Origin of the sequence: Mycobacterium sp. SMC-13 (assembly GCF_045311035.1) — a bacterium.
Taxonomy (GTDB): Bacteria; Actinomycetota; Actinomycetes; order Mycobacteriales; family Mycobacteriaceae; genus Mycobacterium.
Genome location: NZ_JBJIAI010000002.1, coordinates 165,266 through 220,290, shown reverse-complemented (window position 1 = coordinate 220,290; position 55,025 = coordinate 165,266). Strand labels below are relative to the sequence as shown.

65 protein-coding genes, 1 other RNA gene and 1 pseudogene (2 of these 67 running past the window's edge) are annotated in these 55,025 nt (G+C 65.7%); 31 read left to right on the top strand and 36 right to left on the bottom strand.

Features of this window, described 5'->3' with window-relative positions:
- From nuoN to ACJH6I_RS04150, 25 genes and pseudogenes are all read right to left on the bottom strand, one after another.
- Nucleotides 1-238: the 5' portion of an NADH-quinone oxidoreductase subunit NuoN gene (gene nuoN / locus ACJH6I_RS04270; RefSeq protein WP_318984310.1), read on the bottom strand. It extends 1,295 nt beyond the left edge of the window; the window shows 238 of its 1,533 coding nt (coding positions 1-238); the start codon lies at nt 236-238; its stop codon lies beyond the left edge, outside the window.
- A 5-nt stretch (nt 239-243) separates the two neighbouring features.
- On the bottom strand, nt 244-1,782 hold the full coding sequence (locus tag ACJH6I_RS04265; protein ID WP_318984248.1) for an NADH-quinone oxidoreductase subunit M: 1,539 nt from the start codon (nt 1,780-1,782) through the stop codon (nt 244-246).
- 5 nt (nt 1,783-1,787) lie between these two features.
- The gene (gene nuoL, locus ACJH6I_RS04260) at nt 1,788-3,671 is read right to left on the bottom strand and encodes an NADH-quinone oxidoreductase subunit L (protein ID WP_318984249.1); all 1,884 of its coding nucleotides are present in this window, start codon (nt 3,669-3,671) and stop codon (nt 1,788-1,790) included.
- A gap of 2 nt (nt 3,672-3,673) precedes the next feature.
- The gene (nuoK, locus tag ACJH6I_RS04255; RefSeq protein WP_061002954.1) at nt 3,674-3,973 is read right to left on the bottom strand and encodes an NADH-quinone oxidoreductase subunit NuoK; all 300 of its coding nucleotides are present in this window, start codon (nt 3,971-3,973) and stop codon (nt 3,674-3,676) included.
- Nucleotides 3,970-4,692: an NADH-quinone oxidoreductase subunit J gene (locus tag ACJH6I_RS04250; RefSeq protein WP_318984250.1), complete on the bottom strand. Its 723-nt coding sequence runs from the start codon at nt 4,690-4,692 to the stop codon at nt 3,970-3,972. Before ACJH6I_RS04250 ends, nuoK begins: the two co-directional genes overlap by 4 nt.
- A pseudogene (nuoI, locus tag ACJH6I_RS04245) lies at nt 4,675-5,234 on the bottom strand (NADH-quinone oxidoreductase subunit NuoI); the annotation flags it as partial. The pseudogene nuoI and the gene ACJH6I_RS04250, both read right to left, overlap by 18 nt.
- Nucleotides 5,224-6,453, bottom strand: a complete 1,230-nt coding sequence (gene nuoH, locus ACJH6I_RS04240; protein WP_318984251.1) for an NADH-quinone oxidoreductase subunit NuoH — start codon at nt 6,451-6,453, stop codon at nt 5,224-5,226. The pseudogene nuoI and the gene nuoH, both read right to left, overlap by 11 nt.
- Nucleotides 6,450-8,822 (bottom strand): NADH-quinone oxidoreductase subunit G, encoded by a 2,373-nt coding sequence (locus ACJH6I_RS04235; protein WP_318984252.1) that lies wholly within the window; start codon nt 8,820-8,822, stop codon nt 6,450-6,452. The genes nuoH and ACJH6I_RS04235 overlap by 4 nt, the downstream gene beginning before the upstream one ends.
- Nucleotides 8,819-10,120, bottom strand: coding sequence for an NADH-quinone oxidoreductase subunit NuoF (nuoF, locus tag ACJH6I_RS04230; protein WP_212813601.1), 1,302 nt, complete (start codon nt 10,118-10,120; stop codon nt 8,819-8,821). Before nuoF ends, ACJH6I_RS04235 begins: the two co-directional genes overlap by 4 nt.
- Nucleotides 10,117-10,839, bottom strand: a complete 723-nt coding sequence (gene nuoE, locus ACJH6I_RS04225; RefSeq protein ID WP_406783809.1) for an NADH-quinone oxidoreductase subunit NuoE — start codon at nt 10,837-10,839, stop codon at nt 10,117-10,119. The genes nuoF and nuoE overlap by 4 nt, the downstream gene beginning before the upstream one ends.
- Complete coding sequence (gene nuoD / locus ACJH6I_RS04220; protein WP_318984254.1) at nt 10,836-12,161, bottom strand: NADH dehydrogenase (quinone) subunit D; 1,326 nt, start codon at nt 12,159-12,161, stop codon at nt 10,836-10,838. Before nuoD ends, nuoE begins: the two co-directional genes overlap by 4 nt.
- Nucleotides 12,161-12,835: an NADH-quinone oxidoreductase subunit C gene (locus ACJH6I_RS04215; protein ID WP_318984255.1), complete on the bottom strand. Its 675-nt coding sequence runs from the start codon at nt 12,833-12,835 to the stop codon at nt 12,161-12,163. The genes nuoD and ACJH6I_RS04215 overlap by 1 nt, the downstream gene beginning before the upstream one ends.
- Nucleotides 12,832-13,389: an NADH-quinone oxidoreductase subunit B family protein gene (locus tag ACJH6I_RS04210; RefSeq protein ID WP_029119553.1), complete on the bottom strand. Its 558-nt coding sequence runs from the start codon at nt 13,387-13,389 to the stop codon at nt 12,832-12,834. Before ACJH6I_RS04210 ends, ACJH6I_RS04215 begins: the two co-directional genes overlap by 4 nt.
- Nucleotides 13,390-13,399: 10 nt before the next feature.
- Complete coding sequence (locus ACJH6I_RS04205) at nt 13,400-13,774, bottom strand: NADH-quinone oxidoreductase subunit A (protein WP_043400785.1); 375 nt, start codon at nt 13,772-13,774, stop codon at nt 13,400-13,402.
- Nucleotides 13,775-13,967: 193 nt separating this feature from the next.
- Nucleotides 13,968-14,360 carry a response regulator transcription factor gene (locus ACJH6I_RS04200; RefSeq protein WP_135357290.1) on the bottom strand — a complete coding sequence of 131 codons (393 nt, stop codon included), beginning with the start codon at nt 14,358-14,360 and terminating at the stop codon, nt 13,968-13,970.
- A gap of 45 nt (nt 14,361-14,405) precedes the next feature.
- Nucleotides 14,406-14,723 (bottom strand): DUF6285 domain-containing protein, encoded by a 318-nt coding sequence (locus tag ACJH6I_RS04195; RefSeq protein ID WP_318984256.1) that lies wholly within the window; start codon nt 14,721-14,723, stop codon nt 14,406-14,408.
- A complete protein-coding gene (locus ACJH6I_RS04190) occupies nt 14,720-15,691 on the bottom strand; it encodes a phosphotransferase family protein (RefSeq protein WP_318984257.1) in 972 nt (323 codons plus the stop codon). The genes ACJH6I_RS04195 and ACJH6I_RS04190 overlap by 4 nt, the downstream gene beginning before the upstream one ends.
- Entirely contained in the window at nt 15,688-16,926 is a 1,239-nt protein-coding gene (locus ACJH6I_RS04185; RefSeq protein WP_318984258.1) for an acyl-CoA dehydrogenase family protein, read from the bottom strand. The genes ACJH6I_RS04190 and ACJH6I_RS04185 overlap by 4 nt, the downstream gene beginning before the upstream one ends.
- Before the next feature lie 18 nt (nt 16,927-16,944).
- A complete protein-coding gene (locus ACJH6I_RS04180) occupies nt 16,945-17,574 on the bottom strand; it encodes a TetR/AcrR family transcriptional regulator (protein WP_318984259.1) in 630 nt (209 codons plus the stop codon).
- A 2-nt stretch (nt 17,575-17,576) separates the two neighbouring features.
- Nucleotides 17,577-18,482 (bottom strand): hydroxymethylglutaryl-CoA lyase, encoded by a 906-nt coding sequence (locus ACJH6I_RS04175; RefSeq protein ID WP_318984260.1) that lies wholly within the window; start codon nt 18,480-18,482, stop codon nt 17,577-17,579.
- Complete coding sequence (locus ACJH6I_RS04170) at nt 18,479-19,681, bottom strand: CoA transferase (protein WP_318984261.1); 1,203 nt, start codon at nt 19,679-19,681, stop codon at nt 18,479-18,481. The genes ACJH6I_RS04175 and ACJH6I_RS04170 overlap by 4 nt, the downstream gene beginning before the upstream one ends.
- Nucleotides 19,678-20,868, bottom strand: a complete 1,191-nt coding sequence (locus ACJH6I_RS04165; protein WP_318984262.1) for an alpha/beta fold hydrolase — start codon at nt 20,866-20,868, stop codon at nt 19,678-19,680. Before ACJH6I_RS04165 ends, ACJH6I_RS04170 begins: the two co-directional genes overlap by 4 nt.
- 31 nt (nt 20,869-20,899) lie before the next feature.
- Complete coding sequence (locus ACJH6I_RS04160; RefSeq protein WP_318984263.1) at nt 20,900-22,015, bottom strand: homogentisate 1,2-dioxygenase; 1,116 nt, start codon at nt 22,013-22,015, stop codon at nt 20,900-20,902.
- Between the two features lie 87 nt (nt 22,016-22,102).
- Entirely contained in the window at nt 22,103-23,260 is a 1,158-nt protein-coding gene (locus ACJH6I_RS04155; RefSeq protein WP_406783808.1) for an acyl-CoA dehydrogenase family protein, read from the bottom strand.
- A gap of 34 nt (nt 23,261-23,294) precedes the next feature.
- A complete protein-coding gene (locus ACJH6I_RS04150; protein ID WP_318984265.1) occupies nt 23,295-23,885 on the bottom strand; it encodes a TetR/AcrR family transcriptional regulator in 591 nt (196 codons plus the stop codon).
- 289 nt (nt 23,886-24,174) lie between these two features.
- Between ACJH6I_RS04150 and ACJH6I_RS04145 the strand changes: the two genes are divergently transcribed.
- Nucleotides 24,175-25,164, top strand: a complete 990-nt coding sequence (locus ACJH6I_RS04145) for an esterase family protein (RefSeq protein ID WP_212813627.1) — start codon at nt 24,175-24,177, stop codon at nt 25,162-25,164.
- A 70-nt stretch (nt 25,165-25,234) separates the two neighbouring features.
- Here the strand turns inward: ACJH6I_RS04145 and ACJH6I_RS04140 are convergent, their stop codons facing one another.
- The 3 genes from ACJH6I_RS04140 to hisN form a co-directional block, all read right to left on the bottom strand.
- The gene (locus ACJH6I_RS04140) at nt 25,235-26,446 is read right to left on the bottom strand and encodes an acyl-CoA dehydrogenase family protein (RefSeq protein ID WP_020102696.1); all 1,212 of its coding nucleotides are present in this window, start codon (nt 26,444-26,446) and stop codon (nt 25,235-25,237) included.
- Between the two features lie 45 nt (nt 26,447-26,491).
- Nucleotides 26,492-27,898 (bottom strand): acyl-CoA dehydrogenase family protein, encoded by a 1,407-nt coding sequence (locus ACJH6I_RS04135; RefSeq protein ID WP_212813629.1) that lies wholly within the window; start codon nt 27,896-27,898, stop codon nt 26,492-26,494.
- Between the two features lie 156 nt (nt 27,899-28,054).
- Nucleotides 28,055-28,864, bottom strand: coding sequence for a histidinol-phosphatase (hisN, locus tag ACJH6I_RS04130; protein WP_212813631.1), 810 nt, complete (start codon nt 28,862-28,864; stop codon nt 28,055-28,057).
- Between the two features lie 44 nt (nt 28,865-28,908).
- On the opposite strand from hisN, the gene ACJH6I_RS04125 reads away from it, so the two are divergent.
- Both ACJH6I_RS04125 and ACJH6I_RS04120 read left to right on the top strand, forming a co-directional pair.
- The gene (locus ACJH6I_RS04125; protein WP_371824577.1) at nt 28,909-29,205 is read left to right on the top strand and encodes a hypothetical protein; all 297 of its coding nucleotides are present in this window, start codon (nt 28,909-28,911) and stop codon (nt 29,203-29,205) included.
- A 218-nt stretch (nt 29,206-29,423) separates the two neighbouring features.
- Complete coding sequence (locus tag ACJH6I_RS04120; RefSeq protein ID WP_318984266.1) at nt 29,424-29,780, top strand: hypothetical protein; 357 nt, start codon at nt 29,424-29,426, stop codon at nt 29,778-29,780.
- Nucleotides 29,781-29,815: 35 nt separating this feature from the next.
- On the opposite strand, the gene ACJH6I_RS04115 is transcribed toward ACJH6I_RS04120, so the two are convergent.
- Complete coding sequence (locus ACJH6I_RS04115) at nt 29,816-31,192, bottom strand: FAD-dependent oxidoreductase (protein ID WP_318984267.1); 1,377 nt, start codon at nt 31,190-31,192, stop codon at nt 29,816-29,818.
- 150 nt (nt 31,193-31,342) lie between these two features.
- Here ACJH6I_RS04115 and prfB point away from each other — a divergent pair, with 150 nt between their 5' ends.
- From prfB to ACJH6I_RS04080, 7 genes are read left to right on the top strand one after another with little or no spacing between them, the layout of a single operon-like run.
- Entirely contained in the window at nt 31,343-32,458 is a 1,116-nt protein-coding gene (gene prfB, locus ACJH6I_RS04110; protein ID WP_053855950.1) for a peptide chain release factor 2, read from the top strand.
- Nucleotides 32,451-33,449: a mechanosensitive ion channel family protein gene (locus ACJH6I_RS04105; RefSeq protein ID WP_318984268.1), complete on the top strand. Its 999-nt coding sequence runs from the start codon at nt 32,451-32,453 to the stop codon at nt 33,447-33,449. Before prfB ends, ACJH6I_RS04105 begins: the two co-directional genes overlap by 8 nt.
- Nucleotides 33,449-33,991: a hypothetical protein gene (locus ACJH6I_RS04100; protein ID WP_318984269.1), complete on the top strand. Its 543-nt coding sequence runs from the start codon at nt 33,449-33,451 to the stop codon at nt 33,989-33,991. Before ACJH6I_RS04105 ends, ACJH6I_RS04100 begins: the two co-directional genes overlap by 1 nt.
- Before the next feature lie 54 nt (nt 33,992-34,045).
- Entirely contained in the window at nt 34,046-34,735 is a 690-nt protein-coding gene (gene ftsE / locus ACJH6I_RS04095; RefSeq protein WP_020102687.1) for a cell division ATP-binding protein FtsE, read from the top strand.
- Nucleotides 34,736-35,632: a permease-like cell division protein FtsX gene (ftsX, locus tag ACJH6I_RS04090; RefSeq protein ID WP_212813641.1), complete on the top strand. Its 897-nt coding sequence runs from the start codon at nt 34,736-34,738 to the stop codon at nt 35,630-35,632.
- A gap of 2 nt (nt 35,633-35,634) precedes the next feature.
- Complete coding sequence (gene smpB, locus ACJH6I_RS04085) at nt 35,635-36,132, top strand: SsrA-binding protein SmpB (RefSeq protein ID WP_318984270.1); 498 nt, start codon at nt 35,635-35,637, stop codon at nt 36,130-36,132.
- On the top strand, nt 36,129-36,974 hold the full coding sequence (locus ACJH6I_RS04080; protein ID WP_318984311.1) for an EamA family transporter: 846 nt from the start codon (nt 36,129-36,131) through the stop codon (nt 36,972-36,974). Before smpB ends, ACJH6I_RS04080 begins: the two co-directional genes overlap by 4 nt.
- Nucleotides 36,975-36,983: 9 nt before the next feature.
- Here the strand turns inward: ACJH6I_RS04080 and ACJH6I_RS04075 are convergent, their stop codons facing one another.
- A complete protein-coding gene (locus ACJH6I_RS04075; protein WP_029119569.1) occupies nt 36,984-37,391 on the bottom strand; it encodes a VOC family protein in 408 nt (135 codons plus the stop codon).
- Nucleotides 37,392-37,411: 20 nt separating this feature from the next.
- Nucleotides 37,412-37,846, bottom strand: coding sequence for a helix-turn-helix transcriptional regulator (locus ACJH6I_RS04070; RefSeq protein WP_020102682.1), 435 nt, complete (start codon nt 37,844-37,846; stop codon nt 37,412-37,414).
- An 81-nt stretch (nt 37,847-37,927) separates the two neighbouring features.
- Here ACJH6I_RS04070 and ACJH6I_RS04065 point away from each other — a divergent pair, with 81 nt between their 5' ends.
- The 9 genes from ACJH6I_RS04065 (at nt 37,928) to ACJH6I_RS04025 (ending at nt 42,998) form a co-directional block, all read left to right on the top strand.
- Nucleotides 37,928-38,782, top strand: coding sequence for a maleylpyruvate isomerase family mycothiol-dependent enzyme (locus ACJH6I_RS04065; protein WP_318984271.1), 855 nt, complete (start codon nt 37,928-37,930; stop codon nt 38,780-38,782).
- A gap of 114 nt (nt 38,783-38,896) precedes the next feature.
- Nucleotides 38,897-39,268: a transfer-messenger RNA gene (gene ssrA / locus ACJH6I_RS04060) on the top strand.
- A gap of 84 nt (nt 39,269-39,352) precedes the next feature.
- A complete protein-coding gene (locus tag ACJH6I_RS04055; RefSeq protein ID WP_318984272.1) occupies nt 39,353-40,474 on the top strand; it encodes a tyrosine-type recombinase/integrase in 1,122 nt (373 codons plus the stop codon).
- Nucleotides 40,475-40,680: 206 nt separating this feature from the next.
- Entirely contained in the window at nt 40,681-40,926 is a 246-nt protein-coding gene (locus ACJH6I_RS04050; RefSeq protein WP_318984273.1) for a helix-turn-helix domain-containing protein, read from the top strand.
- 158 nt (nt 40,927-41,084) lie between these two features.
- Nucleotides 41,085-41,705, top strand: coding sequence for an HNH endonuclease (locus tag ACJH6I_RS04045; protein ID WP_406783807.1), 621 nt, complete (start codon nt 41,085-41,087; stop codon nt 41,703-41,705).
- Nucleotides 41,706-41,736: 31 nt separating this feature from the next.
- On the top strand, nt 41,737-42,075 hold the full coding sequence (locus tag ACJH6I_RS04040) for a hypothetical protein (protein WP_318984275.1): 339 nt from the start codon (nt 41,737-41,739) through the stop codon (nt 42,073-42,075).
- A 154-nt stretch (nt 42,076-42,229) separates the two neighbouring features.
- Nucleotides 42,230-42,427: a hypothetical protein gene (locus ACJH6I_RS04035; protein WP_318984276.1), complete on the top strand. Its 198-nt coding sequence runs from the start codon at nt 42,230-42,232 to the stop codon at nt 42,425-42,427.
- Nucleotides 42,424-42,612, top strand: a complete 189-nt coding sequence (locus ACJH6I_RS04030) for a hypothetical protein (RefSeq protein WP_318984277.1) — start codon at nt 42,424-42,426, stop codon at nt 42,610-42,612. Before ACJH6I_RS04035 ends, ACJH6I_RS04030 begins: the two co-directional genes overlap by 4 nt.
- Nucleotides 42,609-42,998, top strand: a complete 390-nt coding sequence (locus ACJH6I_RS04025) for an HNH endonuclease (RefSeq protein ID WP_406783806.1) — start codon at nt 42,609-42,611, stop codon at nt 42,996-42,998. Before ACJH6I_RS04030 ends, ACJH6I_RS04025 begins: the two co-directional genes overlap by 4 nt.
- Before the next feature lie 6 nt (nt 42,999-43,004).
- Here the strand turns inward: ACJH6I_RS04025 and ACJH6I_RS04020 are convergent, their stop codons facing one another.
- Together ACJH6I_RS04020 and ACJH6I_RS04015 are read right to left on the bottom strand one after the other, a co-directional pair.
- The gene (locus tag ACJH6I_RS04020; RefSeq protein ID WP_318987379.1) at nt 43,005-43,358 is read right to left on the bottom strand and encodes a hypothetical protein; all 354 of its coding nucleotides are present in this window, start codon (nt 43,356-43,358) and stop codon (nt 43,005-43,007) included.
- A gap of 146 nt (nt 43,359-43,504) precedes the next feature.
- On the bottom strand, nt 43,505-44,155 hold the full coding sequence (locus ACJH6I_RS04015; protein ID WP_406783805.1) for a hypothetical protein: 651 nt from the start codon (nt 44,153-44,155) through the stop codon (nt 43,505-43,507).
- 17 nt (nt 44,156-44,172) lie between these two features.
- Between ACJH6I_RS04015 and ACJH6I_RS04010 the strand changes: the two genes are divergently transcribed.
- From ACJH6I_RS04010 to ACJH6I_RS03980, 7 genes are all read left to right on the top strand, one after another.
- On the top strand, nt 44,173-44,967 hold the full coding sequence (locus ACJH6I_RS04010; RefSeq protein WP_406783804.1) for a terminase large subunit domain-containing protein: 795 nt from the start codon (nt 44,173-44,175) through the stop codon (nt 44,965-44,967).
- A 66-nt stretch (nt 44,968-45,033) separates the two neighbouring features.
- Complete coding sequence (locus ACJH6I_RS04005) at nt 45,034-46,023, top strand: IS481 family transposase (protein ID WP_212812571.1); 990 nt, start codon at nt 45,034-45,036, stop codon at nt 46,021-46,023.
- Between the two features lie 23 nt (nt 46,024-46,046).
- Nucleotides 46,047-46,748 (top strand): terminase TerL endonuclease subunit, encoded by a 702-nt coding sequence (locus tag ACJH6I_RS04000; RefSeq protein ID WP_318986029.1) that lies wholly within the window; start codon nt 46,047-46,049, stop codon nt 46,746-46,748.
- Between the two features lie 28 nt (nt 46,749-46,776).
- Nucleotides 46,777-48,171, top strand: coding sequence for a phage portal protein (locus ACJH6I_RS03995; RefSeq protein ID WP_318986030.1), 1,395 nt, complete (start codon nt 46,777-46,779; stop codon nt 48,169-48,171).
- Nucleotides 48,172-48,195: 24 nt separating this feature from the next.
- Entirely contained in the window at nt 48,196-48,645 is a 450-nt protein-coding gene (locus ACJH6I_RS03990; protein ID WP_318986031.1) for a hypothetical protein, read from the top strand.
- A 52-nt stretch (nt 48,646-48,697) separates the two neighbouring features.
- Entirely contained in the window at nt 48,698-49,528 is an 831-nt protein-coding gene (locus ACJH6I_RS03985) for a phage major capsid protein (RefSeq protein WP_318986032.1), read from the top strand.
- 2 nt (nt 49,529-49,530) lie between these two features.
- A complete protein-coding gene (locus ACJH6I_RS03980; protein WP_318986033.1) occupies nt 49,531-49,848 on the top strand; it encodes a hypothetical protein in 318 nt (105 codons plus the stop codon).
- Between the two features lie 187 nt (nt 49,849-50,035).
- Here the strand turns inward: ACJH6I_RS03980 and ACJH6I_RS03975 are convergent, their stop codons facing one another.
- A complete protein-coding gene (locus ACJH6I_RS03975) occupies nt 50,036-50,332 on the bottom strand; it encodes a hypothetical protein (protein ID WP_318986034.1) in 297 nt (98 codons plus the stop codon).
- Between the two features lie 190 nt (nt 50,333-50,522).
- Between ACJH6I_RS03975 and ACJH6I_RS03970 the strand changes: the two genes are divergently transcribed.
- Complete coding sequence (locus tag ACJH6I_RS03970; protein ID WP_318986035.1) at nt 50,523-50,861, top strand: helix-turn-helix transcriptional regulator; 339 nt, start codon at nt 50,523-50,525, stop codon at nt 50,859-50,861.
- Nucleotides 50,862-51,086: 225 nt separating this feature from the next.
- Here the strand turns inward: ACJH6I_RS03970 and ACJH6I_RS03965 are convergent, their stop codons facing one another.
- Nucleotides 51,087-51,512, bottom strand: coding sequence for a PPOX class F420-dependent oxidoreductase (locus tag ACJH6I_RS03965; protein ID WP_318986036.1), 426 nt, complete (start codon nt 51,510-51,512; stop codon nt 51,087-51,089).
- A 140-nt stretch (nt 51,513-51,652) separates the two neighbouring features.
- Here ACJH6I_RS03965 and ACJH6I_RS03960 point away from each other — a divergent pair, with 140 nt between their 5' ends.
- The 4 genes from ACJH6I_RS03960 to ACJH6I_RS03945 all read left to right on the top strand — a co-directional run bounded on the left by ACJH6I_RS03960 (nt 51,653) and on the right by ACJH6I_RS03945 (nt 54,855).
- Nucleotides 51,653-52,123, top strand: coding sequence for a nuclear transport factor 2 family protein (locus ACJH6I_RS03960; protein WP_318986037.1), 471 nt, complete (start codon nt 51,653-51,655; stop codon nt 52,121-52,123).
- A 209-nt stretch (nt 52,124-52,332) separates the two neighbouring features.
- Nucleotides 52,333-53,355, top strand: a complete 1,023-nt coding sequence (locus ACJH6I_RS03955; RefSeq protein ID WP_318986038.1) for a linear amide C-N hydrolase — start codon at nt 52,333-52,335, stop codon at nt 53,353-53,355.
- A 55-nt stretch (nt 53,356-53,410) separates the two neighbouring features.
- Nucleotides 53,411-54,028 carry a hypothetical protein gene (locus tag ACJH6I_RS03950; RefSeq protein ID WP_318986039.1) on the top strand — a complete coding sequence of 206 codons (618 nt, stop codon included), beginning with the start codon at nt 53,411-53,413 and terminating at the stop codon, nt 54,026-54,028.
- Nucleotides 54,029-54,108: 80 nt separating this feature from the next.
- Complete coding sequence (locus tag ACJH6I_RS03945; protein WP_318986040.1) at nt 54,109-54,855, top strand: alpha/beta fold hydrolase; 747 nt, start codon at nt 54,109-54,111, stop codon at nt 54,853-54,855.
- A gap of 19 nt (nt 54,856-54,874) precedes the next feature.
- On the opposite strand, the gene ACJH6I_RS03940 is transcribed toward ACJH6I_RS03945, so the two are convergent.
- Nucleotides 54,875-55,025: the 3' end of a DUF4185 domain-containing protein gene (locus ACJH6I_RS03940; protein WP_406783803.1), read on the bottom strand. Its footprint extends 1,286 nt past the window's final position; the window shows 151 of its 1,437 coding nt (coding positions 1,287-1,437); the start codon falls outside the window, past its right edge; the stop codon is at nt 54,875-54,877.

Sequence of the window (55,025 nt, the reverse complement as noted above, 5' to 3'; positions counted from 1 at the left end):
GGCGGTCGATGGCGATGGCCCCGAGAACTGCGGGCCGGCCGATCGCCGAACCCAGGTGCAGTGCTTGGGAAACCACGGCCACCAGGGCCACCGCCTGGCCGCCGATGCTCAACACCACTTGGGCGCGGTACCGCGCCGAGCGCGGTGCGAAGGCTTCCACGAGCACGCCGGCCAGCGCGATGCCGAACACGATCAGCATCGGCGACAGCAGGCCGTACTCGACGGACGGCGCGGGGATGGGCGTCACCGGTCGACCCCCTGGGCGGTACTCGACGAGGTATGTCCGACAGCCGGATTGATGACGTCCAACGCGGGCTTGGGGTAGACGCCGAGCACCAGCAGCAGGGCGACCAACGGCACGACCACGGCCAGTTCCCGCGGTACGAGGTCGCGCAGCTTGTCGTTGCCGTCGGCGACGGGGCCCGTCATCATCCGCTGATACATCCACAGGATGTAGAGCGCGGAGAGCACCAGGGCCGTGGCCGCGACGGCGGTGACGGCCGGGTAGTGGATGAATGTGCCGACCAGCACCAGGAATTCGCTGATGAACGGTGCCAGGCCGGGCAGCGACAGCGTCGCGAGTCCGGCGATCAGGAACGTGCCGGCCAGTATCGGTGCGACGGTCTGCACACCGCCGTAGTCGGCGATGGCGCGAGACCCGCGGCGGGACACCAGGAACCCGGCGATCAGGAACAGCGCGGCGGTCGAGATGCCGTGGTTGACCATGTACAGCGCGGCGCCGGACTGCGCCTGCTCGGTCATCGCGAAGATGCCCAGAATGATGAAGCCGAAGTGCGAGATCGAGGTGTAGGAGATCAGGCGCATGACGTCCGTCTGGCCGATGGCGACGATGGCCCCGTAGACGATGCCGATGACGGCCAGCGCAATGATCAAGGGCCGGAATGTCGCTGCGGACGACGGGAACAGCTGCAGGCAGTACCGGAGCATGCCGAATGTGCCCACCTTGTCGACGACAGCCATCATCAGGACGGCCGTGGCCGGAGTGGCGTGCACCGCCGCGTCGGGCAGCCAACGGTGCAGGGGCCACAGAGGTGCCTTGACTGCGAACGCGAACATGAACCCACCGAACAGTGCATTGGTTATCCCCGGGCTGATGTTGAGGCTGCCGTAGCGCACGGCATCCGCGACGGCACGGAAATCGAAGGAGCCGTGGGTGAAAGCGGGACTGTTGGCGGTGGCAACGTACAGTCCGATGACCGCGGCCAGCATGATCAGGCCGCCGAACAGGTTGTACAGCAGGAACTTCACCGCTGCTTTGGACGCGGCGGGCCGGTCCGCGCCGAAACCGCCGATGAGGAAGTACATCGGGATCAGCATGGCTTCGAAGAACACGTAGAACAGCAGGATGTCCAGTGACACCAGGGAGATCAGCACCATCGATTCGACGGCGAGGATCAGCGCGAAGTAGGCGTGGGTCGACTTGGCCTGCGCGCCGGCATCATTCGAGTCGCCGTCATTCCAGCCGGCGATGATCAGCAGCGGTACCAGGACAGCGGTCAGTGCGACCAAGACCAGGGCCACGCCGTCGACCCCGAGGATGTAGCCGGTGCCGAACGACGGTATCCACGGGTGGTTCTCGACGAACTGGTAGCGCGCCCCGGCCGGGTCGAACCGCAGCGCCAGCACCAGCGCGATGACGAGCACCACCAGCGACACCGCCAGGGCCGCCCAGCGGGCGAAAGCCCGTGCGCCGGCGGGCAGCAGGATCACTGCCGCACCGCCGGCCATCGGGACGGCCCACAACGCTGTCAGCCACCACATTCCGGTCACCACACCCTCACCGTGAGAATGGCGGCCGCAATCAATGCCGCTCCGGCCAACATGGACAGCGCATACGACCGGGCAAACCCGTTCTGCCAGCGTCGAAGATCCTGCGACCCGGTGCGGACCAGCGCGGCGAGCTCACGGGTGACGCCGTCGACCGCGACGTCATCGAAGTCGACAAGGTTCTCGGTGAGCCGCCGGCCCGGCACCATCAGGGCCCGCTCGTTGAACGCATCGCCGTACAGATCGTGGCGCGCGGCGACCGTCAGCCCGGAGACGTTGACCGGGGCGCTGATCGCGACGGGTTGGCGCGCATACATCCGGTAGGCGATCGCGACGCCAACACCGACCACCGCGAGCGTGACGACCGTGAGCAGCCATGCGGGCACCGCGTGCTCGGGCTCGTGGAAGCCGACGACCGGTTCGAGCCAGTGCTCCAACTTCCCGCCGACGGCCAGCAGCGCGCCCGCGCCGATCGACCCGGCGGCCAACACCACCATCGGCCAGCCCATGACCGACGGCGACTCGTGGGGATGCGCCTCAGCGCGCCAGCGCTTTTCGCCGAAGAACGTCATCAGCATGACGCGGGTCATGTAGAACGCCGTGATGCCCGCGCCCAGCAGGGTTGCGCCGCCGAACAGCAGACCCGTGGCGCCCCCGGCCGCGAATGCGGTCTCGATGATGGGGTCTTTCGAGAAGAACCCGGACAGCGGCGGGATACCGATGATCGCGAGGTAACCCATGCCGAACGTGGCGAACGTGACGGGCATGGCGGTGCGCAGCCCGCCGTAGCGGCGCATGTCGGTCTCGTCGTCCATGGCGTGCATCACCGAACCAGCACCGAGGAACAGGCCGGCCTTGAAGAAACCGTGCGCCAGCAGATGCAGGATCGCGAGCGCGTAGCCGGCGGGTCCGAGACCCGCGGCCAGCATCATGTAGCCGATCTGGCTCATGGTCGACGCCGCGAGGGCCTTCTTGATGTCGTCCTTGGCGCAGCCGATCACCGCGCCGAACAACAGCGTGACGGCCCCGACGACGGCGACCGCCAACCGGGCGTCGGCAGACTGGTTGAAGATCGGAGCCGATCGCACCACCAGGTACACGCCGGCCGTGACCATGGTGGCCGCGTGGATCAGGGCCGACACGGGGGTCGGGCCCTCCATCGCATCGCCGAGCCACGACTGCAGCGGTACCTGAGCGGACTTGCCGCAGGCCGCCAGCAGCAACAGCAGACCGATGAGCGTGGTCGTCGCCGCTGGAAGAAGCGGCGCCTGTGCGAAAACACCCGTGTACGAGAGGGTTCCGGTGTGCGCGAACATCGCCGCCAGGGCCAGCGCCAGGCCGATGTCACCGACCCGGTTGACGACGAACGCCTTCTTGGCGGCCGTCGCCGCCGATGGCTTGTGCGACCAGAACCCGATCAGCAGGTACGACGCCAGACCGACGCCTTCCCACCCGACGTACAGACCGAGATAGTTGTCGGCCAGCACCAGCAGCAGCATGGCCGCGACGAACAGGTTGAGATAGGCGAAAAAGCGCCGCCGGGCCGGGTCGTGCGCCATGTAGCCGATCGAATAGATGTGGATCAGCGCGCCGACCCCGGTGATGAGCAGGACGAAGCACACCGACAGCTGGTCCAGACGCAAGCCGAAATCGACCTGCAGCTGGGCCACCGGAACCCAGGAGAACAGCGTCTCGTGCACCAACCGGACGTCGTTGTCGCGACTGGACATTGCCGCGAACTGCGTGGCGCCGACGAGGAAGGCGCCGACCACCGTGGCGCAGCCGAGCAGATGCCCCCACGCGTCGGTGGCCTTGCCGCCGAGCAGCAGTATCGCCGCGCCGGCCAGCGGCAGCGCGATCAGCAACCACACCGATGTCGTCATGGTCACTGCTTCAGCAGGTTCGCGGCGTCCACCGACGCCGATCGCCGGGTCCGGAATATGGTCATGATGATCGCCAGTCCCACCACCACCTCACATGCCGCCACGACCATGGTGAAGAACGCCACCACCTGACCGTCGAGCTCGCCGTGCATCCGGGAGAACGTGACGAACGCCAGATTGGCCGCGTTGAGCATCAATTCGACGCACATGAACATGACGATGGCGTTGCGGCGCACCAGCACACCGGCCGCGCCGATCGTGAACAGCAGCGCCGAGAGATACAGGTAATTGGTGGGATTCATGAGGCGTTCCCATCGTCGAGGGACACACTGCGCCGCGGCAGGATGGCGCTGACGGACATGTCGGCGTCCGAGCCGTCGGGCAGCTTCGCCGGGATGTCGACGGCGTTGTGCCGCGCGTACACCCCGGGGTTGGGCCGTGGTGTCGGGTGCCCGCCGCCGGCGAACCGCTCGATTGCCAGCTCGCGCTGGGTCTTTCGGCGCTCGAACCGTTCGCGGTGGGTCAGCACCATGGCACCCAGCGCCGCGGTGATCAGCAGCGCGCTGGTGACCTCGAAGGCCCACAGGTAGCGGGTGAAGATCAGGACCGCCAGGCCTTGGACGTTGCCGGCCCGGTTCGCGTGCTCCAGGCCGGCCGATCCAGCGCTGTAGTTGGCGCCGAGACTGCCGATCCCGGCGATCACCGCGATGCCGAATCCGATACCGGCCACCACGGCGGCAACGCGTTGTCCCCGAATGGTTTCGATCAGCGAGTCCGCCGAATCGACACCGATGAGCATGAGGACGAACAGGAACAGCATCATGACCGCGCCGGTGTAGACCACCACCTGCACGACACCGAGGAACACCGCGTCCTGGGCGATATAGAGCACCGCCAGGCTGATCATGGTGCTGGCCAGGAACATTGCCGAGTACACCGCTTTGGGGGCGGCCACCATGGCGATGGCGCCGAGCACCGACACGGTACCGAGCACCCAGAACGTCACGGCCTCTCCGGTCACTTGGCCGCCTCGCGCCGCTTCAGGCCGTCCGCGGTGATGTTGCCGCGGTAGTAGTCCTCGTCGGTGCTGCCCTCGGCCATGGCGTGCGGTGGCGCGGTCATGTCGGGTTTCAGTGGCGCCAGGAGCTTGTCCTTGCCGTAGATCAGGTCGGACCGGTTGTCGTCGGCCATCTCGTAGTCGTTGGTCATGGTCAGCGCGCGGGTCGGGCAGGCCTCGATACAGAGCCCGCAGCCGATGCAGCGCAGATAGTTGATCTGGTACACCCGGCCGTACCGCTCGCCGGGCGAGAACCGTTGTTCCTCGGTGTTGTCGGCGCCCTCGACATAGATCGCGTCCGCGGGGCAGGCCCACGCGCACAGTTCGCAACCGATGCACTTCTCGAGGCCGTCGTCGTACCGGTTGAGCTGATGCCGGCCGTGATAGCGCGGAGCGACCGGACCGGGCTCCTCGGGATACTGCTCGGTGACCGGTTTCTTGAACATGGTCCCGAAGGTGACGCCGAAACCGGCGATCGCGTCGATGAACTTGGGCCTACCGGGCATGGTGAACCTCCTTGGCCGGGATGGGCGGCACCGGGAACGCGCCGGGCTGTGGTTCGACGGCCGGGGCCCGCGTGCGAGCCGACTTGCGCCGCACCGTGTTCCACAACGCACCGGCGATGGCCACCACGGCGATGGCGCCGGCGAAGGCCAGCACGACGGGCCAGCTGTCGTGCCCCTGCAGCCGCAGCGTCCGCACGATGCTGACGATCATGATCCACGCCAGCGAGATCGGGATGAGCACCTTCCAGCCCAGCGCCATGAACTGGTCGTACCGCAGGCGCGGGAGCGTGGCCCGGAGCCACATGAACAGGAACAGGAACGCCCACACCTTGCCGACGAACCACAGCAGCGGCCACCAGTCGGTGTTGGCGCCCGGGATGAGGCTCAGGGGCCAGGGCGCCTGCCAACCACCGAGGAACAGAGTGGTGGCCAGTGCGGAAACCGTCGTCATGTTGACGTATTCCGCGAGCATGAACATCGCGAACTTCAGCGACGAGTACTCGGTGTGGAAACCGCCGACCAGCTCGCCTTCGGCCTCGGGCAGATCGAACGGCGCCCGGTTCGTTTCGCCGACCATCGAGACCACGTAGATCAGGAACGACGGCAGCAGCAGGAAGACGTACCAGCGGCCCTGTTGTGACGCGACGATCTGCGATGTCGACATGGTGCCCGCGTACAGGAACACCGCGGCGAACGACAGTGCCATCGCGATCTCGTACGAGATGACCTGCGCGCTGGACCGCAGCCCGCCGAGCAGGGGATAGGTCGAGCCGGAAGCCCAGCCCGCCAACACGATTCCGTAGACCCCGATCGAGGTGACCGCGAGGACGTACAACACCGCGACCGGCAGGTCGGTCAACTGCAGCGGCGTCTCGTGCCCGAAGACGTGGACCAGCGGCCCCATCGGGATGACGGCGAACGCCATGATCGCCGGGATCACCGAGATGATCGGCGCCAGCAGATAGATCGGCTTGTCCACCCCGGCCGGGACCAGCCCTTCTTTGAGGGCGAGCTTGATGCCATCGGCGAGACTCTGCAGCAACCCGAACGGCCCCACCCGGTTCGGCCCGATGCGCATCTGCATCCAGCTCAGGACTCGCCGTTCGAGCAGGATCGCGACGAGCACCGTCAGCACCAGGAACACAAAAATGCCAAGGGCTTTGGCGAGGACCAGCCACCACGGGTCGAGGCCGAACGAGGAGAGGTCGGGATAGTTCACGTTGCCGCCCCGCTGATCGAGACGACCGCGCCGGGGGCGACGCCGAGCGTGGCATGGACGGGCGACCCCGGCGAGTTCAGCGGCAGCCACACCACGCCGGTCGGCATGTCGGTGATCTCGAGCGGCAGGGTGAGGCTGCCGCGATCGGTACTGACGGTGAGGGTTTCGACCGCGCCGACGCTCGCGGCCGTGTCAGGCGACAGCCGGGCCACCGCGGGGCGCGCCGTGGCGGCCAGATGGGGTTCGCCGTCCTGCAGCCTGCCGGCGTCCAGCAGCATCCGCCAGCCGGCAAGAACCGCCTGACCGGGACCGGGCACGGGGTTCGGCGGCGCGGTGAACTCCGGTGCGGCGGGCCGTGGTCCGGTCCAGCACCCCAGTCGGTTCATCTCGTTGCGCACGGTCGCGACATCGCGCAGACCCAGATCGATGCAGTGCTCGTCGGCGAGCGCGGCCAGCACACCCATGTCCGCTCGCGTGGTGGGCGGCAGCGCCGCGCCGAATGCGCGATGCCGCCCTTCCCAGTTCACGAAGCTGCCGGCTTTCTCGACGACGGGTGCCACCGGGAACACCACGTGCGCGAGATCGGTGACGGCGCTGCGGCGCACCTCCATGCTCACCACGAACTTCGCGGCGCCGAGTGACTGCTGCGCCAGTGCTGGGTCTGGGAGGTCGGCCAGCTCGACACCGGCGACCAGGACAGCCTCGAGCTCGCCGTCGGCTGCGGCGGCGAGGATCCCGGTGGTGTCGCGACCCGGAGTGTCGGGCAGTTCGTCGACGTGCCAGGCGACGGCGACTTCCGTGCGTGACGGCACATCGGTGACCAAACGGCCGCCGGGCAGCAGATTCGGGGCCGCACCGGCTTCCAGTGCACCGCGCTCGCCGGCCCGCCGCGGTACCCAGCCGACGGCCGCGCCGGTCCGCTCGGCCAGCCGGGACACGGCGGAGAACCCGCCTGGGACACCGGCCAGCCGCTCACCGGTGAGGATGACCGAACCGGGCGGCAACACCTCGACGGCGTCGAGTGCGCGGGGTTCGCGGCCGGGTGCGGCGGAGATGAGGGTGCCGCCCATCTTCTCCAGTCCGCGGCTCGCGAACGGCGCCACCGCAACAACTTTCAGGCCGTGCTTGCGGAAGGCCTTGCGCAGCCGCAGGTAGATGATCGGCGATTCGTCTTCCGGCTCGAACGCGACGAGCAGCACGACGGGCGCCTGCTCCAGGTCGGCGTACGTCACCCGCATCGGCTGACCCGCGACGGACGCCGCCAGGAACTGGGCTTCCTCGTCGCTGTGCACCCGGTTGCGGAAGTCGATGTCGTTGGTGCCCAGCACAATCCGCGCGTACTTGGCATACGCATAGGCGTCTTCGGTGGTGAGTCGTCCGCCGACCAGCACGCCGGTCTGGGCACCGGCCGCCGACAGGCCGCGCACCGCGACAGCGACGGCCTCGGGCCAGGACGCCGGGCGCTGGGTGCCGTCGGCCTCGCGGATCAAGGGTGTGGTGATCCGGTCACCCTGCGTGGCGTAGGTGAAGGCCCACCGGCCCTTGTCGCAGTTCCACTCTTCGTTCACCTCGGGATCGTCACCGGCCAAGCGGCGCAACACCGTTCCGCGGCGATGGTCGGTGCGCTGCGCACAGCCCGAGGCGCAGTGTTCGCAGACGCTGGGGGAGGAGACCAGGTCGAAAGGCCGGGCCCGGAACCGGTACGCAGTCCCGGTCAGCGCGCCGACGGGACAGATCTGCACGGTGTTGCCGGAGAAGTAGGAGTCGAACGGGTCACCGCCCCCGATACCGACCTGCTGCAGTGCACCACGTTCCAGCAGTTCGATGAACGGGTCGCCGGCGACCTGATTCGAGAACCGCGTGCAGCGCGCGCACAGCACGCAGCGTTCCCGGTCGAGCAGGACCTGCGCCGACAGGTTGATGGGCTTGGGGAAGGTGCGCTTGACGTCCTCGAAGCGAGAATCGGCGCGGCCGTTGGACATCGCCTGGTTCTGCAGTGGGCATTCGCCGCCCTTGTCGCAGACGGGGCAGTCCAGCGGATGGTTGATCAGCAGCAGTTCCATCACGCCGTGCTGTGCCTTGTCGGCGGCCTCCGACGTCACCTGGGTACGCACGACCATGTCCGGGGTGACCGTGGTGGTGCACGACGCCAACGGTTTCCGCTGACCCTCCACCTCGACGAGGCACTGCCGGCAGGCGCCCACCGGGTCGAGCAGGGGGTGGTCGCAGAACCGGGGAATCTGGACGCCGATGAGCTCGGCCGCTCGAATCACCAACGTGCCCTTGGGCACACTGATCTGCTGGTCGTCGATGGTCAGCGTCACCATCTCGACCGCGGCCGCGTCCTTCGCCGGCTCGGTGACCGTCATGCGCCCGCTCCTTCCGTGGCGAAGAGCGTGGCGGCGTGCGGGTCGAAGGGGCAGCCGCCGTTCAGGTGCGCGACGTACTCGTCGCGGAAGTACTTGAGCGAGGACATGATCGGGCTCGCCGCACCGTCGCCGAGAGCACAGAACGACTTGCCGAGGATGGCGTCGGAGATGTCGAGCAGTTTGTCCAGGTCGGCCGCGTGGGCCTGTCCGTTCTCCAGCCGGGCATAGATCTGCGCCAGCCAGTAGGTGCCCTCGCGGCACGGCGTGCACTTGCCGCAGGACTCGTGGGCGTAGAACTGGGTCCACCGGCGGACGGCCCGCACCACGCAGGTCGTCTCGTCGAAGATCTGCAGTGCCTTGGTGCCCAGCATCGAGCCGACCCCGGCCATGCCTTCGTAGTCCAGCGGGACGTCCAGGTGTTCGGATGTGAGCATCGGCGTCGACGATCCGCCCGGCGTCCAGAACTTCAGCTGGTGCCCGGCCCGCACCCCGCCGGCGTATTCCAGCAGTTCGCGCAGCGAAATCCCCAGTGGCGCCTCGTATTGCCCCGGCCGGGTGACGTGACCCGACAACGAGTACAGCGTGAAGCCGGGCGACTTCTCCGACCCCATGGACCGGAACCAGTCGACCCCGCCGCGGATCACCGACGGGACACTGGCGATCGACTCGACGTTGTTGACCACGGTCGGGCAGGCATACAACCCGGCGACCGCGGGGAACGGCGGACGCAACCGGGGCTGGCCGCGCCGGCCCTCCAAGGAGTCGAGCAGCGCGGTCTCCTCGCCGCAGATGTATGCACCCGCCCCGGCGTGCACCACCAGATCCAGGTCGTAGCCGGTGCCGGCGATGTTGGTGCCGAGATAGCCGTTCGCGTAGGCCTCGGCGACCGCACCCTGCAGCCGGCGCAGCACCGGAACCACCTCACCGCGCACGTAGATGAATGCGTGCCGGGCGCCGATGGCGTACGACGCGATGATCGCGCCTTCCACCAGCGCGTGCGGTGAGGCCAGCATCAGTGGAATGTCCTTGCACGTCCCGGGTTCGGATTCGTCCGCGTTGACGACCAGATAGTGCGGACGGCCGTCGTCGGGGGAGATGAACGACCATTTGGTCCCCGTGGGGAAACCCGCGCCGCCGCGTCCGCGCAGTCCGGAATCCTTGACCAGCGCAATGACTTCGGCGGGTTGCATCCGCAACACCGCCCGCAGTGCCTGGTAGCCGCCCTGCCGGACGTAGCTCTGCAGCGTCCACGATTGCGGCTCATCCCAGTGTCTGCTCAGCACCGGCGCGAGTGTCATTGCGGCGCCTCCATCCCGCGCTCCTGGGCGACGCGCAACCCGGCGAGGGTGGCCGCGCCTGGTTCGGAGTCGTTGCTGCCGGGGCGTTCATCGGGGAAGCCGGCTAGGATGCGTGCGGTGTCCTTGAAGGTGCACAGGGGCGCGCCCCGGGTCGGGGTGACCGGCTCACCGGCCCGCAGTGAGTCGACGAGATCACGTGCGGAACCGGGAGTTTGGTTGTCGAAGAACTCCCAGTTCACCATGACCACCGGAGCGTAGTCGCAGGCGGCGTTGCATTCGATGTGCTCCAGCGTGACCCGGCCGTCGGCGGTGGTCTCGCCGGCGCCGAGACCCAGGTGGTCCTCCAGTGATTCGAGGATGGCGTCGCCGCCCATGATGGCGCACAGCGTGTTGGTGCACACCCCGACGAGGTACTCGCCTGTCGGGGTGCGGCGGTACATCGAGTAGAACGTCGCGACCGCGGTGACCTCGGCAGTGCTGAGGTCCAATTGCCCAGCGCAGAAAGAGATTCCGGCTGGGGTGAGGTACCCGTCCTCGGATTGGACGAGATGCAGCAGCGGCAGCAGTGCGGAGCGGGCACTGGGGTAGCGGGCGATGATCGTCGCGGCGTCGGCGGCCAGGCGCTCGGTCACGTCAGGCGAATACGACTGCGGCCCTTGGCTGATTGGCGGGCCGGGCTCGTCCGGACGCGGCCCGAGACGCAGTTCGATAGCAGTCACCTGTCCACGCCTCCCATCACCGGATCGATCGATGCCACCGCGGCGATGGCGTCGGCGACCATGGAGCCCTCGCACATCACCGACACCGCTTGCAGATTGGTGAACGAGGGGTCGCGGTAGTGCACCCGGTAGGGCCGGGTGCCACCGTCGGAGACCATGTGCACACCCAGCTCGCCGCGCGGCGATTCGACCGCGACGTACACCTGCCCGGCGGGCACCCGGATGCCTTCGGTCACGATCTTGAAGTGGTGGATCAGGGCCTCCATCGACGAGCCCATGATCTTGGCGATGTGTTCCTTCGAATTGCCCAGGCCGTCGGGGCCGAGCTTCAGGTCCGCGGGCCAGGCCAGCTTCTTGTCGGTGATCATCACCGGCCCGGTGACCTTGCCGAGCCTCTCGACACACTGCTCGACGATCTTGATGGACTCGTGCATCTCGCGGACCCGAATGATGTAGCGGCCGTAGGCATCACACTGGTCGTCGGTGATGACGTCGAAGTCATAGGACTCGTATCCGCAGTACGGCTGCGCCTTTCGCAGATCGTGCGGCAGCCCCGTCGAACGCAGCACCGGTCCGGTGATGCCCAGCGCCATGCACCCGGTCAGATCCAGGTAGCCGACCCCCTGCGTGCGGGCCTTCCAGATGTAGTTCTCGTTGAGCAGATTCTCCATGTCGCGCAACCGCTTGGGCAGCAGCTTCAGCAATTCCCGCAGTTGCGGCAGGGCCTCGTCGGGCAGGTCGGCGGCCAGGCCGCCGGGGCGGATGTAGGCGTGGTTCATGCGGAGCCCGGTGATGGTCTCGAAGATCGACAGCACCAGTTCGCGTTCCCGGAAGCCGAAGAACATGGCCGACATGGAACCCAGCTCCATACCGCCGGTCGCCAGCGCGACCAGGTGCGACGAGATGCGGTTGAGTTCCATCAGCAGCACCCGGATGATGCTGGCGCGCTCGGGAATGGCGTCGGCGACGCCGAGCAGCTTCTCGACCCCGAGGCAGTACGCCGTCTCGTTGAAGAAGGGCGACAGGTAGTCCATGCGGGTCACGAAGGTGACGCCCTGCGTCCAGGTCCGGTATTCGAGATTCTTCTCGATTCCGGTGTGCAGGTAGCCGATTCCGCACCGGGCCTCGGTGATGGTCTCGCCGTCGATCTCGAGGATCAGCCGCAGCACGCCGTGGGTGGACGGATGCTGCGGGCCCATGTTGACCACGATGCGCTCGCCGGCGACCGCGCTCTCCCGCGCCGCGGCCACGACGTCGGCCCAGTCTTGACCGCCGACGGTGACCACGCGTTCGCGGCCATCGGGTTCGTTGTCCTGAGTCATCAGTTGTAGGCCCGCCGTTCGTCCGGGGGCGGGATTTTCGCGCCGTGGTACTCGACCGGGATTCCGCCGAGCGGGTAGTCCTTGCGCTGCGGGTGGCCCACCCAGTCGTCGGGCATCTCGATCCGGGTCAGGGCGGGGTGGCCGTCGAAGATGATGCCGAAGAAGTCGTAGGTCTCCCGCTCGTGCCAGTCGGTCGTCGGGTACACCGAATACAGCGACGGCACATGCGGATCGGCGTCCGGGGCGCTCACCTCGACGCGGATGCGGCGGTTGTGGGTGATGGACATCAGCGGGTAGACGGCGTGCAACTCGCGACCGGTGTCGTCGGGGTAGTGCACCCCGGACACTCCCAGACACAGCTCGAATCGCAGCTCGTCGCGCAGTGCCTGGGCCACCGCGACCAGGTGTTCGCGGCGCACCTCGAGGGTCAGTTCGTCGCGGAAGACCACGACGCGCTCGATCGCGGCACCGAACTCGTCGGGACCGAGGGTCGCCGCCAACGTGTCGACGACGTCGTCGAAGTAGCCGCCGTAGGGCCGTGGCGAGCTGCCGGGCAGGGCCACCTCCCGGACCAACCGGCCGTAGCCCGACGTGTCGCCGCTGCCGCGCACACCGAACATGCCGCGCCGCGTCCCGATCACCTCGGGTCCCGTCTGGTCCGGCGCGTCCGTCATGACCGCAGCAGTCCCTTCAGTTCGATGGTGGGGCGGGCCTGCAGGGCGGCTTCCTCGGCCGCGGCGATCGCCTCGGCCCGGTTCACGCCCAGCGGCATCTCCTGAATCTTGGCGTGCAGCTTGAGGATTGCGTTGAGCAGCATCTCGGGCCGCGGCGGGCAGCCGGGCAGGTAGATGTCGACGGGCACGATGTGGTCGACGCCCTGCACCACCGCGTAGTTGTTGAACATGCCGCCGGAGGAGGCGCACACGCCCATGGCCAGCACCCATTTGGGCTCGGCCATCTGGTCGTACACCTGACGCAGCACCGGCGCCATCTTCTGGCTCACGCGGCCCGCGACGATCATCAGATCGGCCTGGCGCGGCGTCGCGGAGAACCGCTCCATGCCGAAGCGCGCGATGTCGAAGCGCGGGCCCGCGGTGGCCATCATCTCGATGGCGCAGCAGGCCAGGCCGAAGGTGGCGGGCCACAGCGACCCCTTGCGTACGTAGCCTGCGACCTTCTCGACAGTGGACAGCAGGATGCCGCCGGGCAGGCGTTCTTCGAGTCCCATGGGTCTGCCCTCAGTCCCAGCTCAGTCCGCCGCGTCGCCAGATGTATGCGTAGGCGACGAACACCGTCAGCATGAACAGCAACATCTCCACCACCGCGAATACCCCGAGCGATTCGAAGGAAACGGCCCAGGGATACAGGAAGACGATCTCGATGTCGAAGACGATGAACAGCATGGCGGTCAGGTAGTACTTGACCGGGAACCGCTGCCCGGTGGTCTCATGCCCGGGGGAGCCTGGAGCCATCGGCTCGATGCCGCATTCGTAGGCCTCCAGCTTGGCCCGGTTGTACCGGCGGGGGCCGATGACCAGCGCGATTCCGACCGAACCCACCGCGAACGCCGCGGCGATCGCGCCGAGTACCAGGATGGGGATGTAGACGTTCATGCGTTCGTCATGCCCTGTGTGGCTCCCTCGTCGAGCTGTCGATGTGAGCTGGCCCACAGCTTAGCTCGGTTAACGGAACGGCCGCCGCATTTTGGCTAGGATCATGATCAGTTCCTGACGTTCCCGCGTCCCATCGCCGCCGACGCGAAGAGTGAACGGCCACAGGCCATTTCGTGCTGGTTAACGCACGGTTTCACCGCTGTGGAGACAGCACCGCGACCACGGCCTCGCCGAGCCGGATCGGGTCGATCGGGTGGGGCACTGCGGCCTCCGCGCGCGACCAGGAGGCCAGCCAGGCGTCGTCCGGGCGGCCGGTGAGCACCACGATCGGCGGGCAGTTCGCGACCTCGTCCTTGAGCTGCTTGGCGAGCCCCATCCCGCCGGCGGGCGTGGCCTCGCCGTCGAGGATCGCCAAGTCGATCCCGCCCGCGTCGACGGAACTCACCACGACGGGCGCCGTCGCCACGTCGAGATAGGTCAGGTCGGGCAGGTCCGGGTGGATGCGCCGTCCCAGCGCCGTGCGCACCTGGTCACGGGTGTTCGGGTTGTCGCTGTACACCAGGATCTTGAGCGCGGAGTCGGCCACGTGCTCAGGCTACGACAGTACGGCGATCAGGTAGGCCGGGTTCGGCTACTCGTCGGCATAGCCCGGATGGGCCACGTCCAGCCGATGCCGCACGAGCGCCCGCAGCACGGGCTCGAGTTCGGGGCCACGGTCGTCGAACTCCCCGTCGCGTATCGCGCGCGCCAGGGCCTGCTCGTCGTCGAATCCCAGCAGCCCCGGTTCTGCGCCGTCCTGAGACAGCTCGCGTTCGACGATCCGCAGCGCGTTCGCGGCCACGCGGGCATGGAAGTTCACCGCACCATCGGTGGCCGCGCGTACCTCGGTCTCCAGGAACTCGGCCACGCCGGCGACCAGTTCAGCGGCGGTGGGACGGTAATGGCTCATCGGCTCTCCAAGAGGTTGAGCAGGTCCCATTCGGTTTCACACACCCGCCGGCCGATGGTCGCCAACTCCACCGACCTGGCCTGTCCGGACAGGTGGCGCTGCGCCTGATATCGGCAGATGATGCCCCAGCGCAAGGTGGCGGACACCAGCCACCAGTGAAAGGTCTTGCGGTCCAGAGTGATTCCGCTGGAGTGCTCATAGGCGGTCAGGAAGTCCTCGATGCTGCCCAGGCCGCCGGCGCCCAGCGTCCGCGGCGCCCCGAAGCGCCAGGCCCGAATGCAGAACCAGGCCAGGTCCTCGGCGCGCGAGCCCAGATGGGTGAGCTCCCAATCCAGCACTGCCGCCAGCCGGCTGCCGTCGACGATCAGGTTGCCCATCCGGAAGTCGCCGTGCACCAACACCGCACCGCCGGTGTCCGCCGGCTGGTTGCGCGCCAACCAGCGGAAGGCCCACTCGAAAGTGGCTGTGGTGTCACCGATCTCGTCGAGTTCGCGCCGCCATGAACTCAGTTGGTCTTCGCTCGACAGTCCGATGCCGGTGGGGTCGGCGCGGTGGATCGCCGCCAGCGCTGCGGCGCATTGCCCGAGAAGGGTGCTCCGGCCGTCGTCGTCGAGTGCGCGCTGGATCTTGCGGACGATGGTCTCCCCGGGTACGAAATCGCACACCAGGAACGGATTGCCGAGGGCCTCCGGCGAGTTGCTGGCCGCCAGCACCCGGGGCACGGGCGCGCCTGTGGCCGCGGCCCGGGACAGCGCGGCGGACTCGAGCTCCATGCCGGCGTGGATTTCGTCGGGCGGTCCGACCCGCAGGATCAATGGGCGGGCGTTGGCTGCGGTGGTCGCCGCGAACGCCCACGTCGCGCGGCTGGCGCCGCCGGTCAGTTCCCGCAGGTTCTCGACGCTGACCTCGCCGAGCTCCGGTTCGAGCACCGCGGCGAGCGCTCGGGCCAATTCCGGCGCGTCGATCACTTGCGCCCGAACTTCAGCATCCGCTGCGCCACCCGGCGAATCTGAATCTCTTCCGCCCCTTCGGTGATCCGGTAGCGGCGGTGGTGCCGGTAGATGTGCTCGAACGGCTCGTGCCGGCTGTAGCCGATGCCACCGTGGATCTGCATGGCTCGGTCGGCCGCCTCACATACCAGTCTGTTGGCGCGGTAATTGGCCATCGACACCTTGTCGGAGACCTCCATGTGGTGATCCCGATCGAGGTGCCAGGCGGCGTAATACACCAGTAGCCGGACCATCTGGGCCTCGGTCTGCAGCTCGGCCAGCGGCCACTGCACGGCCTGGTTCACCGCCAGGGGCTTACCGAAGACGACGCGCTCGCCGGCGTACTGCGCGGCCCTGTCGATGCAGTACTGCGCGGCGCCCAGGCTGCTGGCGGCCTGACGGATGCGGTTCTCGTGCAGGAACGTCTGGCCGACCTCCAAGCCGTGGTCCACCTCGCCGAGCACCGCATCAGCCGGCACCCGAACATCGTTCAGCTCGACCTCGCCGTGATCGCTCGGCATGTTGAACGTCCACCAGTAGTACGGCACGGTGAAACCGGGGGTGTCGGTCGGGACCAGGAACGCGGTGATACCGACCGCCTGCCCGGGATCCCCCGACGTGCGGGCGAAGATCAGGTCGTGGGTGGCGCGGTGCACTCCGGTGTTCCATCGCTTGCGGCCGTTGATGATCCACCCGTCACCGTCCCGGACCGCGGTGGTCTCGAGCCAGGTGGCGTCGCTCCCGTGGTCGGGTTCGGTGAGCCCGAACGCCATCGACCGTTCACCGGTGATCATGGCCTCGACCCATTCGGCTTGCTGCGCCGGGGTGCCGAACCGGCTCATCATGATGACCTGCGGGAAGTTGCCGACGATCGACGATTCGTCCTGCAGGTCGTTGTGCAGGCCGAGGCCCTTGTGCGCCAGGTGTTCCCGGATGACGGCCATGTCCAGGTTGGTGCCGTCGCGGCCACCGAACTCGCTGGGCAAGCCGTACCGCAGCCATCCGGCTGCGTCGGCACGGCGGCGCATCTCGTCGAGCAGATCCTCCCATTCCCGGGTGGGCACACCGCCGTTCTCGAGGTCCGTACGGGCGAATTCCCGGCGCCGGTCGAAGTACTGCAGGTTCTCTCGTTCCAGCGGTTTGATCTCCGCCTCGATGAAGGCGTCCATCTCTGCCAGCAGGCCCGGAAGGTGTTCCGGTAGGGCGAAATCCACGGTGATCTCTTTCGTCGGTCAGAAGCCGTACAGGGTTTTCTTCCAGATGGTCGACAGGGTGGTGATGGCGTCCTCGTCGCTGATCTGCAGCCCGGAGCCCGGGCTGCCGACCACCACGACGGTGAAGTTCTCGAACAGCAGCGAAATCGCCGCGGCGATGTGTTCGGGATCGAGGCGCTGCCCGGGGTGGATGCCCTGCGCATAACCTTGCTCCGCGGCGTGGCGGACCGAATCGGCGACCAGGTCCATCCCGAAGCGCCGGAACTCGTTCTGTACCTTGGCGAAGCGCGGCTGCGTGGCGCCCAGCTGGGCGACCGCGATCATGATGCCGATGTTCTGCTTGAAGAGGTTCCAGTACCCCGTCACCACGGTGGTGAAGTACTCGGTGTCCTCGGGGGACTCCGGCAGCGGCACACTCATCCCCGACGGGGTGACGATGTCGTGCAGGAACGACTCGGCCAGCTCGGCCAGCAGGTCCTCCTTGTCGTCGAAATAGCGGTAGAACACCGCCGACGACTTCCCTGCAGCCGACGTGATGTCGGCCAGCGTGGTGCCGTGAAAGCCTCGCTCGGCGAACAGCTTCCGGGCGGCGAGTTCGATGGCCTCGCGGGTCTGTCGGCCCTTGGCGGTCAGTGTCTCGGTGGGCATGCTCAGCCCAGCAGCCGGTCGCCGGCGCGCAGTAGGGCGCTGGGCAGCTCATGGCCGACAACGCGCTGCGCCACCATGGCCGCGTCGATCGCCAGGTTCAGGTCGATGCCGGTGTCGATGTCGCTGTCCCGCAACAGGTAGACCAGGTCTTCGGTCGCGATGTTGCCGGTCGCGCCGGGTGCGAACGGGCAGCCGCCCAGGCCGCCCACCGACGCGTCGAGTCGCGTCACACCGGCCTGCACGGCGGCGTAGGCGCTGGCCAGGCCGGAGCCCCGCGTGTTGTGGAAGTGCGCGCCGAGCGGCAGGTCTCCGATGACCGGGCGGACGCGGCTGATCAGGTCGCTGACACGCCGCGGGGTGGTGGTGCCGATGGTGTCGGCGATGGCCACCCGATCCGCCCCGAATTCCATTGCTGCCGCGGCGATATCGACCACCCGGCCCGGATCGGTCGGCCCGTCGAAGGGGCAGTCCCAGGCGGTGGCGATGATGACTTCGGCGCTCGCGCCGCTGTCGTGGGCCAGGCCGACGATGTCGGAGATCAGGGCCGTCGAATCGGCCGTCGAGCGCCCGACGTTCGCCCGGCTGTGCCCGTCCGCGGCGGACACCACGTATTCCAGCGACCGCATGCCCGCCGCGAGCGCACGGCCGGCGCCGCCGGCTCCCGCCACGAGCGCGGAGAACTCGACGTTGGGAAAAGCGTCCAGCGCCGCGGCCAATTCGGCGGCATCGGCCAGTGCGGGCACCTTGGACGGTGAGACGAATGCGGTGGCCTCGACCTCCTGCACACCGGTGGCGACGATGGCCCCGAGCAGTTCGAGCTTGGCGGACAACGGAATCGGGTCTTCGAGTTGCAGGCCGTCGCGCAGGCAGACCTCGCGGACGGTCACGTGGGCCGGCAGGTCGGTCACAACACACCCTCCTCGCGCAGTGCCGACAACTGCTCGGCATCGAGACCCAGGAGCCGGCCGAACACCTCCGCGTTGTCCTGGCCTGGCCGCGCCGAGCCACCGTTGCGGATGGTGCCGGGCGTGTCCGAGAGCACCGGGACGACGCCGGGACCCTTCACGTTGCGTTGCACCCGTTCGTCCCAGTGGTCGGCAATCATGTTGCGTGCCTGCAGTTGTGGGTCTTGTACCACCTCGGCGACGGTGTTGATGGGCCCACTGATCACGCCGGCCTCCGACAGGGTGGCGATGATGTCGTGCGGCTCCCGCTGCGCTGCCCAGTCGCCGATGATCTTGTCGAGTTCGTCCTGGTTGCGGCCACGCGCCAGATGGTCGGCGAACCGTTCGTCGGTCGCCAGTTCGGGCCGGTCCATGGCCTGACAGAGCCGCCGGAACACCGTGTCCTGATTGGCCGCGATCACCACCCAGCTGCCGTTCGCGCTCTGGTAGATGTTCGACGGTGCGATACCTTCGAGCCGGGTGCCCGACGGTCCACGCACCACGCCGCCGATGTCGTAGTCCGGAATGGTGGATTCCTGGATGGCCAAACAACTTTCGGTGAGTGCCGTATCCACGACCTGGCCCTCGCCGGTGACGCTGCGCCGGTACAGTGCGGCGAGCGCGCCTTGCGCGGCGAACATGCCGGCGAGGCTGTCGCCCAGCGACAATGCGAGTCGCGGCGGGGGACCGCCGGGGAAACCGTTCATGTGCCGCAGCCCGCTAGCCGCCTCGGCGACCGACGCGTAGCCGGCCTTCCCGGCATCGGGGCCCGTCTGGCCGTAGCCCGACACCCGCACCAGGATGATGCCCCGATTGCGTTCGCGCAGAACGTCGTAACCCAGGTTCCATTTCTCGAGCGTGCCCGGCCGGAAATTCTCCACGATCACATCGGACTGCTCGACGAGGTCGAGGAACAGTTCCCGGCCGCGCGCGGTGCGCAGGTCCAGCGTGACCGCTTTCTTGTTGCGCGCGTGGACCGTCCAGAAGAACCGGTGGCCGTCGAGCTCGGCCTGGCCCCAGGTCCGGAGCGGATCGGGAGCCGACGGCAACTCGATCTTGAGGACCTCGGCGCCCATGTCGCCGAGCAGCCGGCCGGCGAATGGGCCGGATATCAGGGTGCCGAGTTCGAGCACCCGGATGCCGTCCAGAGCACCGGTCGTCACAGCGAAAACCCCCGCTGGTGCAGCCAGTCCGTGCAGATGCCGACGGCCTGCCGCAGCGTGCCGCGCTGATCCGGCCCGGAGTAGTAGTGGTTGGCACCGGGAATCTCGTGCATCTCCTTGTCCGGATGCCCGATCGCCTCGAACAGGCGCCGCGTGTGGCTGGGCGTGCAGGCGTCGTCGGCGAGGTTGCCGATCACCAGCGTCGGCACCGCGATGTCCGGACCCGCCTTCACGGCGTCACCGTTGGCGTCGTCGTAACTCCACTGCGACAGCCAGCTGCGCAACGTACAGAATCGGGCCAGGCCGACGGGGCTCATGTTCACCACTCGAGGATCCCCCAGATAGCACTGTCCCGGGGTGCGTTCGTTGGGATCGACCGTCGGGTCGAGCCAGCGCGGGTCGGCCATGGTGCCGTGCACGACGAACGCGAACTCGTCATCGCGCCGTCCCGCCGCCTTGAGCTCGGCGAGTTTTTCCTTGACCCACTTGGTGATTCGCCGGTTTCGGGCGATCTGTGCCTCGTGGTACCGCTGGAGGAACTCGGGGGAGTACGGCGGTTGGTTGGGGTTGTCCGGGTTGTAGAGATCGAGTTCGGGATCGCGTTTCGACGGGTCGTTCTCGTCGAGGATCGAGGCGTCCATCCACTCGGTCATGGTGCCGTGGCGACTGATGTGGGCGGCCAGCAGCATGAGACCGTCCGCCGGGATCAGGCCCAGCTTCGTCAGATCCGGCCCGTCCCCGGAGGGACTGGCCGTCACCGTCGGGTGCTGCGCCTGCTGCTGGTAGAAGACCGACAGCGAGCCGCCGCCGCTCCACCCGGCGAGGACGACCTTCGCGTAGCCCAGCCGGTTCTTGGCATCCTTGATGCACTCACCGAGATCCTCGACCACCTTCTCCATCAGCAATGCCGAGTCGGTGCCGCGGAAGCGGCTGTTGCAGTAGATGACGTGGTGGCCGGCGCGCGCCAGCGCGTTGATCATCGGCAGGTAGGCGCCGCCCCCGATGGGGTGCATGAACACCAGTACCGTGTCACTCGGCTTGGCTTTCGGCTTCAGCAGGTAGCTTTCCAGCACCACCAGCTCCGCCACGCCGCCGTACACATCGCGTACTGCCGAGTTGTTCTGGTACGCAACCAGATACGGGATGCGGTCGTAGTCGTGCTTGACGGGTGCTTCGGCGGTTGTCATCAGTGCTCTCTCTTCTTCGCGCAAGCGCTCATCAGTGCTGCCCCAGATCATTGGCGAGGATTTCGGCGGAGGGTGTGAGACGTCGGCGCGTATCGATGGCGATCACCGACCAGTCGACGCGGTCGTACTGGTCGAACTTGCGGCGGGCGCGCTCCCGCGCCGCTTCCGGTGCACCGTGGTGGACCCCTTGGGGCGCATGGGAGATCAGGCCCGGCGGCATCGGGATGCCGTACAGCGAGCCGGAGTGGAAGAACGCGATCTCGTCGTAGTCGACGTTGCGGTGGTACCAGGGGGTGCGCTCGGTACCCGGCACGCTCTCGGCCGGCTTGGGCAGGAAGTTCATCACGTAGACGCCGGTCGCCTGCATGAACAGGTGCACGGTCGGCGGCAGGTGCACGCTCTCGGACGTGATGACGGTGTAGTCCTCGATGTTGAAGGTGAACGGGAAGTTGTCGCCCCGCCAGCCCTCCACATCGAGCGGATTGTGTTGGTAGATGAGCGAGGTGGTCCCAACCCCATCGATCGGGGCGTGGTACATCCGCACCTCGTACTCTCCGTCTTTTTGCGGGCCGTCGCCAGTTTCAAGCGGCTCGGGTTCGGGGATGGTGACCTGCGCCGGGTCGAACGGGAAGTGTCGTCCCAAGGTCCCGGCCGGCGGCACCCGGAAGTCATCGGTGGCCTGGATCATGAGCCACGTCGACTCGTCGTCCGGCACCTGCCGGAACGTACAGGCCTTCGGGATGTAGACCCAGTCGCCCTCGCGGTACCGCAGCGGGCCGAATTCGGTCTCCAGGAGCCCGGATCCCTTGTGTACGAACAGGAGTAGATCACCGTCGACGTAGCGGACGAAGAACGGCATCGCCGTGCTCCGCCGGCTCAGCAGCACCTGGCAGTCGGCGTTGGAGAACATCAGCAGGGGAGCGCCCGCCGCGTCGGTCGCATCCGAGGGCTTCAGTTCGGACGACAGCACGTCGGTGGGCCGGAGCGGGCCGACGGTGCGGTATGCGGTGGGGTCGTTGCGCCGGTACATGTTCGCGGTACGCCCGACGAAGCCGCCGCGCCCGAGTTCGTCGTCTTTGAGCCCATCGAGGTCGGCGTGCACCCGCTTCGGGGTCCGGCCTTTGCGCAGGTGGACGAACGATTCCATGCTGAGCTCCTCGAGGATAGGGCAGCAAAACTAAAAGTGACATTACTTTTGGTTCTGATGGTTGGCAAGGCTCATTCGGCCCACGAACTAGACCATCGAGGTCCGCGGAATCTTCATGCCCAGCGTGAGTGCGCCGGCCAGTTCCCGGCTGGTGTCGTAATCGAAGACGACGTGCCCGGCCAACACGTCGACGTCGCGCTTGAACCGCTGCATCGGGCTGGACAGGAAATGGATGCTGGCTCCGCCGGCGCCCATGAGGTCACCGATCACCGCCCGTGATTCGGCGACGATGTGCGCGGCCGCCAGCCGGGCCTGTGCGCGGACGGGCTTGTCGACGGAGTCGCCGGCGACGACGATCTCCTCGATCTCCCCGACGGTGTCGGCGAGCAGTGCGCGCAGTGACCGCAACCGGACCTGCGCTCCGGCCAAGTGCGCCTGGGCAATTGGCTTGTCCTTCTGCATGACGCCCTCGTACGGAAGCACCCGCTCGGCCAGCCGTTGCGCGTAGTTCTCGGTGACCCTCTCGGCGCTGCCCAGGGCGGGCATGGCGGCGAGCAGGGCCAGTGCCGGCACCATCGGCCAGCGGTAGGTGGCGCTGTCATGCAGTCCGGCGCCGGGCGCGGTGCCGGCGTAGATGTCGGTCACCTTGACCAGCCGGTGCTCGGGCACGAAGACGTCCGTGGCGACGACGTCGTTGGATCCGGTGGCCCGCATGCCGTCGGTGTGCCAGACGTCCTCGACGGTGATGGCACTGATCGGCAGGAGCGCCAGGGCGGGGTAGATGCCGTCATCGGGCCCGCAGAGCGCGGCGACGATGATCCAGTTGCCGTGCATCACCCCGGTGGCCCAGGACCAGCGCCCGGACAACCGGATGCCGCCGTCGGCCGGCAGTCCTCTGCCGGTGGGGGCCAGCGGTGCGGGCGCCAGGAAGGGGCGGCTCTCGAACGCCTCCTGCTGGGCCTGCTGGCCGAACAGCGCCAGCATCCAGTTGTGCAGCGTCAGGAAGCCGATGGTCCAGGCGCTCGACGTGCAGCCGTGGGCGATGCGGCGCACCGGGTCGAGGATGTCGGGGAACGGCGCCTGCTGTCCGCCGAAACGCGCGGGCACCAGAAGTTCGGTGAACCCGGACGCGATCAGGTCGCGCACGGTGTCGTCGGGAAGGCGCCGGAGTTTTTCGGCCTCGGCGGCGCGTTCGCCGAGCGCGGTTACGAACCCATCGGTGATGCCGGCCTGCGTGCTCAACATGAGCCGGACCGTACCATACCTTTTGGTATGGAGATCAGGTCGCGAGCATCAGGTCGAGGAATCGTTCGCTGCGGGCGGCCAACCGCGGATGGGGAGAGGCGCCGGAGAGGTGCAGGAATCCGATGCCGACGGCAAAGGTGGCGTCGGCCCGCAGCTCCGCCTCGTCGCCGTCGAAGCCGTAATCCTCGAACGCGCGCCGAACCGCGGCGAGAATGCGCCGATCCGCGGCGCGCACACTCTCGGCGACGGCCTCATCCGAGCGCGCCCACTCCCGCATGGCCCGCTCCAGCGTCCAGTGCCGGGGGCTGACCAGCGAGTTCATCATCTGGATCAGTCGGTCGCGCGGCGGCAGTGCGCCGATTTCCTCGATCTGGCTGCGGTCGGCGTCACGGAGCTCGCCCCAGCCCTGGATGAGGGCGGTCCGGTAGGCGGCGATGTTGGCGAAATGCCAGTAGAAGCTGCCTTTCGTGACGTTCAACCGGGCGCACAGGCGATCGATCTTCAGCGCCTTCAGGCCCTCTTCCGCCAGGATCGCGTAACCGGCGGCGCGCCAGTCGTCGACACTCAACCGGCTGCCCGGCCGGGTGTCCGCCAGGTCGTCGACGTCGTTCCGATCGCTCGTCACAATCGGCAGCCTACGGCCGGATGAACGGCTCCCAGCGGAGCTGCCGGGTGATAGCTGAACGATACGAAGTCCGCAACAACCTGGTCTCAAGCGCGATTCGGGGGTTCCTCGGCGTGTCGGGTGCGTGTTTTACTGCCCACAGACAACTGAATCATTCGGTGTGTTCAGTTCCCGTACCAGGCTGAGCTCACCGCACGCGGCTGCGGGAATCGCGGCCGTGCCACCAACGCCATCCGATCGCGTGGAGTGGGCACTTTACCCGGTACCCGACACTGAAATGGGATTGTGAATGTTCGTTGACAAGATTCGCGGCCGTTGGGCACGCAGGGTCGCCGGCGCCGTCTCGGCCGCCGTCCTGCTCCCCGGTCTTATCGGACTTGCCGGCCAGACAGCGACCGCCGGCGCGTTCTCGCGCCCCGGCCTGCCGGTCGAATACCTCCAGGTCCCGTCACCTGCCATGGGACGCGACATCAAGGTCCAGTTCCAGAGTGGTGGTAACGGGTCGCCCGCGGTGTACCTGCTCGACGGCCTGCGTGCCCAGGACGACTACAACGGCTGGGACATCAACACCGCCGCCTTCGAGTGGTACCTCAACTCCGGTCTGTCGATCGTCATGCCGGTCGGTGGCCAGTCCAGCTTCTACAGCGACTGGTACAAGCCGGCGTGTGGCAAGGCGGGCTGCTCCACCTACAAGTGGGAGACCTTCCTGACCCAGGAGCTGCCGCAGTGGCTGGCGGCCAACCGCGAGGTCAAGTCGACCGGGATGGCGGCAGTCGGTCTGTCGATGGCTGGTTCGTCCGCGATGACCCTGGCCATCTGGCACCCCGAGCAGTTCATCTACGCCGGTTCGATGTCGGGCTTCCTGAACCCGTCGGAGGGCTGGTGGCCGTTCCTGATCAACGTCTCGATGGGTGACGCCGGCGGCTACAAGGCCGACGACATGTGGGGCTCGACGGGCGACCCGAACAACGCCTGGCAGCGCAACGACCCGATGGTCAACATCGGCAAGCTGGTTGCCAACAACACCCGCCTGTGGGTCTACTGCGGTAACGGCAACCCGAGCGAGCTCGGCGGCGACAACGTGCCGGCCAAGTTCCTCGAGGGCCTGACCATCCGCACCAACCGCACCTTCCAGGACAACTACCTGGCCGCGGGCGGCAACAACGCGGTGTTCAACTTCCCCGACAGCGGCACCCATGACTGGGGCTACTGGGGCCAGCAGCTGCAGGCCATGAAGCCTGACCTGCAGCGCGTGCTGGGCGCGAACGCCTCCTCGTAATCACGACAGCAAAAGGCCCCGGGAGCAATCCCGGGGCCTTTTGCTTGTCACGGTGCCGGCGGAGCACCCGTCACTTGAGCTGTGCCGACGACAGGCCCAGCAGGCGTCGCGCCACGACGAGCTGCTGAATCTGCTGTGTGCCCTCGAAGATGTCGAGAATCTTCGAGTCGCGGGCCCATTTCTCGAGCAGAGTCTGCTCGGAATAGCCAGTGGTACCGGCCAGTTCGACGGCCTTGAGGGTCACGTCGGTGCCCATGCGCCCGGCCTTGGCCTTGCTCATGGACGCTTCCTTGGAGTTCGGAATCTTGTTGTCGGCCTGCCAGGCGGCGCGCAGCGACAGCAGGTACGCGGCCTCCCAGTCGGACTCCATCCGCAGGAACTCGGCGGCCGGTGCGCTCTGGGCGTGGGCCGGCTTGTCGTACGAGATCTCGATGCCCGCGTCGGTCAGGATCGCCCTCAGCTCCTCCAGGGCGGCACGGCCCACGCCGATCGCCATGGCGGCCACCATCGGACGGGTGTTGTCGAAGGTCTCCATGACCCCGCCAAAGCCCTTGTCCACCTTGACCTCCGGATCACCGAGGAGGTAGTCCTTCGGGACCCGGCAGTTGTCGAAGCGGATGACCGCGGTGTCGGAGGCCTTGATGCCCAGCTTGTGCTCGAGGCGCTCGACGATGACGCCGGGGTGCTCGCGCGGCACGACGAACGACTTGATGGCGGCCCGGCCGAGCGACTTGTCGACCGTGGCCCACACCACGATGTGGGTGGCGCGGGAACCGGCGGTGACGAAGATCTTCTCGCCGTTGATGACGTACTCGTCACCGTCGAGCACGGCGGTGGTGGTGACCGCCGCGGAGTCGGAACCGAAGCTCGGCTCGGTGATGGCCATGGCGGCCCACACCTTGCCCCACTTGGACAGCTGTTCCTTGGTGGCGACCGCGGAGATGGCGGCATTGCCCAGGCCCTGGTAGGGCACGGTCAGCAGCAGGGCGACGTCGCCCCAGCTGACCTCGAGCGCGTTCAGCAGCGCAGACATGTTGGCGCCGTTGACGTTTGCGTGCTTGCTCTTGGACTCGTTCGCCGAGAAGCCGGCGCCGGCCACCGAGACGGTGTTCGACTCCTGCACGCCCTCGAACAGGCTGGCCAGGGTGTCGAGCTCCGAAGGGTAGGCGTGCTCGGCGAGGTCGTACTTACGGGAGATCGGGCGGAGCATCTCGGCGGCGCCCTGATGTCCCTTTTCCGCGACAGCCTTCAGCTTGCGGGGCAGTTCCAAATTGATTGCCATGATTGGTCTTTCGGGTGAGTGGGAAGAGTTCGGCGATTCGGGCGACTACAGGACGACAACGCCCTCGGCGACGCCGAGTGCCCGCAGATCGCGGTACCAGCGCTCAACAGGGTGTTCCTTGGTGTAGCCGTGGCCACCGAGCAGCTGCACGCCGTCGAGGCCGATCTGCATGCCCTTGTCGGCGGCGAACCGCTTGGCCAGTGCGCCTTCCCGCAGGAAGGTCATGCCCTGCTCGGCACGCGACGCACCGCGCCAGACGATCAGGCGCAGGCCGTCCAGTTCGATGGCGATGTTGGCGCACATGAAGGCCACCGCCTGGCGGTTGGCGATCGGCTCGCCGAACGCCTGGCGCTCCTTGACGTAGGGCACGACGTAGTCGAGCACCGCGTGCGAGGTGCCGACTGCCAGTGCGGCCCAACCCAATCGGGACAGCGCGATGGCTTCGGAGTAGTCGTTGTCGGTCGCTTCGTCCTCGCCGAGGCGGTTGGCGAGCGGGACTGCGACGTTGTTCAGCTCGATCTTGCCCAGGGCCGCGGCGCGGATGCCCATGCTCGGGTCGGCCGTGATCGACAGTCCCTCGGAGCTGGACTCGACGATGAACAGCGCCGGCTTGCCGTCGAGCTGCGCACCGATGATGAACAGCTCGGCGTCGGCGGCGGCCGGAACCAGCGACTTGACGCCGTTGAGGCGGTAACCGCTGGGCGTGCGGACCGCGGTGGTCCGCAGCGCGGTCGGGTCGAACAGCGCGTGCGGCTCGGCGATCGCGACGCACGCCTGCGGGACGTTCTCACCGGCGAACGACGGGAGATACGTGGCCTGCTGACCGGCGCTGCCCCAACGGGTCAGGGCCGACGCCACACCGCCGGGCGCCAGGATCGGCAGGGCCAGACCCATGTCGCCGTACGCCAGGGCCTCGGCGACCAGTGCCGTGGTCACGGTGTTCTGGGAGGCGGCGATGCCGTCGAACTCCTCGGGCACGTTGATCGCGGTGATGCCGAGTTCGGCGGACTTGGCGATCAGGTCGGCCGGGTAGGTCGCGGCGGCATCGGCGTCATGTGCGGCCGGCCGCAGGATCTCCTCGGAGAACTCGCGGACGGTCTCCACGATCATCTGCTGGTCTTCGTCCGGGTTCAGGTCGAAGTAGTCCGAGCCGCCGGGCTTCAGGCGGGTCGGGGCGCCGTTGATCCCGGGAATGCGCTTGAAGGTCCGGCCCGCGGCGCCGGCGGTGGAGAACGCCGTCTTGATGCCGTACTTCAGGCCGCGGTTCATGGGATCCCGCAGGTTGTACTTGTCCAGGAACTCCTGGCCGACAAAAGGCGTGATCAGCGCCAGACCGATGTCGGTCGCTGTCCGCTTGTGCCGCTGGAGTCCGATGGCGCTCTCCGGGCCCTTGCGCACAGGGCGCTGGGCGGAGCCGGCTTTTGTGCCGTTCTGAGGAAGGGTGTTGGTCATTTCGACAGCCTCGCGTCGTTGGGGCAGTGCGCTATGACCGTATCTTACTCCGGAGTAAGGTACGACGCTCGTGTTATCAACTTCACATTCGAGGACTCGGTGGCTGATGCGCGAAAACCCGCGCTGAACGCGGGTTTTCCGGCACAGATTCGGGAATCAGGAGAGGGCGGCGAGCACTTTTTCGTGCAACAGGCCGTTGGTCGCGACCGCGCTGCCGCCGTGCGGCCCGGGTGTGCCGGCCAGGTTGGTGAACGACCCGCCGGCCTCCCGGATGACGACGTCCAGCGCGGCCAGATCCCAGAGCTTGACCTCCGGTTCGACGGCGATGTCGACCGCGCCCTCGGCCAGGAGGCAGTAGGACCAGAAGTCGCCGTAGGCCCGCACCCGCCACACCGCATCGGTCAGTGCGACGAACGCGTCGCGCCGGTCTTCCCAACCGGTGGTCAAATCCGAGTAGGACAGGCTCGCGGCGTCCAGTGCGTCGACGCCCGACACCGAGATGGGGCGCGTCCGCCCGCCGAACGAACTGAACGCACCATCGCCGGTGCCGGCCCACCACCGGCGTCCGAGGGCCGGGGCGCTGACGACACCGACGACCGGCACACCGTCCTCGAGCAAGGCGATCAACGTCGCCCACACCGGCACGCCGCGGACGAAATTCTTGGTGCCGTCGATGGGGTCGATCACCCACTGCCGGCCCGCGAAAACCGCTGTGCCCCCGTACTCTTCGCCCAGCAACGCATCGTCTGGCCGGGCCGCCGCCAGCGTCTCCCGCAGCACCCGTTCCACGGACTGGTCGGCATCGGTCACCGGCGTCAGATCCGGTTTGGTCTCGATGCGCAGATCCAGCGCGCCGAAGCGGTCCAGCGTCACGGCATCGGCCTGATCGGCCAGGGCCAAGGCCAAAGTGACGTCGTCTCGGCGGGACGCGCAATCCGCTGCGCTACTTGCTTGGGTGGCACTCATGAGTGCAGTCCTACCATGAGTACGTGTGGGAATTCGTCGTGCTCATCGTCTTGCTCGGAGCGCTCGTGTTGCTGGCCGCCCCATGGCTGCGGCGGACGCGGAGCGGGGAGAGCGGGACGTTGTTGATCACCGGCGTCAGTCCCCGCCCCGATGCCACGGGGGAGCAGTTCGTCACCGTCGCCGGCGTCATCAACGGACCCAGTGTCAATGAGCACGAGGTGTACGGCCGGATCGCCATCGACGTGGCCGAGTGGCCCGCGGTGGGCCAGTTGGTGCCCGTCGTCTACTCGCCCAAGAATCCCGACAACTGGAACTTCGCGCCCCACGCTCCGCAGGCGTAGTCCGCCGGCCTGCCGGCCCTGTCCCTCATACCGGTCCAGCCGTTTGCTCAGCTTCGGCTGGAATTTCCGGCGATTGGGCCATTTCGGGTATTTCCCTGTGCTAATAGATTCACTGTGCGATGGGCCAGCTATCGCATCGAGCTTGCTGGGCGAGTGGCGCACAGCGCTCGGATCCGACCATCGGACAGAGTTTTCCGCAGAAGGGGACCAGAACGCACATGCCCAAGTCTCAGATGTTGTCGACCGGTAGCGCCATCAGGATGATCGGGCTGGGCCTGGCAGTGGGCGGATCGATGCTCCTTGGGCCGGCCGGCCAGGCATCGGCCGACGGCGGGCCGCTCGACGGGCTCGGCGGCGCGCTGACCAACGAGGTCGGGTTCGCCCAGCACTTCACCACCCACAACATCGGAGGACTCGAGGGCATCGCCGCGATCAACGCAGGCGGACTGCAGGCCGGCGTGGGGTCGCTGAGCGCGGGTGTGCTGTCGGGATCGACGGCCACGTCGTCACTGCTCAATTCAGGCGGCAACCTGACGACATTCGCAGTGCAGGGCATCCTGCGGCCCGGCCACTAGGCAGCCGGGGGAACGCTGCGGAAGCGCACCGCTGGTCAGCCGTGCGCGACCCGCAGCATGTGGGCCACATCTGTCAGCTTCACCCGCGGCCGGTTCTGGCCTTCGCCGGCCGACCGTTCGTGCGCGTCGATCAGGCGCCAGTGGTCGTTGGTCACCAACGCGGGCTGCCGCGACAGGAACCAGGCCTCCAGGTCCTCGGTGTGCGTGGACCCGAAGTCGGCCAGCTCGGCGCCGCAGATGTCCGCGATCAGGGTGTTGACGGTGTCCTGCGAGTCCTTCTTGTTGCTGCCGATCACGCCCGACGGCCCGCGCTTGATCCAGCCGACGACGTACTCGTTTCGGCTGCCCTCGACCCGGCCGTCGGTGTGCGGGATGGTCGCCGCGCGCTCGTCGAACGGCAGGCCCGCGGTCGGGACGCCGCGGTAACCCACGGCACGCACCACCAGCTGGGCCGGCAGTTCTTCGCGGTGACCGCTGTCCTTCGCGACGATCCGGCCGCCGTCGTCGACCAAGTCGTTGTGGCCCAACACGATCGACTCGACGCGATCGGTGCCCTTGATCTCGATCGGCGACGTCTGGAACTTGAACACGATGCGGCGCTCGCGCCCGAGTGCCCCGCGTTCGGCGTAGCCGCGCAGAATCTTGATGTTCTGCCGCACGGTCTTGCCTGCCGCCTCCAGGTCGGCGTCGGTGATGCCGTCGACATCGGCCGGATCCACGATCACGTCGACGTCGGCCATGGCTGCCAGGTCACCGAGCTCGCGCAGTTCCAGCGTCGTGAACGGGGCCTGCAGTGGGCCGCGCCGGCCGATGATCACGACCTCGCGGACACCGCGGGCACCGAGGGCCGTCAGCGCGTGGTCGGCGATGTCGGTGGCCGCCAGCTCGCCGGGATCGCTGACGAGGATGCGGGCCACATCCAGCGCCACGTTGCCGTTGCCGACGACCACGGCCCGGTCCTGCGTGACATCGGGGTTCATGGCCGCGAAATGCGGATGCGCGTTGTACCAGCCGACGAAATCGACCGCGGCCACGCTGCCTTCCAGTTCCTCACCGGGGATGCCGAGCGGCCGGTCGGACTGGGCGCCGATGGCGTAGATGACGGCGTCGTACCGCTCCGCGAGCTCGGTGGCCTGCACGTGCTCACCGACGGTGATGTTGCCGAAGAAGCGGAACCGCGGGTCGTCGGCGATCTTGTCGAACTGCGCCGTCACCGTCTTGATCTTCGGGTGGTCCGGAGCCACGCCGGAGCGCACCAGACCCCAGGGGGTGGGCAGCATCTCGAGCATGTCGATGCGCACGTCGACCGGATCATCGGCGGCAGCCTTGGCATCGGCGAATTTCAACAGTGACGCGGCAGCGAAAAACCCTGACGGGCCGGATCCGACAACCGCCACATGGTAAGGGCGCATATGTATGGTTTGCCTTCTTGTTCTGCTCAGTGCGCGCAAGGGGCTGTCGCGACGCGGCCGAGCGGGCCTACAGGGCGATGCTAAACCGGTCTAAGCGATCAGGGCTCGCAATGTGAAAGTCCGTCTCACTGGTCGGTACCCTCATCCTTTGTGGACCTCGACCGTCAAGCCGACATTGCCGCCCTCGACAGCACCCTGACCACTGTGGAGCGGGTGCTCGACGTCGAAGGTCTGCGCGCGCGAATCGCCAAACTCGAAGACGAGGCGTCTGACCCCAAGCTGTGGGACGACCAGGCCAACGCCCAGAAGGTGACCAGCAGCCTGTCGCACGCACAGGGTGAGCTGCGCCGGGTCGAGGAGCTGCGCGGTCGGGTCGAGGACCTGCCCGTGCTCTACGAGCTGGCCGAGGAAGAAGAGGGCGCGGCCAAGACCGACGCCATCGCCGACGCCGACGCCGAACTGGCCAAGCTGCGTGAGGACATCGAGGCGCTCGAGGTTCGAACGCTGCTGTCGGGGGAATACGACGAGCGGGAAGCTGTCGTCACCATCCGCTCCGGCGCCGGTGGCGTCGACGCTGCCGACTGGGCCGAGATGTTGATGCGCATGTACATCCGCTGGGCCGAGAAGCACGGGTATCCGGTCGAGGTTTTCGACACGTCGTACGCGGAGGAGGCGGGCATCAAGAGCGCGACGTTCGCGGTGCACACCCCGTTCGCCTACGGCACGCTGTCGGTGGAGCAGGGCACCCACCGTCTCGTGCGGATCAGCCCCTTCGACAACCAGAGTCGCCGTCAGACGTCGTTCGCCGACGTCGAGGTGCTGCCGGTCGTCGAGACCGCCGACTCCATCGACATCCCCGAAGGCGACGTCCGGGTCGACGTCTACCGGTCCAGCGGCCCGGGCGGTCAGTCCGTCAACACCACCGACTCGGCGGTCCGGCTCACGCACATCCCGACGGGCATCGTCGTGACCTGTCAGAACGAGAAATCGCAGCTGCAGAACAAGGTTTCCGCGATGCGAGTGCTCAGCGCCAAGCTGCTGGAACGCAAGCGCCAGGAAGAGCGCGCCGAGATGGACGCGTTGAAGGGCGACGGCGGCAGCTCCTGGGGCAACCAGATGCGCTCGTACGTGCTGCACCCCTACCAGATGGTGAAAGACCTGCGCACCGAGTTCGAGGTCGGTAATCCGGCCGCGGTGCTCGACGGCGACATCGACGGCTTCCTCGAAGCTGGGATCCGCTGGCGCAACCGAAAAGAAGATGACTAACTTTTTCTCTCTCCAAGCCGCGAGCCAACCGCAATCGCTCGGTTGGTGGGCGCAGCAATGGCATGACTTCTGGCGCGGCTCGATCGGCGAGTGGATCATCACCCGCGGGCTGCGGATCGTCATGCTCGTCATTGCGGCGATGCTCATCGCGCGGTTCGTCGGCTGGCTGACGCGCCGCGTCACCGCCCGCATCGACGAGCGTTTTCAGGAGAGCGACGCGCTGGTCCGGTCGGAGACCACCAAGCACCGGCAGGCCGTCGCCTCGGTGATCTCGTGGGTGACGATTGCGCTGGTGTCGGTAGTCGTGTTGGTCGACGTCATCGAAATCCTCGGCATCCCCATCGGTTCGCTGGTCGCGCCCGCCGCCGTGCTGGGCGCCGCGCTGGGCTTCGGTGCGCAGCGCATCGTGCAGGACCTGCTGGCCGGGTTCTTCATCATCACCGAGAAGCAGTACGGGTTCGGTGACCTGGTGTCGCTCACCGTCACCGGCATCGCGGTGCCGGCCGAGGGCACCGTCGAGGACGTGACGCTGCGCGTCACCAAGCTGCGCTCCAGCGACGGCGAGGTGTACACGATTCCCAACGGCCAGATCGCCAAGACCGTCAACCTGTCGAAGGACTGGGCGCGTGCGGTCGTGGACATCCCGGTGCCCACGACAGCGGACCTCGGCAAGGTCAACGACGTGTTGGGCCGGGTGTGCGAACGCGCGATGGAGGACCGCCAGCTGCGCACGCTGCTGCTCGACAAGCCCCAGCTGATGGGTGTGGAGAGCATCGAGCTGGACACCGTGAACCTGCGGATGGTGGCGCGGACGCTGCCCGGCAAGCAGTTCGAGGTCGGCCGGCGACTGCGCGTGATGGTCGTCTCCGCGTTCGGACGGGCCGGGATCGAGAGTCCTGCCGACCACGAGCCCGAAGTGGAGGCCATGGTGCATCCCGCCACGGTCGGCGGCGCCGCGGAACAGACCCAGGGTCCGGGGGACGAGCAGTGATGAACGCCCTCTCCCGTATCGCCGTCAAACGCGCCGACCGCTCCTGGCCCACCTACATCCTGGGCCGGGTCCGGACGTCCACGGTCGGCCTGGTCGTGGCCTTCTTCGTGGCGTACTGGCTGCACCAGACCTACGCGCCACCGCCACCGCCGCCCCCGCAACAGCCCGCGGTGGTGCCGCCGGGCTTCGTGCCCAACCCCGAGTACACCTGGGTGCCGCGTACCGACGTGAACACCCGACCGAAGACGACGTACCGGCCGACGCCGACGGAGACCACCGAGACGCCGACGACGACCACCACGACCACGACCTCGAGCACGCCGACCACGACCACGACGACGGCGCCGCCCACCACGACGGTCATCACGCCGGCGCCGGGCCTGCCGCCCGTCACGCTGCCGTTGTTGCCCGGCATGGCCCCGGCACCGACGCCGGCGCCCGCGCCGTCCCCGCCACCGGGACCGCTCCCGGCCGCGGCACCGGCGGATGGCCCGGTCACGACCACGATCATTTCGCCCGGCGCGGCACCCGCGCCGAGCTAGCGGCATCAGCCTCAGCCGTCACACCTGAGCGTCCGACTACACTGGCGTGCCGTGATGATCACCCTCGACCACGTGAGCAAGAACTACAAGTCTTCGGCACGCCCAGCCCTGGACAACGTGTCGCTCAAGATTGACAAGGGTGAGTTCGTCTTTCTCATCGGTCCGTCCGGTTCCGGGAAGTCGACGTTCATGCGTCTGCTGCTCGGTGCCGAGGTGCCGACCTCGGGCGACATCCGCGTCTCGAAGTTCCACGTCAACAAGCTGCCCAGCCGGCACATCCCGAGCCTGCGCCAGGTCCTCGGCTGCGTGTTCCAGGATTTCCGGCTGCTGCAGCAGAAGACGGTGTTCGAGAACGTGGCGTTCGCGCTGGAGGTGATCGGCAAGCGCCCGGACACCATCAACCGCATCGTGCCCGATGTGCTGGAGATGGTGGGCTTGTCGGGCAAGGCCAACCGGCTGCCCGGCGAGTTGTCCGGTGGCGAACAGCAGCGGGTCGCGATCGCCCGGGCCTTCGTCAACCGGCCGCTGGTGCTCCTGGCGGACGAACCCACCGGCAACTTGGACCCCGAGACGAGCAACGACATCATGGACCTGCTGGAGCGGATCAACCGCACCGGTACGACGGTCGTGATGGCCACCCACGACCATCACATCGTCGACTCGATGCGTCAGCGCGTCATCGAACTCGAACTCGGCCGCCTCATCCGTGATGAGCAGAGCGGCGTCTACGGAATGGATCGCTAAGTGCGCTTCGGCTTTCTCGTCAATGAAGTCCTGACTGGATTTCGTCGCAACGTCACCATGACGGTCGCCATGATCCTGACGACCGCCATCTCCATCGGCCTGTTCGGCGGTGGTCTGCTGATCGTCCGCCTGGCCGACCAGTCCAAGCAGATCTATCTGGACCGCGTGGAGAGCCAGGTCTTCCTGACCGACGACGTCTCGTCGAACGACCCCAACTGCGACGCCGACCCGTGCAAGTCGCTGCGCAAGCTGATCGACGACCGCAAGGACGTCAAGTCGGTGCGGTACATGAACCGGGACCAGGCGTACGACGACGCCGTCCGGCGCATCCCGGCGTTCAAGGACTACGCGAGCAAGAAGGCGTTCCCGGCGTCGTTCGTCGTCAAGCTCGACAATCCCGAGCAGCACAAGGGATTCGAGGACGCGCTGCGCGGCCGTCCGGGCGTGCGCCAGGTGACCGATCAGAAGGAACTGGTCGACCGGCTGTTCGGCATCCTCGACGGCATCAGTGCGACAGCCTTCGCGGTGGCGCTCGTGCAGGCCATCGCCGCGACCTTGTTGATCGCCAACACGGTGTTGATCGCCGCGCGCACCCGCAGCACCGAGATCAGCATCATGAGGCTGGTGGGCGCCACCAGGTGGTACACCCAATTGCCGTTCTTCGTCGAAGCGTTGATCGCCGCGTTGGTCGGTGTGGTGCTTGCCGTGGTCGGGTTGATCATCGTGCGGGCGATGTTCCTCGAGGACGTGCTCAACCAGTTCTATCAAGCCGGCCTGATCGCCAAGGTCGACTACGCCGACGTCCTCGTGTTCTGCGCGCCGTGGATGCTGCTGCTGGGGCTCGGCATGGCGGGCCTCACCGCGTACGTCACGCTGCGCGCGTACATCCGGCGGTAGCGATGGCAAAGAAGAAGGACGACAAGGACAAGTCGGGCAACAACTCCGTCGTCGCCACCAACCGCAAAGCGCGACACAACTATTCGATCATCGACACCTACGAGGCCGGCATCGCGCTGGTCGGCACCGAGGTGAAGAGCCTGCGCGAGGGGCTGGCATCGCTGGCCGACGCGTTCGCCACCGTCGACGACGGCGAGGTGTGGCTGCGCAACCTGCACATCGCCGAGTACCACCACGGGAGCTGGACCAACCATGCACCGCGGCGCAACCGAAAGTTGTTGTTGCACCGCAAGCAGATCGACACGCTGGTCGGCAAGCTGCGCGACGGCAACTTCACGCTGGTGCCGCTGAAGCTGTACTTCTCCGACGGCCGGGTCAAGGTGGAATTGGCGTTGGCCCGCGGTAAGGAAGCGCACGACAAGCGCCACGACATCGCCAAGCGCGATGCGCAGCGCGAGATCACCCGCGAGATGGGCCGACGTTTCAAGGGCAAGATCTGACCGGCATTCTGCTCGCGCTGCTGTCGGCGCTGGGCTATGGCATCAGCGATTTCGTCGGTGGTATCGCGGCACGGCGCGTCGCGGCACTGCGGGTGGTGCTGGTGTCATACCCCATCGCCGGGGTACTGCTGACGGTGATGGCATGCGTTGTCGGCGGCCAGGTTTCGTCGAATGCGGTGCTCTTGGGTGTGTCGTGCGGCGTGCTGCAGGCGTTCGGAATCTGGTGGTTCTACGCCGCGTTGGGTTCCGGACCGATATCCGTCGTCTCGCCGTTGACCGCGATCCTGGTGTCGGCAGGGCCGATCGCCGTCGGCGTCGCCATGGGGGAGCGGCCCAGCGGGCTGGCGATCGCCGGGATCGCGCTGGCGTTGGTCGCCGTCGCGCTGGTGAGCGCGCAGGCCACCGATGAGGACGAGACGCCGCACCGGTTCACGGCCAAGGTCGCCTGGCTGACCGTCGGCTCGGGGTTGACCTTCGGGCTCAGCTTCGCGGTGATCCACCAGGTGCCGCACGACGCGAAGCTCTGGCCGTTGGTGTTCGCCCGCTTCGCGGCGACCGCGGTCGTGATGGTCGCCGCGGTGGTGACCCGGAATTTCGCTCTGCCACGCGGACTTCCGCTGAAGCTCGCCCTCATCGCGGCGGGACTCGACGTCATCGCGAACGTCGGGATGCTGCTGGCGCTGCAGGCCTCGATGCTGTCGTTGGCGAGCGTGCTGATCTCGCTGTATCCCGCGGCGACCGTCGCCCTGGCCATGGTGGTGCTCAAAGAGCGGGTTCGGGCCTGGCAGGCCGTCGGCATGGTGCTGGCGTTGGGCTCGGTCGCGATGATCGCCGCGGGATAGTCGGCTGCACTACAGCTGGTTGATCCGGATCAGGTTGCCCGATGGATCGCGAAATGCGCAGTCGCGCACGCCGTAATCCTGGTCGGTGGGTTCCTGCAGCACGTCGGCCCCCGCCGCTTCCAGGCGCGCGAACAACGCGTCCAGGTCGTCGGTGGCCAGGGTGACGGCGCCGTAGGAGCCCTTGGCGATGAGCTCCAGGATGGTGCGACGCTCGTCGTCGGTGATGCCGGGGTCGGCGGCCGGCGGGTGCAGCACGATCGACGTGCCGGGCTGTCCGGGCGGGCCGACCGTGATCCACCGCATGTCTTGGTAGCCAACGTCTTTGCGCACCTCGAAACCGAGATCGTCGCGGTAGAACTTGAGTGCGGCCTCGGCGTCGGTGTGGGGCAGGAATGCGTAGTGAATCGAGATGTCCATGCCCGTCACGGTAGTGGCGGTCAGTGCGGCGGTGCTTCTTGATTCCTGATCGGTCTGGTGACCTGCCGGGCCAGACAGGCGGGAATGCCGTCGGCCGCCTGCGAATGGTCGCGGCGATACACGCTGGGTGCCACCCCGACGAGCTCGGTGAACCGCGTGCTGAACGTGCCCAGTGACGAAAAGCCAACGGCGAAGCAGACATCCGTCACGCTGAGGTCGCCGCGCCGCAGCAGTGTCATCGCCCGCTCGATGCGCCGCGTCATCAGGTACGAGTAGGGCGATTCCCCGTAGATGCGCCGGAACTCGCGGCTCAGGTGACCGGCCGACATGTGCGCGCCACGGGCCAGGTCTTCGACATTGAGCGGCTTGGCGTACTCCCGGTCGATCCGGTCCCGCACCTTGCGGATCACCGTGATGTCCCGCAGGCGTTGCGCCTCGGCCCGGTCGTCCCCCATATGGCCATCGTCGCATGACCGAATTGGGACGCATCGCGCAATTCCCGGTGCAGACGGGTCCGCTCGTCGTACGGTCAGCCGGTGAGCAGCTCAACGCGACCCGTGACCGTCCTGGAAAAATCCGACGTCTTGCCCGCCCTCTTCGGGGTGTGGGACGACCTCGACAAACTGCTGGCCACCATCTCCGAAGCAGAGCTGCTGACCACGCAGACCGAGCTCCCCGGCTGGCATGTCCGTGATGTCGTCGCGCACATCATCGGCACCGAGCTCATGCTCAAGGGCGAACCGGTGCCGGAGGCCGACATGGACGTGTCCGAACTGGACCATGTGCACAACCCCATCGGCGTAATGAACGAATGCTGGAACCGGTCGATGGCCGCGCTCTCGAGCGCCGAGCTGTTGGAGAAGTTCCGCGCCGTCACCGACGAGCGGCGGGCCACCTTGACCGCGATGTCGGACGAAGAGTGGAACACCCCGACGATGACGCCGGCCGGACAGGACAGCGTCGGTCGCTTCATGCGGATCCGGACGTTCGACTCGTGGATGCATGAGCAGGACATCCGGGAATCCGTCGCCCGCCCGGCGCCGGACGCGGCATTGCAGAAGCCGGAGGCGCAGCTGTCGCTCGACGAGATCGAGACGATGATGGGCTTCGTCGTCGCCAAGCGCGGGGGAGCGCCGGCCGGATCGCGGATCGCCATCGAGCTGACCGGACCCATGGCGCGCACCATCCGGGTCGCTGTAGGTGAGCGGGCGGCCGTCGTCCAAGACTTCGGCGGCGCCGAGCCGTCCACGGTGATCCGGATGGACGGCTGGCAGTTCACCCGGCTGTGTGGCGGACGCCCGCTGGGCGCGGTGCGGCCGGTCGCCATCGAGTTCGAGGGCGACACCGAGGTCGGCCGGCGCATCGTCGAGAACCTCGGTTACGTCATCTGACCTGGTCGGACGGCAGCACCGGGCCTCGTCCACGCGCTCGGAATAATGGCTTGGCGTTCGCCGTTGGGACTGGCGTAAGATTGTTGGTCCTGCCGAAAGTCGGCGGGGGTGCGAGGGGCTGAACGGTTTCGACTTCGCGCATCGAATCAAGGGAAGCGTGCCGGTGCAGGCAAGAGACCACCGTAAGCGTCGTTGTAACCAATTAAGCGCCGATTCTCATCAGCGCGACTACGCCCTCGCTGCCTAAGTAGCGACCGCGTGTCTGTCAGACCGGGAGCGCCCTCGGCCCGGACCCTGGCATCGACTAGAGGGACCCACCCACGGGGCCGGTCGCGGGGCCCGTGGGGACATCAAACAGCGACTGGGATCGTCATCTCGGCTTGTTCGCGTGACCGGGAGATCCAAGTAGAGGCATAGCGAACTGCGCACGGAGAAGTCTTGAGGGAATGCCGTAGGACCCGGGTTCAATTCCCGGCAGCTCCACAACAAAATAGCAGGTCAGAAGCCTAAATCTGATCGAATAGAGGCCACGTCAGCACCGAGTCAGCACAATGCGACTAGGATGCCGACGTGGCCTTTGTTCGTGAGCGCACCCGTAAGGACGGCACCACCGTCTATGCAGTGACGTACCGCGTAGGTGGACGTGCAGGACGGCAGTCGCAAACTTCATTCCCAGAGCGCAAGCAAGCCGACAAGTTCTGTGCCCTGGTTGATGCGTTCGGCCCTGTCGAGGCGCTAGCGAAGGCCGGCATCTCGGACGTACCGCAGCACGCCATGTCTGCCCTCACCGTCACCGAGTATCTAGAACGACACATCGCCAGTCTGTCGGGCGTCGAACGCAAGACGATCACCGAGTACAACCGGTACGTCCGTAATGACATTGCTCCGGTCGTTGGACTGTTGCCACTGTCGAAGCTGACGCGTGCCGACGTGGCCGCGTGGGTCAATCAGATGCACGCGGACGGAGCCAAGGCCGGCACCATGCAAAACAAGCATGGATTTCTGTCAGGGGCGCTGAAACAGGCCGTCAAAGATGGGCACCTGACCGCCAACCCCTGCGACGGAGTGAAACTGCCCCGTACCGAGGAACGCGAAACCGTGTTCCTGACCAAAGACGAGTTTCAGATTCTCAAGGCCGCGTTCACCGAGCACTATCGGCCGTTGGTTGAGTTCCTGGTGGCGAGCGGGTGCCGCTTCAACGAGGCAACAGCACTCAAGCCGGCCGACGTTGACCGCAAAGCGAACACAGTGCGGATTGCCCGCGCCTGGAAACAGGACGGCACCAAGTACACGATGGGACCACCCAAGACACAGAAGTCCAACCGCACGATCAACGTCCCTAAGGCGGTGCTCGACCAGCTCGACTACTCCCAGGAATGGCTATTCACGTCCACAAAGGGTGGGCCGGTGCGACTCTCGACCTGGCGGACGAACGTTTGGAACAAGTCACGCGCCAGGGCAATGGCTACGGATGAGAACAACCCGGATAAGCCGGTGCTTGAGAAGTCTCCCACACCCCACGACATGCGCCACACGTGTGCGAGCTGGATGATCCAAGCTGGCGTGCCATTGCCGGTGGTCCAGTCTCACCTAGGCCACGAGTCCATCACCACGACGGTTGATCGCTACGGACACCTTGACCGGCGTTCGCATGTGGTTGCGTCGGATGCGATTGCGGCGATGCTGGCGTGACGTGCGCCACAGGCTAAGTAGCCCACGCTAGCCTGTGCTCGCGTGGCGTAGCAGAAGTAACTGCGGGCAAATATTCAACGTCCCATTTTCTTGGTACTTGTCGGTGCTACTCATAAAGTATGAAACGTCAGGACCGGGGGTGAATCGGCCTGACTCAAGACGCCAACAAGGGGAGCGTCCGACCATTCACCAGATGGAACACGCAAGTGTCAGAACAACTGTTGATCGGCCACGAAGAACTTTCCAAGCTGACCGGCATTCCGATCAATACTTTGAAGGACTACCGGGCCAAAGGAAAAGGTCCACGTTCGGCCATCATCGGCGGCAAGGTGAAGTACCGGCGCTCTGACGTGCTGGATTGGATTGACCAGTGCTTTGAAGAATCAGCACGTGGTGCAAATACTCCACCGCCGAAATTCACGCCGCTTGGCAATCGGGCAGTTGCCGCTTGATTGCGGACGGCAGCATCGGGATGACCAGCGCAAATGTAGTTCCATCGCAAATTCACGGGGTCCGTGAGTATATTGATGGTAGATGGGTTGAAGTGGTTGCGAGCGTGCGAGCGTGCCACTTCGGAAAAGGGGTCAGGCCACGCGAAGCGGGGCACAAAATGACCCAACCAAAACGCACTCAAGGCCGGGAATTGTCCGGGACAAACGGCTACCGAATCATGGACAACGGCAACGTCTATGACCCATCCGGGCACAAGCTGCTACGGACCGGGAAACACCTGCATTTGGTCAATCCTGGCAAGGACTACGGCGGACCGGTACCGCCCGCGTTCGGGAACACGTTCGGCCGTTACCTCACGGACGGGTACGACACACGCGACCCGCACGACCACGACCGAAGCAAGCGCGCGCCTACTACTACCTGCTACGACCGGCGCCTAGCGGAGCTGGTGGCCTACGAGTTCCTGGGTCCGCCACCGACGCGGTCAGCCATCGTCGCGCACATTGACGGCGACCGCAGCAATTGCGCCGCCAACAACCTGGCTTACGTGCTCGATGCCGAGGCTGAACGGTACTTCGCCGAACAGGAACTCATGGCGCTGATGCGGCCAGGGCGTCGGTCCAGCGGCGTCATCTACACCGACAAGAAGCCACTGAAGAAACGCGAAGGCGCCGACCTGAACCGGAACCCGACCTACTTACCGGACCGGTACAACCACGTGCAACCGCCACCAACGCGAGTCCCTCACTGGGACGCGGAATACCCACAAGCAAGCTAACTACCAAAATTCAAGGAAAACAATGGAATACATGCGCAAGCGCAACGCCAACATGACGATGCACCCAACCAGCTTCGAGCTAGTCCCCAGTGTCGAAACCGGAGACCGCCGCCCTGGTGTCGGCGTCCGGATGAACATCCGACAGGGGTACTTCGCCAACGGCGTTGACTCAATCACTTTCCCGATCAGCGCAGACGACGCGACCGACCTAGCAGCAGCCTTGCTGGCACACGCTGACGCCATGACCGGCAATGCGCGCCGTGATCGCACTGCACAGGAGTTGGCCGAAGGCCGGCAGCGAGTCCGGGACTACTTCACGCGCGACCATGGCGTGACCGCCGACGAACTCGCAGACTACTGCCGAGGATAAAACCCAAGCAGCGCAATAGATTTGGTGGGGTTGGAGCCAAATCCAACAAAGTGCAGATCATCGACGCAGCCCCGCCAATACCGACAGATACCCCCGGCTTCCCCTACCGATCACATGGGAGACCGGGGGTATCCGTCATTCAGGAGAACACACGATGCAGGAGATTCAGACTCAAAGAACCGCCGAAGGCAAGCACCTGATAACGGTGTGGGACTACTACGGGCCACGGTTGCCGCTGGAGTTCGTCCTGACTGACGAGCAAGCCACCGACCTGGTAACCGCGATCACGGACATGCAGTCCCGCGACTACACGACCGCCACTCCCGCGCAGTGCCGATGGACAACCGAATGATCCAGCGCACCAGCGTGCCCGCCGAGCAAGGCCACGACTACAAGCTCCGGCGCAAACCCGGTCACTACCTGCGCATCGAGCGCCGAGACCGCACCGGCATGAACCGAACCGTCTGCATCCATGAAAGCGACGCGCTCGCCGTAGCCGATGCCATACACGACCTAATCGAACGGGAGCCAGCATGAACAGGCCCTGCCTAGGATGCGGACGCCTCATCGGCACAGGCAGCAGATGCAGCAGATGCACGCCACAACGCGCACCACGCAGCACCGCACACGCAGGTAGCGACTGGCGCTGGCGCAAACTCTCAGCAGCACAACGCAAACGCGTCTCATACTGTGAACTCGCACTACCGGGATGCCGGCGCAGGGCCGAGACGGCCGACCACATCATTCCAGTGAGCGAAGCACCAGAGCTGGCACACAACGAGCTGAACATCCGAAGTGCGTGCCGGCCATGCAACGCCCAACGAGGCGATACATGCACCGACGCTGAACGCCAAAAGGTTCGAGCGGCTATCACAGCGCGCAAGCAACGATGGACCAACTACATGGACGCTACAAGCACCTGACGGCCGCTACTTCTTGACGCGGTTCAGCCACTCACGCATGTCTTCCGGGCCATCCGTTCCGTCCGAGCGGTTGCCGCGCCGCAGGGCCGGCACTTCGTTCGTCAACTTGCACTGCCAGCACTCAAACTCGGCGTCGCTCTTGGGGACGTTCTGGACGGCATTGCACCGCACGCAACTAACGCTGCGCATACCTAACGGCGCCAGCGGTGCTTGCCGTGGCAGTACGGCGATGATCACGAGGCCGATCACACCGAGCAACAGACCGAGGATGAACCAGCCGAACCTGCTGCGGTTCTTCGAGCCAGCGATAACGGCTGAGGCGATCCCGCACAGAAGCCAGAGTACGAGGAGTATTTCCACGGTCGTACATTCTCACGCCGCGTTCGTCCTCACGTCGAATTCGTAAGGCAACGCGTTGACCAGAGGAAACGCCGCCGATCCGAGGCCCCCGGGGAGAGGCCCCGACCGGCGATGATCCTCACCTCGATCAGCCAGCGCAGAGCCGATTACTCTGCCGTGAGGACGCGTTCGTACTCGTTGATTGCGGTGTTGAGTGGGGTCCACCGAAACAACTTGTATGTGAAGGCGTGATGGTCACGGTATTTAAACCGCTTCCAAACATGGGCTTTATTGATATCCCGTATAGCGTCAACGTATTCAGGCAAGAATTTTTCGATCATCAGGCAAAGCCTGCGTAATCGTTGTGCTTGTTCTAATGCGCTTTGATTTACGGGATCGGCCTGCACCGATACTCTCAGGTTGTCCCAAAAATACGTCGCATCTCTTATCAAGTAGTGAAACATGTCTATTTGTCGCTGGCCTACCGACGTAATGGTGAACCCAAGTTCAGGAAGTCGGTTTATGGCTGTGTCGAACTCGGCTGGCCGGGGCCGGATTTCCGGTCTAAAGCCAGTATGGATTAGGTAACGGTCGAATGTTAATTGACCTTTCACCTGCTGACATTCCTTCACGGCGGTATCGAGATAGCCGCGTAATTCTGCCAGGAGTTGTGGTTGCGGATTTACGGTCTTGTTGCGAATCGCTGACCACCAGTTATAGAGGCTAAGGAGGAATCCGAGGACGCCCAAAATTCCGGCGCCATGGTCATACAGATAACCAAATATAGTTGACAAATGCTCCCCCTTTGAGTGTTGCAACTTGAGGGGAGTTTACGTTGAAGGCTGGTCCTAAACGGGCCGTTGATGACACTGAGTTGCCGTTCCGGCCGAGGTCGAACGGCTCGGCGCGGTTCGCCGCATTCTGCACCAAGTTCATTACCGTGCCCAAGGGCACCGGTTCCGGTGGACCGCTAAAGCTCCGCAGGTGGCAGCGGGAGCTTGTGGGGTCGGTGCTAGATGCCCGGACGCAACCGCGCGTCGCCGGCTGGTGCCTGCCCCGTGGTCAAGGCAAGTCAACCCTCGTCGCTGCGCTCGGACTCTACGAACTGATGACGGGCGGCGACGGCGCGACCGTGATCGTTGCCGCCGTGGATGAACGCCAGGCAGGCATCGTGTTCGGCGTCGCTGCCCGAATGGTGGAGCTGAACGACGAACTCGCTAGCCGTGTGCAGGTGTTCAAGGACCGGCTTGTAGTGCCGTCCCGTGGCGCATCGTTCACCTGTCTGCCGGCGTCGCCGGCCGCGCTCGAAGGTTTGGACTACACGCTGGCAATCGTTGACGAGATTGGCCGCGTCGGCATCGAGACATGGGAAGTCATCGCGCTCGCACAGGGCAAGCGGGAACGTTCCACGCTGATCGGCATTGGCACGCCAGGACCGACCGAGGACAACGTACTCACACGGCTACGGGCCTACTCGCTGGATCACCCGGAGGACACGAGCCAGGTCTACCGCGAATACAGCGCGGCTGGCTTTGAGGACCATGCGCCGGACTGCGAACACTGTTGGGAACTCGCGAACCCAGCCCTAGATGTACTGACCATGGACGTTAGGTACGGCGTGGCGTGGTGACATGAAGAAGACCTCCGAGTGAAGTGCGAGCTGTCTAGGAACGCACCAACTCTCTCGGAGGTCTTCGTGTCCCACCGTAATGCCCCGCTGTCAGAAACCGGTCGTCTGCGCTTGGCCCGTTGTGTGGTCGATGAAGGCTGGTCGCTACGCCGGGCTGCTGAGCGGTTCCAGGTCGCCGTCACGACCGCCCGGCGTTGGGCCTGCCGATATCGCGAACTGGGACCGGCCGGCATGGTTGACCGCAGCTCTCGACCCCACCGCAGCCCCAACCAGACACCGACCCGGACCGAACGCCGGATCATCAAGGTTCGGGTGACCCGTCGCTGGGGCCCAGCCCAAATCGGTTACCTGCTGGGCATTCACCCCTCGACTGTGCATCGGGTGCTGACCCGCTACGGCATCGCCCGACTGCGTTGGTTGGACCGCCCTACTGGCCGGGTCGTACGCCGCATCGAGTCTGCAGCGGCCGGCGATCTGGTTCATGTCGATGTCAAGAAGCTCGGCAAAATCCCTGCCGGAGGCGGCTGGCGGATGCTTGGCCGCACCAAAGGCGGCCACAACTCCAACCAAGACAAGAGCAGCGGCGTCTTCAACAAATCCCGACAACCGCTGCGCGGCTATCACTTTCTGCACACAGCCATCGACGGCCACTCTCGATTGGTCTACAGCGAGATACTCGCCGATGAACGCAAAGAGACCGCGGCCGCATTCTGGATCCGCGCCAACAATTGGTTCCACCAATGTGGGATCACGGTCCGAAACGTATTGACCGACAATGGCTCTTGCTATCGATCGCACGCCTTCCGTGATGCGCTCGGGGATATAGTGCACCGCCGCACCAAGCCCTATCGACCCCAGACCAACGGCAAAGTAGAACGATTCCACCGCACCCTGGCCGACGAATGGGCCTACGCACGCCTCTATACCAACGACGCCGAGCGCTGCGCCGAATACCCACGCTGGCTCCACACCTACAATCACCACCGCGGCCACACCGCACTCGGAGGCCACCCACCCGCCAGTCGCGTGCCTAACCTCTCAGGTCAGTACACCTAGATGATTACCTACATCGGGACGCGATGCGGGCACTGTTGCCCCCGAAGTCAAGTGAAGCGCACTTCCGACGTGCACGGCTCTGCCAGTTTGTTGGACCGGTCGAGGACGCGTTTCTCACTGCCGACGTATGGGATTCGCTTGATGCAGGCCACTCGATCAGTGACGGCGCCGAAGTTGTTGTGGCGCTCGATGGTTCGTTTGGCGGCGCCCACGCCGACACCACAGCTGTGTTGTTGGCTAGCGTCTCTGCCCGTCCGCTATTTCAGCCGCTACAAGTCTGGCAGTCGGACGGCAGCGATGACTACCGAGTGCCGGTGCTTGAGGTCGAGGACGCGATACGCGACGCCTGCAAGAGGTTTCAGGTTCGTGAGGTTGTGGCCGACCCGTTTCGGCTGAACCGCACGTTGCAGGTACTAGCCGGTGAGGGCATCCCGATCAGTGAGTTTCCGCATTCGCCAGCGCGATTGACGCGGGCAACCACGGACCTGTTTACCGCTGCCCAGAACGGCCGAATGTCCCACAACGGCAGCGAGCTACTACGCCGGCACGTCCTGGCCGCGACGCTGATCGAGAGCGACAAGGGCCTACGACTAGGCAAGGCCAGCCGATCCCGAACCGCTCCGAAGATCGACCTTGCCGCGTGCATGGTGATGGCGCATAGCCGCGCTACGTGGCTGGCGAGTCAGAAACCGAAGCGTCGGCGGTCCTTCTCGGCCGCCTACTAACGAACTTTCATAACTGAATAGAGGCATTTTGAATTTACTTGACGAACTGTTTTACCAACTAAACCTACGTCAGGTCACGTACGCAACATATGACCGGTACTACCGGGGCCAACAGGCTATGAGCTTTATCAGCCCGGAATCGCAGAAGGCTATCGGTAATCGGCTGGCGCACTTGGTGGTCAATATTCCGCGCGTTTTGGTCAATTCTCTTGCGGAGCGTTGCCGCATTCTTGGATTCACGCCCGACTCAACGATTTGGGATGATTTCATTGCGAACGATTTGGACCAGCAAGCCGGCATTGTGCACCGCACCGCCCTGCTATACGGACAATCCTTTGTCATCGTATGGGCCGATGCAGACGGTAAACCAACTGTGTCAGTGGAATCGCCGCTGAATGTCGAAGTGTTGACCGATCCAGCGACGCGGGCAATTACTGCCGCTGTCAAGCGTTGGTCTGATCGCATTAATGGCGAGACTCACGCAATGGTGTACCTACCTGATCGCATCGAGCATTGGCGTGCCAAGACCGTGCGGGCGGATTCACCAGGCGCATTTGTGCTCATCGAGACACTGCCTAATGCGCTGGGTGTGGTTCCCGTGGTGCGGTTCCTGAATACCGATCTAGTGAACGATGCCGGCCAATGGAACACCGACTTTTGCGGGCATGGGCATTCAGAAATTGATGGCGTCATGGGCCTCACCGATGCCCTATGCAAGGTGTCGAGCGACATGCTTATTGCCAGCGAGTTTCTGGCGAAGCCACGCCGTTGGGCGACGGGGGTTGAACCGAAAGAAATTCCCCGGCTCGACAACGACGGAAATCCCGTATTCGAGAATGGCGAACCAGTTCTGGATGCGGTATCGCCATTCCCCGAAAACGATCGGTTCCTGTTGGCCGAAGCCGAGAATGCCAAGTTCGGGCAACTATCAGGTAGCGCCTTGGACGGCTACCAGAACGCGGCCGACCTGATCCTCAGTGAAATCGCCGCCGTATCCAGCCTGCCGCCGCACTACCTGGGCATCATGCACGACAACCCATCTAGCGCGGACGCACTGCGGGCCAGTGAGGCCGGCCTGACATCCAAGGCTGCCGATAAGCAATCCGCATTCGGGAGAAGCTGGGAATTGGTCGGCAAGCTGATGAAAGCCGTGCGTACCGGCCAGCGGGTAACTGATATTCCGTGCCGCGTTGTGTGGTGCGATCCCGGTACGCGTTCAGAGGCGCAGATGTCCGATGCTGTCACGAAATTGGTACAGGCCGGCATTTTGAGCAAGTCGGGCGCATTGCGCCGCATGGGTTACACCGAGAACGAAATTTCCGCAGAGGCCGAAGCGCGTGCCAGTGAGCAATTGAATGAAACTCCAATGGGTCAATTCTACGGCCGGCAGATCGAATCGACAGCGCGACAGATCGCGGCATAACCAAACGAAAATGGACTGAAGTACATGAGTGAGAATAACAATGGGCCTGATGCCCTGAACGATCCTCAGGGCAGCGAAACAGGCGACCATAGGGTGATCACACCCGACGACGCCAACAACGCGGCAGAATCGAACACAGACGCCGATGCGGACAATCCTCCCGATGGGGATACGTTTCCGCGTGAATACGTCGAGAAGCTGCGCAAAGAATCAGCGGGCTACCGCGACCGGGCCGACGCCATGGCGAAACAATTGCATAAGGCGATGGTTAGCGCAACGGGAAAACTGGTGAATCCTGACGAATTGCCGTTCGACCACGAGCATTTGACCGACCCGGACAAGCTCAATGCCGCTATAGATGCTCTAACCAACGCGAAACCCTATCTACGGGTACGGCCTACCGGCGATATTGGGCAGGGGCAGCGCGGCAATGGTGAGGCTAAACCGACATGGGGCGATCTATTTCGCACCTAGCGGCCGGCTGAATCAATAACTAAATAACAATTTCATAGAAGGACAACTTAATATGGCAGTAACTAATAGTGCATTGCAGCAGGGCTGGACCCCGGAACAGTACGGGCAGCTCATTGACACCGTTCTGGCCGAAGAAAGCATCGCTTTCAAGGCCGCGACTGTCGTGCAGACCAGCAACGAGAAGATCCGCTTCCCGATGCTGACCGCCGACCCCGCCACGGGCTGGTACGCGGAGAACACGCAGATCGCGCTGACGGACCCGGCCACCAACGAGCTGGTCATTACTCCCAGCAAGGTCGCCGGCCTGACCCAGATCAGCAACGAGGCCGCATCGGACACCACGCCGGGGGTTGCCGAGCAGACCGGTAAGTCCCTGGCGCGCAGCGTCGCGAAGAAGGTTGACGCAGCGTTCTTCGCCAACACCACCGTGAACGGACCAAACGGCCTGCTGTCACTGACCGGCATCAACACCGTGGATACCAGCGTGACGCCGCTAACGTCGCTCGATCCGTTCCATGAGGCCAAGTACGCCGCCCTGGCAGACGGCGCTCATCTGACCCACTTCATCCTGTCGCAGGACGTTGCTCTGGCACTGGCGAAGGCCAAGCAGGCAGACGGCTGGAATACCGGCCTGTTGGACAACGTGGGCGACGGAATCACCTTGGCCGGCGTGCCGGTGCTGGTGTCCGTATCCGTCCCGGCCGGCAACGCGTGGGGCGTTGACGCAAGCCAGATTTTCCTTGCGCAGCGCACCGGTACCACGGTCGTCATGTCGCAGGATGCGGCGTTCAGCTACGACGCCGTGCAGGTCCGTGCGACCGCACGTGTGTCGTGGGGATTCGCCAACCCGGCCGGCGTGGTCCGTATCTACGACGCGCCGTAATCGTGGCGACGCCGACAAGTGCTGATCTTGCGGCGTTCACCGGCAAGGAGCTGAACAGCGATCAGGCCACGGCGGTAATCACGGTGGTTGCCGCCCTGGCCGAGTCGTACACACGCGGCAACGGATTCACCGCAGGGGAACCCAACGACGCCGTTGGTGCTGTGATCCTGTCCGCGTCAGCTCGCCTGGTCGAAGACACGTCGCAGATCGTGCAAGACAGAAGCATGGGACCGTTCTCGGTCTCGTACCGCGCAGGATTCGATGGGTGGAGCACTGCCGAACTGGCAGTGCTGAACCGGTATCGGGTCCGCGCCCTATAGACATGCCAGCCAACAGGCTTGGCAGAGTTCACCGGACGGGAGAAACGGCCGGTGGGCAAGACATCTAGTTCTTCCCGCTAAGGGCGGATGGCTAGTTGTTATTTCAGTTGAATGGACACAAGTAGACCCCCTGTACCCAACAGCTCGCGGCAATCGCCGTGTGGGTGCAGGGGGTCTTTCTTGCTATCTAGGCCGCGTAGCGTGCTTCCAGCCGCTCCCACATGTCAGCGCCAGCCAACAGCTCTGCCGCACACTCACGCATCGCTTGCGGGGACCCAAGCTCCAGATAGGAACCGATCCACGCGTGGAGTTCTCCCACCGCGCCCGTGAAGTCCTGCCAGCCACCTAATCCGACCTGACCCGCCATGGCGCCTTGCCCGACTGCGCGTGTTCTGAAGACGACGCGGCGCTGACCAGCGTCTAACCAGTCATCGCACTCGATGGCGTCGTCTGGTTCGGGAACATCGTTGAGGGTCCGCAGCACGCGGGTCTCCTGACTGTTGTGACTGTTGAGGTTGCCGGCGGTCCAGACTGTAGGCGCGGGAAGCTGGCGCGTCAACGGCGGCACGACAGCGAAACATGTTGTGTCGCAACGTATTCGTACCAGATTGGTACGCGCGGCGCCCGGAGAAAATGCCTAGGCACGCTCGCCGCCAGCTCGCTACCCTCACACCATGCCGAAGAATGACCAGATACAGGAACGCTTGCGACGCGATCCCGAACTAGCCGCCGAGGTCGCGCGGATACAGGCCGAACGCGTCGAAGCTGCGCAATACACCCCCCTGATCGCGATACGGCAAGCCGCCGGCTTGAGTCGCGCAGAGCTTGCCGAGCGCTTGCAACTGACGGAACCGGCATTCATCGAGCTAGAAACCGACCAGGACTGGACCCTCTCGACCCTGGTCCGATACTGCGACGCGGCCGGCGCGGTAGCGATGCTCACTGTCGAAATTGGCGGCAACGTCCTGGACTTCGAAGCGCGCCAAACGGCCCGTGGATTCCTGATGAAGTAAAGAGTGCTGGGTGCTGACCCGTGCTGACGGCGGTCAGCACAATCGTTTCTCCGGTCGTGTTATCCCATGTCGCACCGTGCTGACTCGCTTTGTATTTGTGCAGGTCAACCGCATTATATGCGGCTTCAATTCCCGGCAGCTCCACAAGAAAGGCCCGGCTCGGAAGCGAGCCGGGCCTTTTCGTTTGATCGCCTTGTTTGGTCTGCCTCACACGTCCCCCCGGGCTCAGACGTTACGGATGTCCGCTTTGAGCAAGTGCGGTTCGGTATCGGTGTCGTCGATGCCGAAGCTGATGATGCGGCGCGGGGTGATGCGGATGATGGCCGAATCGAGGGCATCTCCTGCGGGGCCACGTTGTCCTGGCGCTGCTACTGCCTGCTCGGCGGTGCCGCGAATCTCCAGGCAACGCACGCGCCACGGGTCGCGAGAGGCGATGTCGTCGACGACGAAGGCGACCTTGTCGTGGTGGGCGAGGTTGCGGAACTTCCGGCTCTTGGCCATGTTGTAGCCAGAGATGTCGATGGTGCCGAGTTCTTCGTTGTAGGTGAAGCCCACCGGGCTGACCTGCGGTGTACCGTCGGGCTGGATGGTGGCGAGTCGCCCGAGGTCTGCCGCCTTCATGAATTCGATTTCGTGGGGTTTGAAGGACATGCATGCCAAGCTAGAACCTTAACTTAGGTTCAGGTCAAGCCCCGCATCACCGCACGCTTCGTAGTTTCGATACCGCCATGTGGCGACCTGCATTCCGTATTTCCGTGACAGAAACTGAAACACGTTCTAGTCTCTGGGGCATGGGTAACCTGGAGGCGATCGCTGACATTCAACGACTCAAGTACCGGTACTTCCGGTCCTTGGACCTCAAGGAGTGGGACACCTTCGGGGACTGCCTCACGGCAGATGTGGTCACCCGCTATGGCACACACGCGATGGGTGAGCCGGTGCACTACGAGGGACGCGACGCCGTCGTCGACTTCATGCGGACGAACCTCGACAATGGCATCGTCACGACCCATATCGCCAGCCACCCCGAGATCGACCTCGACTCCGACACCACGGCGCACGGGTCGTGGGTGTTCGAGGACACCGTGATCGTGCCGGGGCACGCGATGATCCGCGGCTCGGGCTACTACTCGGATACCTACCGCAAGGACGAGGACGGTGTGTGGCGGATCGCCGGCACCGGGTACCAGCGCATCTACGAGGCGCTCACGTCGCTGGAAGATATGCCGAGTTTCAAGCTGCTGGCGAACCGCTGGGCCTAGTGCTCGCGCGTCGCGGCGCTCAGTTCGTCACCACGTTCAGCACGAAGTTGGCGTCGGTCTGATTGGGCACCTCGGGCGGCACTTGCGCGGTGCCGTCGCCGCGGGCCTTGCTGTACTTGCCGCTGCCTCCGAGCATCCCACGCGCGGCGGGCAATTGATAGCAAACGATTCAGCGGTCGCCGCACGCGGGCAAAGTTAGGCTTGCTCCGGTGTGCACTCGAGTCATCTGGCCTGACGCAGGCGATGCGGTCCTGGTCGGCCGCAACATGGACTTCCACCGCGACCTCATGACCAACCTGTGGAAGCAGCCGCGCGGCGTGAGCCGTGACGACGGCGTCACCGGCAAGCTCACCTGGACCTCGAAGTTCGGCAGTGTGATCGCGACCGCCTTCGACATCATCTCGGTGGACGGCATCAACGAAGCTGGACTGGCCGGGCACGTGCTGTGGCTGGCCGAATCCACCTACGGCACACCGGATGACACCCGGACCCAGTTGAGCCAGGCGATCTGGCTGCAGTACTTCCTCGACAACTTCGCGACCGTGGCCGAGGCCGTCGCGTGGATCGACGAGACCGACGTGCAGGTCGTCCAACTGGACGACCCCACTGGTGGCGACCCGCCCACGATTCATCTGGCACTCGACGACGCCACCGGCGACTCGGCGATCATCGAATACCTCGACGGCCGGCCGAAGGTCTACCACAGCAAGGATTTTCGGGTGATGACGAACTCGCCCACCTTTGATCAGCAGCTCGAGCTGGTGAAGAAATTCGAGGGCCTGGGCGGTTCGGAGCCGCTGCCGGGTTCCACGTTGGCGTCCGACCGATTCGCGCGCGCCACCTACTACGCCGGCCGGCTGCCCACGCCGTCCGGTCAGGTCGAAGCGATCGCGAGCATGTTCTCGGTGATCCGCAACGCCGCCCAACCCTTCCGGATACCGGATCCGGGCAAGCCCGATGCGTCGCAGACCATCTGGCAGGTGGTCATGGACCTCACCAACCGGCGCTACGTCTACGAATCCACCACGCGTCCCAACATCGTGTGGGTCGACCTGGCGGACCTCGACTTCAGTGCGGGCAGCCCGCAGCTCAAACTCGATCTGATCGGCGACCTCGCCGTCGAGGGCGGCATCGCGGGGAACGTCGGCAGCAAGTTCAAGGACGTAGGGCCCATGACCTTCCTGTCGTTGCCGCTACTGCGCGAACTCGAGAAGGCGAACACGGCGGATTGACCGGCACGTCCGCTATTGCCATGACGTGCCGTTGACGCTCTGACACGCTGTCCGGATGGACCTCGTGTGGGGTGTCGTCGCGCTGACCGTCGCGACGTTCACGGTGCTGCTGGCCGCGCGCCGCGTTGTGATGGCCGTCAGCGGACTGGTGTTCGCGCGCTATGTCGCGGTCGGCGGGCTGGCGGCGTTCACCGTGCACCGCGACGCCGTGGCCGATGACACCTACCGCGTGCGGTTCGAGGTCGGTGGGCCCGCGGTGTTTCACAACGTGACGGTGCAGCTGTTCGGTAGGCCCGAAGGCGCGGCACCACCACCACCGGCGTTGCGCCACACCATGATTGCCGGTGACGATCCGATCGATTGGACCTTTCGGCTTCCCGACGCTGCGGCCGCGCAGACGTGGGTGGTTGTCACCTGGGTCCGGCCGTACCTGCAGGGCGTCGAATCCGAGGCCCTCGCGCACTGGCTGCAGGCCGGCCGGCTGTACGAATGGCGTTGGTACTCAGAGACGAACCGCTACGTGCGGACGGTCCTGCGATTCGTCGCTCGACGGTGGTCCGTGGGCGGGGAGTCGTTGCGCGAGTTACCGCTGTACGGGCGGTGGCGGCGCACCTCGTCGAACAACAGCGCCGATCTGTTGGGCCCGGCGGCCACCGCGCCACCGAGAACGTAGACATCACGGCAACTGCTCGAGTACCGACGCCATTCACGAATTCGTGGCGACGACGATCACGCCAGTGCCAGGATGGCCTCATGACCGTCGTTCTGGTGCATGGCAACCCGGAGACCGATGCGATCTGGGGACCGTTGGTCGATGCGCTCGGTCGCGACGACGTGGTGCGCTTGTCGCCACCGGGATTCGGTGCCCCGCTGCCCGCCGACTTCCCGGCGACCTACCTCGCGTACCGGGACTGGCTCGAGGCCGAGCTGGACACCATCGGGGAGCCGGTCGACCTCGTCGGCCACGACTGGGGCGGCGGCCACGTCCTGACTGCCGTCATGCACCGGCCCGAACTCGTCCGCAGTTGGGTGACAGACGTAGTCGGGATACTCGACCCGGACTACGTCTGGCACGACCTGGCCCAGGTGTGGCAGACGCCGGGGGAGGGCGAGCAGCTGGTCGAGACGATGCTCGGCGGGAGCGTCGAGGACCGTGCCTCCCAGATGGTCGCCCTGGGTATGCCGCTGGATGTCGCGACGGCCCTCGCCGCCGCGCAGGGCCCGGAGATGGGCCGGGCGATCCTGGCGCTGTACCGCTCGGCGCGCCAACCCGCGATGGCGGAGGCCGGGCGTCACATCGAGACGTTGCGGGCCAGGCCGGGCCTTGCGCTGCTGGCCACCGATGACCCGTACATCGGTTCCGACGAAATCCGTTACCGCGCAGCCGAACGTGCGGGCGCACGTACCACGGTGCTCGACGGGCTCGGGCACTGGTGGATGTTGCAGGATCCGGCGCGCGGCGCGGCCGCGCTCACCGAATTCTGGGCCACGCTCGACTGAACGCCGAAACCCAACCGGCTCAGGGCAGTACGGTGTGCAGCAGCATCACGTTGTACGCCGACCACAGCGACAGCGTGAAGTACAGGTCCCGACCGGTGGACCACGGGTGCAGATACGGCGCGTAGACCCCACCCGGGAACTGCTGCGAAGACACCACCAATTGCTCTGGG

What these genes read in the sequence shown, in the direction of transcription:
- ACJH6I_RS04265 (WP_318984248.1), bottom strand. Translation starts at nt 1,782, where the DNA reads ATGTGGTGGCTGACAGCGTTGTGGGCCGTCCCGATGGCCGGCGGTGCG.
- nuoL (WP_318984249.1), bottom strand. Translation starts at nt 3,671, where the DNA reads ATGACGACATCGGTGTGGTTGCTGATCGCGCTGCCGCTGGCCGGCGCG.
- nuoK (WP_061002954.1), bottom strand. Translation starts at nt 3,973, where the DNA reads ATGAATCCCACCAATTACCTGTATCTCTCGGCGCTGCTGTTCACGATC.
- ACJH6I_RS04235 (WP_318984252.1), bottom strand. Translation starts at nt 8,822, where the DNA reads ATGACGGTCACCGAGCCGGCGAAGGACGCGGCCGCGGTCGAGATGGTG.
- nuoF (WP_212813601.1), bottom strand. Translation starts at nt 10,120, where the DNA reads ATGACACTCGCGCCGGTGCTGAGCAGACACTGGGATGAGCCGCAATCG.
- nuoD (WP_318984254.1), bottom strand. Translation starts at nt 12,161, where the DNA reads ATGACTCAGGACAACGAACCCGATGGCCGCGAACGCGTGGTCACCGTC.
- ACJH6I_RS04215 (WP_318984255.1), bottom strand. Translation starts at nt 12,835, where the DNA reads ATGACGGACGCGCCGGACCAGACGGGACCCGAGGTGATCGGGACGCGG.
- ACJH6I_RS04210 (WP_029119553.1), bottom strand. Translation starts at nt 13,389, where the DNA reads ATGGGACTCGAAGAACGCCTGCCCGGCGGCATCCTGCTGTCCACTGTC.
- ACJH6I_RS04205 (WP_043400785.1), bottom strand. Translation starts at nt 13,774, where the DNA reads ATGAACGTCTACATCCCCATCCTGGTACTCGGCGCGATCGCCGCGGCG.
- ACJH6I_RS04195 (WP_318984256.1), bottom strand. Translation starts at nt 14,723, where the DNA reads ATGAGCCATTACCGTCCCACCGCCGCTGAACTGGTCGCCGGCGTGGCC.
- ACJH6I_RS04180 (WP_318984259.1), bottom strand. Translation starts at nt 17,574, where the DNA reads ATGCCCACCGAGACACTGACCGCCAAGGGCCGACAGACCCGCGAGGCC.
- ACJH6I_RS04165 (WP_318984262.1), bottom strand. Translation starts at nt 20,868, where the DNA reads ATGACAACCGCCGAAGCACCCGTCAAGCACGACTACGACCGCATCCCG.
- ACJH6I_RS04160 (WP_318984263.1), bottom strand. Translation starts at nt 22,015, where the DNA reads ATGGAATCGTTCGTCCACCTGCGCAAAGGCCGGACCCCGAAGCGGGTG.
- ACJH6I_RS04155 (WP_406783808.1), bottom strand. Translation starts at nt 23,260, where the DNA reads ATGTTGAGCACGCAGGCCGGCATCACCGATGGGTTCGTAACCGCGCTC.
- ACJH6I_RS04145 (WP_212813627.1), top strand. Translation starts at nt 24,175, where the DNA reads ATGTTCGTTGACAAGATTCGCGGCCGTTGGGCACGCAGGGTCGCCGGC.
- ACJH6I_RS04140 (WP_020102696.1), bottom strand. Translation starts at nt 26,446, where the DNA reads ATGGCAATCAATTTGGAACTGCCCCGCAAGCTGAAGGCTGTCGCGGAA.
- ACJH6I_RS04135 (WP_212813629.1), bottom strand. Translation starts at nt 27,898, where the DNA reads ATGACCAACACCCTTCCTCAGAACGGCACAAAAGCCGGCTCCGCCCAG.
- hisN (WP_212813631.1), bottom strand. Translation starts at nt 28,864, where the DNA reads ATGAGTGCCACCCAAGCAAGTAGCGCAGCGGATTGCGCGTCCCGCCGA.
- ACJH6I_RS04120 (WP_318984266.1), top strand. Translation starts at nt 29,424, where the DNA reads ATGCCCAAGTCTCAGATGTTGTCGACCGGTAGCGCCATCAGGATGATC.
- ACJH6I_RS04115 (WP_318984267.1), bottom strand. Translation starts at nt 31,192, where the DNA reads ATGCGCCCTTACCATGTGGCGGTTGTCGGATCCGGCCCGTCAGGGTTT.
- ACJH6I_RS04105 (WP_318984268.1), top strand. Translation starts at nt 32,451, where the DNA reads ATGACTAACTTTTTCTCTCTCCAAGCCGCGAGCCAACCGCAATCGCTC.
- ACJH6I_RS04100 (WP_318984269.1), top strand. Translation starts at nt 33,449, where the DNA reads ATGAACGCCCTCTCCCGTATCGCCGTCAAACGCGCCGACCGCTCCTGG.
- ftsE (WP_020102687.1), top strand. Translation starts at nt 34,046, where the DNA reads ATGATCACCCTCGACCACGTGAGCAAGAACTACAAGTCTTCGGCACGC.
- smpB (WP_318984270.1), top strand. Translation starts at nt 35,635, where the DNA reads ATGGCAAAGAAGAAGGACGACAAGGACAAGTCGGGCAACAACTCCGTC.
- ACJH6I_RS04075 (WP_029119569.1), bottom strand. Translation starts at nt 37,391, where the DNA reads ATGGACATCTCGATTCACTACGCATTCCTGCCCCACACCGACGCCGAG.
- ACJH6I_RS04070 (WP_020102682.1), bottom strand. Translation starts at nt 37,846, where the DNA reads ATGGGGGACGACCGGGCCGAGGCGCAACGCCTGCGGGACATCACGGTG.
- ACJH6I_RS04045 (WP_406783807.1), top strand. Translation starts at nt 41,085, where the DNA reads ATGACCCAACCAAAACGCACTCAAGGCCGGGAATTGTCCGGGACAAAC.
- ACJH6I_RS04040 (WP_318984275.1), top strand. Translation starts at nt 41,737, where the DNA reads ATGCGCAAGCGCAACGCCAACATGACGATGCACCCAACCAGCTTCGAG.
- ACJH6I_RS04035 (WP_318984276.1), top strand. Translation starts at nt 42,230, where the DNA reads ATGCAGGAGATTCAGACTCAAAGAACCGCCGAAGGCAAGCACCTGATA.
- ACJH6I_RS04030 (WP_318984277.1), top strand. Translation starts at nt 42,424, where the DNA reads ATGATCCAGCGCACCAGCGTGCCCGCCGAGCAAGGCCACGACTACAAG.
- ACJH6I_RS04025 (WP_406783806.1), top strand. Translation starts at nt 42,609, where the DNA reads ATGAACAGGCCCTGCCTAGGATGCGGACGCCTCATCGGCACAGGCAGC.
- ACJH6I_RS04000 (WP_318986029.1), top strand. Translation starts at nt 46,047, where the DNA reads ATGCGGGCACTGTTGCCCCCGAAGTCAAGTGAAGCGCACTTCCGACGT.
- ACJH6I_RS03990 (WP_318986031.1), top strand. Translation starts at nt 48,196, where the DNA reads ATGAGTGAGAATAACAATGGGCCTGATGCCCTGAACGATCCTCAGGGC.
- ACJH6I_RS03985 (WP_318986032.1), top strand. Translation starts at nt 48,698, where the DNA reads ATGGCAGTAACTAATAGTGCATTGCAGCAGGGCTGGACCCCGGAACAG.
- ACJH6I_RS03970 (WP_318986035.1), top strand. Translation starts at nt 50,523, where the DNA reads ATGCCGAAGAATGACCAGATACAGGAACGCTTGCGACGCGATCCCGAA.
- ACJH6I_RS03965 (WP_318986036.1), bottom strand. Translation starts at nt 51,512, where the DNA reads ATGTCCTTCAAACCCCACGAAATCGAATTCATGAAGGCGGCAGACCTC.
- ACJH6I_RS03960 (WP_318986037.1), top strand. Translation starts at nt 51,653, where the DNA reads ATGGGTAACCTGGAGGCGATCGCTGACATTCAACGACTCAAGTACCGG.
- ACJH6I_RS03950 (WP_318986039.1), top strand. Translation starts at nt 53,411, where the DNA reads ATGGACCTCGTGTGGGGTGTCGTCGCGCTGACCGTCGCGACGTTCACG.
- ACJH6I_RS03945 (WP_318986040.1), top strand. Translation starts at nt 54,109, where the DNA reads ATGACCGTCGTTCTGGTGCATGGCAACCCGGAGACCGATGCGATCTGG.